We start from the raw sequence: 57671 nt of genomic DNA, 5'->3' as shown, positions 1-57671 counted from the left end.
TTCATTAGATGCCAAAAAGAGGTTCCAAGAAAGGTTAAATAAGTAATCAAACCTGTCAGGCCAATAGTCACCAAATATTGCAGGAAGGAATTGTGTGCATTATCTAAATTAGTATTTCCAAAAACATTGTATACATCAAATACAATTGTTTTATTTACCAGACACCCATAGGTATCCGGACCATAGCCAAACAGCTTATGAAGGAGGGGAAGTCTCTTATACATCCATAGGGATTTGCTCCAGATATATCCTCTGCTAGTTCCCCATCTATCATTAAAGAGCAGATACTGTCCAAAGGAACCATATCGTTCTGCATTCCCTCTTATGTTCGCATCGAAGAAGACAACACAGACAGCAAGTATGAACAAGAGGATTAAAACTCCCCATATATGTACCAGAGTAATATTCTTTCCAACAGAAAAGGAGGTATTCTTTCCCAGCTTTCTATCATAGATCCAGAATATGATTACAAGGATCCATAGGAGGGGAGCCAGCCGAAGGGTTTGGCAAAAGCCTGCTATTATGGTAAATAAACTGTCTGTTCCAATTATTATACTGGGATACAGCTTATTAATTATAGCAATAAACTGGATTATAGTAAAAAAAGTTGCAGTAATAATCAAATATTTTTTAATCCCTTCCCTGTTTGTGAACAGAATAAATGGAAGAAACACAAAGACAGCTGCAATACTTAAATAAGCATTGTCACTGCGCCCCATTAAGATTGCAGTGAAAGATATTACTAGGCACAAGTAATACCAGAGCTGTTTTAACGGCTTTTTTTCTAGAGCAAACATAGCGGATGAAAGCCCTATGACAATGCCGACATAGGCTGTGTAAGTATTGATATTGCCTATAGTGGAGGTGTAGCTAGCCATTGCTATGACTGCATCTGACGTTTTTCTGAAATGCATAATATCCATACGAAAATAATCTGTAATGCCAAATAGACACAGGAGCATGCTAACTGCTAAAAATAGCTCCAAAAAATTTCCGTTAAATTTCCAGAAATGGCTGATAATAATATAAGAAGCAACATATAAAGTAAGAAGCAGAAAGCCGGAGAAACGTCCCTGATCTCCCCAGAAAGCCTCATGAAGATAATCTGATTGCAGAGTAGAAATGCCTGTTGCCAGCCAGAACGCAAGAACAGCAGCATCTGTAGCGCAAAAGGTCTTTTTCCAATTTCTGGGATGCAGCCGCAACAAAAAGTCATTGGTATTCTGCCCCTCAAACTTTTTCAAGTCTATGTACACCATGCCCAGAACCAGAAAAGGAATGGCGGCCAGCAGAAGGAGAATACAGAAACGATAGCACTGATATTTTGTCTCTAAAATATCATAATAGGAATTATGGAATATCAAAGGAAACACAGTTACCAGGATAAGGATAGCAATGCTGACAGCATCATTCATAATAGAAGAACATTTTTTTGAAAACTCACGACAGCTTTCCCTTCCTGTATCATTTTTGCTTTCGGTCATTGTAGTCATTGGGAAACATCCTTATTTCAAGTTATAGTTGCCTTTCTAAGGCACTGTGATTAGTATAACATTGTGCTCCGAAATCTGCAAGCTATTGGAAATAAAAACAAGCTTTGTAAGGTGGATGATTCTTTGAAAAGTGTAAACATACTGCTCAAAAAAGAAAAGCCTCAAAAATACTGTAAATACAGTACTTTCAAGGCTTTTGGCTAGTAGCGAGGAAGGGACTTGAACCCCCGACACTGCGGGTATGAACCGCATGCTCTAGCCAGCTGAGCTACCTCGCCGTAATGGGACCTATAGGGCTCGAACCTATGACCCTCTGCTTGTAAGGCAGATGCTCTCCCAGCTGAGCTAAGATCCCATTTGTACAAGCCGCTATCGCTGACCTGCTTTGCTATTATACTATTGTTTGGTAAAGAAAGTCAAGTCTTTTTTGAACTTTTTAATTACTTTTTTGCGAAAGTCTTACATATTTTTACATTTATTTTTAAAATACAGTAATAGTGAAAAAAATCAATGTTTTATTTGCGACAAATACCTTGATATAGTATAATGAATCCCTATAATACATGCCCTTTCAGGGCGGGTGGACTTCGTACGTAAGATATGAGAGGAAAGAGATAAGAGATGACAATTTTTACGGTGTTTTTTCAGATGCTGGCGCTTTTGCTTATGATTGGTGCGGGATATTTTATTACTAAACAGGGGATGCTGGACGAGCATACCAATAAGCAGATGTCCAAGCTGCTGGTGGATGTTTTTAATCCTCTGTTGATTGCAGCCAGTGCTGCTAACTCAGTGGGGCTTATCTCGCAGGCTGCAATGCGGACAGTTGGTTTGATTGCAGCAGGCATGTTTGCGATTTTTATTTTTGCTGGAATGTTGCTGGTTCCTGTCTTTGAACGGGATCGAGAGCAGCAGAAAATCTTTCAACTGATGTTTGTTTTTTCCAATCTGGGTTTTATTGGGATCCCGGTTGTTTCCAGTATTGTTGGAGCGGAATATGTGGTCTATGTTACGGAATTCATACTTATTTATACAATTTTGCTTTATACCTATGGGGTGGCGTTGCTGAGCAGAAGGTTTTCTTTGTCCTCTTTAAAAGAAATGATTAATCCGGGAACAGTACTTGGCGTGGCAGCTATGGTGATTATCATTTGGGAAATACAGATTCCGGACTTTCTTAAAACGGCAGCAACTTATCTGGGAAATGTTACATCGCCTATGGCTTTGGCTGCGATTGGCTTTAATCTGGCTCATTCAGATCTGAAGAAAACCTTTGGCCAGGTGCGTTTGTATCTGTTTGCCATTGTAAAGCTTTTAATTCTTCCTCTTTTGCTGCTTCCTCTTCTGCGGTTAATAACAAATGATCTGCCTTTGATTTCAGTTTGCATGGTGATGTTCGGGATGCCGGTGGGCAATATTCCTGTGATGCTGGGAATGGACAAGGGTATTGACGTGTCTACAGGCAGTGCTGCAATTATTCTCACAACGGTTCTCTGCGTTTTCACAATTCCTATACTGATGTTTGCAGTTACATATTAACCCTCATGCCCCATTGATGCGCCGCTATAAATGAAGATCAGAAGCGGCGCATCAATGGGGCATTCCTGCTGAGTTTAAATTATTCAGGGTAAATCAGCCTGTCTTCTTTGATTCCATATAATACCTCATCCAGATACCGCTTGGCCAGCCAGTTCGCCATAGGCAGGTTCATATCCAGATAGTTTCCGCAGTCCTTGGCGCAGGCGCCGGGCACTTCTCCGGCAAAGTCACGGATAAACTCCCACATTTCTACCATCAAAGGAACAATGTCTTTGGACTCGTAATCTCCGGTAAGAAGCAGATAGAAGCCGGTGCGGCAGCCCATGGGTCCAAAGTAAATGGTTTTGGAACCGAAGTCCTTGTGATTTCGCAGGAATGTGGCCCCCAGATGCTCAATGGTGTGGATCTCGGCCGTATTCATTACCGGTTCCTCGTTGGGATTGGTCAGCCGCAGGTCAAAAGTGGTAATTACGGCATTTCCCGCAGGGTCTTTTCTTGATACATAAACGCCTGGTTTAAGCTTGTTGTGGTCAATGGTAAAGCTTGTGATTTTTTCCATAATTTTCATCCTTTCCTAAGTAGCAATATTCGGAAGCTTTCAAAAATTCTACTTAAAGGCTTCTTTCTCATAACAAAAAGTTTACCACATTTGTAATAAAACAGAAAGTAAAAAATGAATCTATCCGGTGGTTGACGATAACCATCAAATAGTGCTATGATGGTTATGCAGGTTTTTTCAAACCAAATTTATGCAAAAAAGGATGTGAAGAGTCCGTGGACGGGCGAAGTCGAAGGTGCAGCTTAAGACGGAACAGAATATGGATAGACATGGACTCTTCTCGTCCTGTGATCTGATAGATGGCGGTGCTGTAGGCTTGTCAAGGGGCCATTATTTTCAGCAGCGGGAATAGGGAGGATAAATCTGACATTCACAGGTCCGGCTGTGTATTGCCTGACAGGACTGTGAATGATTTTGCCATGTCCATCCGTAAGAATGGAGGAGATTGACATGGCAATAGGAAATTTTGACTGGGGACTGCTGACAGAGCTTTTGGAGAGCAGACAGTTCCGAAAGCTTCGGGAAACCATGGCTGAGATGAATGAGGTAGATATTGCGGAGTTCATTGAAGAGCTGGAGCTGGAAAAGAAAGTACTGGTGTACCGGATGCTGCCAAAAGAATTGGCAGCGGATGTGTTTTCTTTTCTGGAGGTGGAAGATCAGGAGCACATTATCAACAGTATTACTGACTATGAGCTGAGAAAGATTGTTGAAGATTTGTATGTGGATGACGCAGTGGATATGCTGGAGGAGCTGCCGGCTATTGTTGTAAAGCGTGTCCTTAAAAATGCGGCGCCGGATACCAGGGCGCTTATCAACCAGTTTCTGCAGTATCCGGAGAACAGTGCCGGAAGCATTATGACAGCCGAATATATTGGCCTTAAGCGGAATATGACCGTAGAGCAGGCATTTGCCTATATTCGGGAAAACGGCGTGGATAAGGAGACTATTTATACTTGCTTTGTGACGGACAGCAAGCGCCGGCTGCAGGGTGTTGTCACGGTAAAGGATTTGCTGATGAATCCTTACCATACCATTATTAAGGATATTATGGATGAGAATATCATCTATGCAGTGACCACAGAGGATCAGGAGGAGGTTGTGGAGACTTTCAATAAGTATGATCTTTTGTGTCTGCCGGTGGTGGATCATGAGTACCGTCTGGTGGGAATTGTCACCGTAGACGATGTGGTAGAGGTTATGGAGCAGGAGGCTACGGAGGACTTTGAGAAGATGGCGGCCATGCTGCCATCGGAGAAGCCATATTTGAAGACGGGTGTCCTGGAACTGGCACGGAATCGAATTCCCTGGCTGCTGCTGTTGATGTTCACTTCCCTGCTGACAGGAGCAATTCTTATGAACTATGAGAATGCGCTTCAGGTAGTTCCGCTGCTGGTGAGTTTTGTGCCCATGCTGATGGATACCAGCGGCAATTGTGGAAATCAGAGCAGTACTATGGTAATACGCGGAATGGCAGTAGGAGATATTGAACTGCGGGATGTGCCAAAGGTGGTTTGGAAGGAATTCAGGGTAGGGATTCTCTGCGGCATGGTGTTGGCAGTGGCTAATTTTGTGCGTTTGGTGATTCAGTATCCGGGTCAGATTACAATGAGTCTGGTGGTTGTGGTGTCCCTGGTTCTGACTGTGATTTTGGCAAAGACTATTGGCTGCACCTTACCTATGCTGGCAAAAAAGATGAAGTTGGATCCGGCGATTATGGCGGCGCCATTGATTACAACGATTGTAGATGCCTGCAGTCTGATGATTTATTTTCGGATTGCATGTGTCTTGCTAAAGATATAAAAAGCGGTATCCCCTGTACAGGGAGACCAGCTATGAAAAGTCAAGTGTTTTAAGGAATATTTTCTGTTGGACGGTAAAGTCGCAAAGGCACACGAGAGGAACTTTCATGAGTGTCTTTTCGAATGAAAGTTTCTCTCATTACAGGTGTGCCGAAGTGACTTTACCCTTTAGTGCCGTCACGAAGTGATTTTAAATTAGGAGGATAATGATAGTATGTTGGGAGATAAAAAAGTTCTGTATAGCGGAATGCAGGCCACAGGCAATCTGACCTTGGGGAATTACCTGGGAGCTTTGAAGAACTGGATTACTTTAAGCAGTGATTATGAGTGCTTTTATGGCGTGGTGGATCTTCATTCTATTACCGTCCGGCAGGATCCGGCGGAGCTTCGCAGGAGGGCCAGGGCACTTCTGATCTTGTACATTGCGGCAGGACTGGACCCGGAGAAGAACTGTATTTACTATCAGTCCCATGTATCGGGACATGCGGAGCTGGCCTGGATTCTCAATTGCTTCACCTACATGGGCGAGCTGAACCGGATGACCCAGTTTAAGGATAAGGCGGCGAAGCATGCGGACAATATCAATGCAGGTCTCTTTACCTATCCGGTACTGATGGCTGCGGATATTCTTTTGTATCAGGCGGACGTGGTTCCGGTGGGCGTGGATCAGATGCAGCATCTGGAGCTTACCAGAGATATTGCCCAGCGGTTTAACGGTGTCTATGGAGATGTATTTACCGTTCCCGAGGTTTATATCAGCAAGGTGGGAGCGAAGATTATGAGTCTTCAGGATCCATCCAAGAAGATGTCTAAATCGGATGAGAACCCTAATGCAAGTATTTACCTTATGGATGATCCGGATACCATTATGCGTAAGTTCAAGCGTGCGGTGACGGATTCCGAGAGCCAGATTCTTTATCGGGATGAGCAGCCGGGAATCAAGAACCTGATTGATATCTATTGTGCCAGCACGGGAAAGACACCGGATGAGACTGTACGGGAGTTTGACGGCAAGGGGTATGGAGAGTTTAAGCCTGCAGTTGGCGAGGCCGTAGTTTCCGTGCTGAAGCCATTGCAGGATCGGGTTGCGGAATTGACCAAGGATAAGGCGTATATTGATTCTGTGATTAAGAATAATGCGGAAAAAGCTCAGTATTTTGCTGCGAAGACTCTAAGGAAAGTGCAGAAGAAAGTGGGATTTCCGGAGCGTGTTCGGTAAGGATGCATTTTGAGTATAAAAACACAGCAAAGGATTAAAAGAGATACATGAGGCCTGTAAAATAATATATTATTATGTGGAAAGGATGCCGTGGAGGCATTCTTTCTTGTTTTTTTGGAAAGATTATTTATGCATTTTATAACACAAGAGACTGTTTCTACAGGATTGCACTTGGTTTATTGCAATTTTATAGATACTATTGTATATATAGCTTAAAATGATATAAAAATATGAAAATAAATTATGAAAAAAGACGTAAAAACAAGACATTTGTCCTATTTTAAATCGATAAGGATAGTTATAATAAATTTATACAGGAGGATGCTTTATGGAGCCGGAGGAAATTAAAAAGCTGATGCAGACATACCCGATTATCAGCGGATGGATTCAGGAGCTGCCGGAAGCACTGATGTATCGCTGCCGCTTGAGCTATCCGTCTCGGGGACAGAGCCTTTTTTGCAAAGGTGATGAAATGCAGAAAGTCTATATTGTATGCAGGGGCAATGTAATTATTACCAGCAGTAACTTAAACGGCAATGAGATGGGGGTTGTAGTAGTTCCGGAAGGGGCCTCGGTGGGGGAGATGGAAGCAATGATGGGACTTCCGCAATTGGTTTACAGCGCAAAGGCTCTGACAGACTGTATTCTTTTAGAGATCCCGCTGGGTATCTTTAAGCGATTGATGGATATAAACCATTCCTTTTGCAAACGGTTGGCCATGGAATTAAGCAGAAAACTCTATAGCTCATCTGTGTCTACAGTTCACTATCAGAGCTGGCCGGCCCAGACACGCCTGAAGCTGTTTTTGATTGACTGCAAAGAGGGCAAGGTTTTGGAGACACGTGAGAAGCTGGCTGAATTTTGCGGGGTAAGTACACGTACGATCAATCGTTGTGTAAATTCCTTGAAAGAAGAGGGATATCTTAATCTTGTTAAGAGGAAGATTTTATTAGACAAGGAACATATTCGGAAACTGACAGAGAGTATTGCGAAAGAGATTTGAAATGATAGAGCATCGGGAGGCAGAGCGCGCAGCTTTTCGGTTCACTATAAACATTTTACCAGGAGGTAACTATGAGAAAAATAATTATGGATTGTGATCCGGGGCATGATGATGCGATTGCGCTGCTGCTTGCTTCCCGTTCGGATGATTTGAAGATTCTGGGTGTTACAACAGTGGCCGGAAACAGTGAACTGGAGAACACAACCAAAAATGCCAGAAAGATACTGGACTATGCAGGCGTTACAGATGTGGATGTCTATCCGGGATGTGATAAACCCATGATGCGTTCTCTGTATCGGCTGACTGGTGCTATTATCCACGGAGAGGATGGTCTTGGCGGGCCCAAAATTCCGGAACCGATTACTCCGGTGAAAGAGGAGCACGGAGTGGACTTTATTATCCGTACGCTTCGGGAAAGTGATGAGAAGATTACATTGATTCCCACCGGTCCGCTGACCAATATTGCAATGGCTCTAATCAAAGCGCCTGATATCAAGGAGAAGATTGACCGGATCATAATCATGGGAGGGGCAGTCATGGATCCGGGCAATATTACTTCTGCTGCGGAGTTCAACATTTATGTAGATCCGGAAGCGGCAAAGATTGTATTTGCCAGCGGCTGCAATATCTATCTTAATACATTGGATATTTCTATGAAAGCGGTTTTTTATGAGGAGGATATAGAGGCGCTGCGTGCTCAAGGGGATAAAGTGAGTGATATTGTGGCACGGCTTTTGGACTTCTTTGCATCCACTCATGTAAAGCACTTTGGGTTTAAGGCCTGCCCCGTCCATGATGCGCTCTGTGTGGGCGTTTTGATAGATGAGAATCTGATTGAATACCAGAAGACATTTCTGGATATCTCGGTCAATGATCCTCTGACTCTTGGAGAGACGGTGGCGGATCTGTGGGGAATTACAGGAAATGAGCCAAACTGCTATATTTCTACCAAGGTGGATCAGAAGTTATTTGTTAAAATGATACAGGAGCATATGAAGAAACCGTATCATTCAAAGTAAAGGAACTTAATAAATGAAGAATACATAGTAAAGGAGGAAAAATACTATGAAAAGGTTACTGGCTTTAATGCTTTCGGTGTGTATGATGGCAGGGGCATTGTCCGGATGCGGAAAGAAAGAGGATCCTCAGACAGCCCCGGATTCCCAGACGGAAGAGCAGGGTGAGGAATCTGCAGCGGAGGAAGCGACGGACAAAGAAGCGAATACGGAACTTCCGAAGGTTGCCTGCCTGCTAAATGGCAATCTGGGAGACAAATCATTCTTTGACTCTGCCAATGCAGGAATGAAGCTGATTAAGGATGAATTGGGATGCGAGACCAACGTGATTGAGATGGGCTTTGATAATACCGTTTGGGAGACGACACTCTATGAGGTGTCCGATCAGGACTGGGACATTATTATTGTAGGAACTTTCCAGATGCAGGAGGTTTTGGAGAAAGTAGCACTGGAATATCCGGATAAGAAATACATTATTTTTGATTCCACTGTGTCCTATGACAATGCAGATTACAGTAATGTATATTCCATTTCTTTCAAGCAGAATGAGGCTTCCTATCTGGCAGGAGCTTTGGCGGCTATGATTGCCGCAGACGATTCACTGCCCCTAAGCAACGGCCAAAAGATCATTAGCGTAGTGGCGGCTCTTGATATCCCTGTACTGAATGACTTTATCATGGGCTATATCCAGGGAGCAGTGGATACGGTTCCGGATACAAAGGTTTCCATTTCCTATATTGGCAATTTTGATGATACAGCGAAAGCAAAGGATCTGGCAAAGGCACAGTTTGGCCTGGGCTCCTGTGTGGCATTCAATGTGGCTGCCCAGGCAGGACTTGGTATGATTGAGGCGGCAGGCGAAGCGCAGAAGTATGCGATTGGTGTAGATGCGGATCAGGCCATGGCGCTGGCAGAGAGCCAGCCGGAACAATCCAAGGTAATTGCAACCTCTGTTATGAAGAATATTGATCAGGTGCTGCTGCTCTCTGTAAAGAGACACATTGCAGGTGAGCTTCCTTATGGACAGGAAGAATCCCTTGGCATGGAAGAGAATGCGGTAGGTCTGGCTGTCAATGAGGTATATGACGGAATTGCAACAGACGAGATGAAAGCGAAAATCGAAGAGCTGCAAGGAAAGATTCAGTCTGGTGAGATTAAAGTAAATTCTGCGTTTACCATGACAGATGATGAAATCAAGGAGGTAAAGGACAGCGTAGCACCGTAGGAGAATCAAGGAGGGCTGCTGCCCTCCTTGAACTATTAGTAAAGGGCCGGTTTCCATGGAGAACAAAGGAGACCGCCGGAAGCAGATATGAGTGAGAAAATAAAAAATAATCTATCGCCCATCCTGGAACTTGAGAATATTTCCAAGGTATATGGAAATGGGGTTTATGCAAACAAGAATATCAGCTTTTCCGTGGCAGAAGGTGAGATCCATGCTCTGGTGGGAGAAAATGGAGCCGGTAAAAGTACGCTGATGAAAGTACTGTTTGGCATGGAAAAGCCAGATCAGGGAGAAATTCGGATATGGGGAAAACCTGTGGCCTTTCATTCGCCTCAGGATGCCATGGCCCTGGGAATCGGCATGGTACATCAGCATTTCAAACTGGTGGATTCTCTGACAATTACAGAGAATGTTGCCCTGGGATATGAGCCTGTCAAAAAGGGGATGATTGACAAAAAGGCAGCAGTTGCAAAGGTGGCGGAATTCTGCGGGATCTTTGAACTGAAAGATGATCTGAATACGCCGGTTGGCAGGCTGCCGGTGGGAACCAAGCAGAAAGTAGAGATTGTGAAAGCTATGTACCGGGGCGCAAAAGTATTGATATTGGATGAGCCCACGGCAGTTCTGACGCCTCAGGAGACGGAGGAACTTTTCCGGCAGCTGAAGCAGTTGAAAAAGCAGGGCTTTACCGTTATTTTTATCTCCCATAAACTGCGGGAGGTCAAGGAACTTTCGGATCGCATCAGCATTATGCGAAAGGGGCGTATGGTGGATACGCTTCTGACGGAGGAAGTAACAGAGCAGGAAATTTCCTCTATGATGGTAGGCAGCAGCTATACCAAGGAGTTAAATAAAAAGGAGGCAGATCCAAAAGAGGTGATTCTGAAAGTCCGGAATCTGGAAGCCCTGGATGTCAATAAGAAGAAAGTGGTGGAGAAGTTAAGCTTTACGGTTCGGGCAGGCGAGATTGTGGGAATTGCAGGCGTAGAGGGAAACGGTCAGGATGAGTTAATCCAGATGATTGCCGGTATGCGAAAGATTGACGGGGGTGACGTGGAGTTCTGCGGCCGCAATGTTAATAAGGCATCCATACAGGAGAGACGGGAATTGGGGATGACTTACATTCCCAGTGATCGGATGACTACAGGACTGTCCGTTACAATGTCCATTCGGGAGAACCTGATTGCAACAAAGCTTAAGATGAAAGAACTTTATAAGGGTTGTCTGCTGAGTGATCAGAAAGCTATGGAGCTTTCAAGAGGACTGATTAAGGAATATCTGATTAAATGCGATTCGCCGGATACAGAGGTTGAGATGCTTTCCGGCGGAAATATGCAGAAGGTAGTTGTGGCACGTGAGTTTACTCAGGACGCCAGATTGATCATTGCCGAACAGCCGACCCGGGGCATAGATGTAGGTGCGGCAAAGTTTATTCATGAGGAACTGATACGCAGGCGGGATGAAAATTGTGGGGTTTTGTTAGTGTCAGCGGATTTGGAGGAGTTGTATAAACTCTCGGATACAATTCTTGTCATGTATGACGGGGAATTTTCAGCATATATCAAAAAGCCCCGGGAGGTATCGGAGAAAGAACTGGGAACCTATATGTTGGGTGTTCACAGACAGCAGCCGGAGGAGATTAAGGAGGCTTACCATGAAGAAGAAAAATCTGTTGTTTAGCTCGGCGACTACTGCACTGGCAATCATCATTTCTCTTGGGATTGCACTGGTGATTATTGCTTTTGTAAGTGAAGCGCCCGGGCAGGCGATTTTCTCTCTGCTTCTGGGGCCTTTGCAGTCAAAGCGTCTGATTGGATCTATTTTTACCACAGCGATCCCCATCTGCTTTACGGGACTGGCAGTGTGTATTATGTTTCAGGCATCTATGTTCAATATGTGTGCGGAGGGTTCCTTTTTCCTGGGGGCCATTGCAGCGGCCTGGGCAGCTACAAGAGTTTCTATGCCTGGGATTCTGGGAGTGCTTTTCCCTATTTTAGCAGGTGGAATAGTTGGAGCAGCGCTTTGCCTGATTCCGGCCCTTTTAAAGGCAAAGCTGGATGCCAGTGAGATGGTGTCGTCCCTGATGCTGAATTATATTTCGCTGTACCTGGGACTGTATCTTTTGAATAATTTTCTACGGGACCAGAGTTTTGGAGCGTTGGCATCGGAAAAATTGCCGGCATCAGCAAAGCTGGGAAAAATCATATCAGGGACAGCTGTACATGGTGGACTTTTTATTGCAGTTATCTTTATTATTCTGTGCTATCTTCTGGTATTTAAGACTAGCCTGGGATATCGGATCCGGGTCTATGGGCAGAATCCGGTATTCGCAAAATATACAGGAATGAAGGTGGGCGGAATTATTGTTATTTCCCAGATTTTAGGTGGAATGACAGCTGGAATCGGCGGTTCTGTGGAGCTTTTGGGAATGTATGAACGTTTTCAGTGGACATCTCTGCCCGGCTATGGCTGGGATGGCGTAATACTGGCAATTTTGGCCAGAAACAAGCCTCAATATGTGCCGCTGGCCGCAATTTTCCTTTCCTACCTCCGTGTGGGAGCCTCATCTATGGCATCCAATACGGATGTGCCAAAAGAATTGATTACGGTAATTCAGTCCATTATGATTATGCTGATTACAGCAGAGGCATTGCTTAAGGGCCTGAAACAGAAGAATATTATAAAGGAGGCGCTTGCAAATGAAACTGCTTCTTGATATTATTTTCTCAGCAGATTTTCTGCATTCGGTGATTCGGCTTTCCACGCCTCTCTTGTTTGCGACCATGGCAGCGCTGATCTCTGACAGGGCCGGCGTGCTGAATATCGGAATTGAGGGCACTATGCTGTTTTCGGCTCTGATGGGTGTGGTGGGCAGTGCGTATCTGGGGAATGTTTGGCTGGGGGTTGGTGCGGCTATTCTGGCAGGAATTGTGTTTTCGGCTTTGATTTCCTTTTTCCATTTGAAGATGGAGACAGATATTGTGCTTACGGGAATTGCTTTGAATTTGATGTCCAGCGGACTGACGATTTTTATTTTATATTTGTTAACGGGAGATAAAGGAGTGTCAACGGGGCTTTCCAGCGGAACAGTTCCCAATATAACAATTCCGATTATCGATGGGATTCCGGTGGTGGGAGATGTTTTGTCAGGACACAGCGTTTTGACCTATGTGGCATTTTTACTGGTGGCAGTGATTTCTGTATTTTTGAAGAGAACAAGGCTGGGCACTTATATACGTGCAGCGGGAGAGAACAGTGATTCTGTGGAAACAGCAGGTATTTCCGTAAAGAAGATTCGTTTGGAGGCACTTTTGATTTCCGGAGCAATCTCAGGCCTTGGAGGCGCATTTATGTCTATGGCTTATGTGTCCATGTTTACGAAAGACATGGTAGCTGGAAGAGGATTTATTGCTTTGGCGGCAGAGGCAATGGGGCATGGAACGCCAGGGCTTTCTATGTTGAGTACCCTGTTCTTTGGTTTGGCGGATGCTTTGGGTAATAATTTACAGCTTTTTAATCTGCCAAGTGAACTTACCAGACTGATGCCCTATGTATTTACGATTTTTGCGCTGGCGGTATATGCGGCACAGGAAAAGAAGAAGAAATGAAAATGATAGAGCAAAGGCACAAAAAGCATGTGCGGGAAAGGAGAAGAGTAAACATGAAAACAGTGAAAGACAAACAGATTTTGGTAGGTGCGGATTTTGCAGGGTTTCCTTTAAAGGAAGCAGTGGTGGAGCATTTGAAGAAAAAGGGATGGACTGTGACGGATATCGGTGTTCGTTCGGAGGATGATGAGGAGAAAGAGATGTTCCACCGCATCGGATTGAAGGTTGGAGCAAAGATTTCCGAGGGAGAGTTTGAACGTGCGCTGATTTTCTGCGGGACCGGTATGGGAATTCATATTGCGGCAAGCAAGTGTCCTGGGGTGCATGCAGGTGTTGTAGAGAGTGTTCCGGCCGCTCTGCGGGCTATTACAGGCAATGGGGTAAATGTGCTGGCTATGGGAGCCTTTTATGTGGCGCCCCAGATGGGCAAGGACATTGCGGATGCATATCTGTCTCACAGCCTGGGAGAGGGATATGAATGGTGGCCGAATTTCTATGAATTCCATAAGCTGGCTATTGATGAGCTGGATGCATTTGATTATGAGAAATTTAAGGCTAATGGGTTTGAGGTGGAGCGTTTGGGGGATTATCCCTTGGAGTTGATGGATAATCCGGAGGTGAATTCTTGATTCTTTTTTGATGGAGACAGGTTAAAATAAATTTTGGTTTAGGGGACGGATGGCAGCCGCAAAATAAGCCTACAGACTTTTCCATTTCTGTGGGCTTATTCTGGGGCTGTCTGTTTTTTATAAAATATTTTGTATTTTTGTGACATATGCAGTTCTTTGAAAGTATAATAGGTACAGGCCTGGAAGGAGGAGCATATGAATCGGGACACACAACGGAAGCAGCAGATTGAAGCTCTGATTTTAAAATATGAAAAAACGGTATATAAGCTGGCTTATTCCTATATGAAGAATAGGCAGGATACCGACGACATTTATCAGGAGGTCTTCCTGCGGTTTTTCCGGAAAAAACCGGAGTTTGAAAGCGAGGAGCATGAGAAAGCCTGGTTTATCCGAACGACCATTAACTGTTGCAAGAGTTATTTTCTGTCGGGATGGGTCAAACGGACTATGGCTCTGGAAGAACGGACTTTGGGCCAGGAGGACAGCTATGAGATGGAAGAGCGGAGTGAACTTTTCTATGCGGTGATGGATCTTCCGGTAAAGTATCGGACGGTGATACATCTTTTCTACTATGAGGGCTATACGGTGAAAGAGATAGCGAAGATTTTGGAGGAAAAGGTGACTACGATTACCACACGCCTCAGCCGGGGAAGGGAGCAGCTTCGTGAGGTGCTGGATGCGGAGGCGGCCGGGGATTCTAAAACGGTGAAGGTGATTCACGAGAGGCACTCCGGCGCTGACAGGCCGGGAGGCAGGAGCCAGAATTCCAAAGGAACGGGAAGATTGTCGGTAGTGGGGCAAAAGGAAACCTGTATCAGATTTTAGAAAAGGAGGAGTGCGAGCATGAGTATAAAAGGATATAAGAATGCATTTTCGGGGATTGAGCCTTCTAAGGAGCTGCACGACTCTTTGCTTTATGCAGTTCTGGAAGAGGAGAATAATATGAAAATGGAAGATAGAGGACGAAAGCAGACGAAACGCAGCAGACGTAACAGGCATGTAAGGCCCAGGCTGATTGCGGCTTGTGCGGCAGTGATGATTCTGTGTGTATCTATGACGGCAGCGGCAGCCTTTGATTTCAATGATATTTTTCAGGGCTTCTTTAAAAAAGAGGTGGCCGCCCAGGAGGGTGGAAATCAGGCGCCGGCGGTGCCCCTGGAGGCGGGAAATGACTTTCTTGCAAGTGCGGGAAATGTGATTCATGAGGAGACCACCGGGAACGGCCTTAAGCTGACTCTGCGGGGAACAGTGGGGGACGGGAATGTCCTTTATGCGGCCCTGGATGTGGAGACGATGGACGGAAGTCCTTTTACCACAGAGCAGAAGGGCAGCGTGCAGTCTTACCGGTTTGAGGAAGTTATGCTTGAGGGCGAGGGCATCGGAGGCGGTGAGCTGAACCGGATTTATTGCGGACTGGAACGGATTGACGATGGCAGCGTGCCAGGCAGGGCAACCTTTTTGATGTCGGAGATGTTTGAGAATGACATGAAGTGCAAGGAGATCAAGATGTCTTTGCGGAACCTGATGGCAGAGAGCAATGAGATCATTGATTTGGGCATGGACAAAACCATCTGGGAGCTGATGCAGGAATTTGAGCCTCTTAAGATTCGGGAAGCCAGGGAAAATGCCGGTTTGATAGTAAACAGTTACAGCACCGAGGAGGATGCCGAAGGAAATGTGAATGCTCATGAGAGCTTTATGGTGGAAAAAACCGATAAGCGGATTGCCTTTTCCTCCAAATACCCGGAAGCACGTATTTCCAATATGGGTATCTATAAAGGGCAGTATGAGGATAATCTCATTGTCAATCTGGATTTTGGAGGAGAATTTGACTGGGATCTTCTGGATCAGAAGAGACTGATTGTGGTAGACCGCCGTACCGGACAGGTGCTTGATGACAGTGCAGGAGCCGCAGCTATTGGAAATGGCGCAGAGGAGGACTATTTCCCGGGCATGGAGGGCCAGGCGGATATTGTGGGGGACGATTACCTTTCCTGTCGTTATTGCTTTAACGATATCGGGGAGAGCAAGGTGAAAAATGCGGTCTTTGCCTTGGGCGGCGACGGCTCCTATGAGGAATTGTTCGGCGGTGAGTGGACTTTGAGCTTTACCGTGGACTATGAGGACACCATGAAAACCTGGGAATTGCAGGAAAAGACTGCGGTTGGAAATATGGAAATCAAAAAAGTTCAGATTTCGCCCGTGTCTGCTATTGTGGAATACGACACATTGTCGGATGAGAAGGCAGAGTTTGAGGATGTCTCTCTGAAGCTTAAGAATGGAAGCCAGGTGGGATGGAGCGCCATGAGCTGGGACACTGATGACAAGGGCGTATCTCCCTGCAGGATTATCTGGAAAAGCGTGGTGGAGCTGGATGAGATTGAAAGCGTCATTGTAAATGGGACGGAGATAAAGCTATAGTTGCGGGATGTATTGTAGTCTGCGGTATAGCATAGATGGATAGTCCGGATAAAAATAGGTGATTCAAAATGGTGGGGAAATGTGATTTTGAGGTTCACATTTCTCCACTGTCGTTTTTTATAGGTTGACTTATTTCACCCTATATAGTAAAATGCAAATGGAATTAAAATTTTATTGGTATAATAGATGCGTTATAGTAACACATAGTATATCTGCATGCGCCGTACTGCCATAAATTAAGGTCAGAATCAGAGGATGTACGGAGGGACAGCAGGGAGAAAGATGGGGATTTCCTGCGGGGGAAAAGATTATCTTTTAAAATTTCCCGGCAACTTAAAAGAACAGCATATGAAAAATATCAATCTCAGTTATTCCAATAGTCCGGTGTGTGAGTATATTGGTTCAAAAATATATGAGCTGCTCGGGATACCTGTGCATAGCACAATTCTGGGAATTCGAAACGATAAAATTGTTGTAGCCTGTGAGGATTTTTTGAAGAATGGGGATAGACTTTATGAATTTGAAGTGCCTTAACAGTAAATGGGATGATGTTAAGATGCAGGCAGTACTGGAAGATGAGAAAAAATTGGAGGCGGAAACACATAAGGCCAGAAGATGTATTTACGAATTGCATGGTAAGAAAATAAATCCGTATCAGCTCGTAGAAGGAATGGAATATAGGGAATGCTGTGAAGCGGTTTTAAGGCTTACACCAAGGATAGGAGATTGCATATCTCAAATTTATGAAATAATAGAAGATATTCCGGTGCTGTCAAAGGTGCAGAAGCAGTTTTACTCTGTAATGGTAAAAGAAAGATACGAAAAAATATTCGTTCCGGTGCATCAAAGGCTTATGCGAAAGAGGCGGTGCAGTTATGTATGTGGATAAAGAGATTCAATTGCGGCCGGATCTGCCCTCCGGTTTACAGCGAGATTTTCAGGAATTGCAGGAATACTATGAGGCAGACGACTGGTTTATGTTTGACACTTTGTTTGAAGCAGTGGAGGCAAGTGTTAAATCATACTATCTGGCAGGAAAAATCAGCAGAGAGGATTTAAATCTTATTTTTAAAAAATATGGAATTCTTTGATTAAAAGAAAAAGTTTGTGAAAGGATTGCAGGATGATGAATGAGGATTTAAAGCATGAATTGGATATTTATTATGAGACTATTAAGGAGGGACGGCCGAATTACAGATCCTGCTATAACAGTTTTTTAGAATATTGCTCTAAATTCTCCGAATATTCCTTAAGGAAACTGCTGGAGGAGACAATCACAATATCTGATATAGAAATGGCTTGCATCCAATATTTTAAAAACAGCAGAAAAGCGACTTCTCTGGAAGCAATCCAACGGTTTTTGACAGCCATAGACCAATTCTTCAAATATCTGAAAAATAAAAAAATTGTAAATTCTCATTTGGAGGATGGGTGCCGAAGAAAGGAAGTCATTCATCGAATCTGCATTGGCTTAAATGAGGAATTGGAACAAAAGATTTATCTTCCCTTTGATGGAAAAAATGAATTAAAGATTGTGGAAGAGCAGATAAAACTTTTGAATAAAAATAATTTTTATCAGTTTGGACAGTCCGTTATTTACCGGCTTTTAACAAATTATGGATTTAAAGAAAAGATTATTATAAATTTAAAATTAGATGATTTTGACCGAAAAAAAGGAACTCTTTTGATTAATTTTGAAGAAGAAGGCAGTATTTCCATTCATTTAAGGGAAGATATATTTTTGGACTTGGATAGGTATTGTACTTTGCATAAGTATCAAAGCAGAGTGCATTTATTTACAAAGAGTAATGGAATTTCGTTAACGCCGGACAGTATATTGGGGACTTTAAAGGGAAGGATGAAAAGATTTGATATACCTAATTTTACCCCCACCTCCGTAGCACTGCAGGGAGTTGCGGCCTTGATAGAAAAAGGCCTGACAATTGGAGAGATAAAAATACTCACAGGCTTCGAAACACAGAAAATAGAGGATGTCTCAAAATATTTGCTGACAGATGTGGATGTAGAAGAGACGATTAATGCGAAATTATCTATTTTAAAAAATTTAGGTGTTCCGCAGCAGACAATCCTGGCTAATATTCAGGAGCAATATAACCTCAGCCCGGAGGATTCTAAAAAGTATCTGTAAAATGAATGATTGCCAGTCCCCTCTGTTACACCTGTGGGACTGGTTTTTTCTTCCTTGCAGCACCATGCCGGTTTCATTCCTGCAGACAGAGCTTGGATTGGTTAAGTGTGGAAAAAATCAGTTGGTTTCTTTGAGTACAGAGGAAATATAAACACTTTGTAGGATGTATAATAATGAAAAAGAGGAAGCATGCCAAAATAAGAGAGGGGTGCTTTGAACAGAGCATTCATAGTCGCTCTTTCTAAGATACATGTCAGAGATTTTGGGTAATATAGTCAAAGCATATAATTGCTTTAACAATTTGTAATAGGAAAAGTTTACATTTATACGGTAAAGACGAGCAGAAACATCCGACAGTTTGTATGATTGTCGGATGTTTTTCCGTGGAATATAATGGAGACAAGGTAGATAAATACAGTGCGTCATGGATTGTTAAATTATCTACAAAATAACACCTAGCAAAGAAACACCCTACAGGCAAGGTGCATTTGCCTGCAAGGCAAAGAGAAGGTGCTCTGGGGCATATACTTCTATGTCCGAAAAGCCAAGGGTGGATCTGAAAGAAATACCCTTCGGGTATACTACTATACCAAAAAAACAAGGGTAGTTCAAAGAAACACCCTTCGGGTATCCCTTTATACCCGAAAAAATACGGGTGGATCAAAGAAAGGAGACGTTTGAAATGGGATTCAAAACAGACATCGAAATTGCACAGGAGACAGTCATGCAGCCGATCACAGAGATTGCGGCAAAGGCAGGAATTGACGACAAGTATCTGGAGCAGTACGGAAAGTACAAAGCAAAGATCGACTACAACCTGCTGAAAGAGACCAATGCGGAGGATGGAAAGCTGATTCTGGTAACGGCAATCAACCCCACACCGGCAGGAGAAGGCAAGACCACTACAACCGTAGGTCTGGCAGACGGTATGCAGAAGCTTGGAAAGAAAGTTATGGTAGCTCTTCGTGAGCCCTCTCTTGGACCTGTATTCGGTGTAAAGGGCGGAGCAGCTGGCGGCGGCTATGCACAGGTTGTTCCCATGGAGGACATCAACCTTCACTTTACCGGTGACTTCCACGCAATCGGCGCAGCAAACAATCTGCTGGCAGCTATGATTGACAATCATATTTTCCAGGGCAACGCACTGAACATTGACCCCAGAAAGATTACCTGGAGAAGATGTGTGGACATGAACGACCGTCAGCTTCGTAACGTAGTGGACGGCCTCGGTGGAAAGACCAACGGAATGCCCAGAGAGGACGGCTACGACATCACCGTTGCTTCCGAGATCATGGCAGTTCTGTGTCTGGCAAATGACATCACAGATTTAAAGGAAAGACTTGCAAGAATCATCATCGGATATACATATGGAAAGGCTTCCGAGCAGAAGCCCGTTACCGCCGGCGATCTGAATGCACAGGGCGCTATGGCAGCTCTTCTTAAGGATGCGTTAAAGCCCAACCTGGTACAGACCTTAGAGCATGTACCGGCTATTGTTCACGGCGGACCTTTCGCAAATATCGCTCATGGCTGCAACTCCGTAACAGCTACCAAGATGGCTATGAAGCTGGCTGATTACACCATTACAGAGGCAGGCTTCGGTGCGGATCTTGGTGCTGAAAAGTTCCTGGATATCAAGTGTCGTATGGCAGGTCTTAAGCCCAACGCAGTTGTTATCGTAGCTACGGTACGTGCTCTTAAGTACAACGGCGGCGTTCCCAAGGCAGACCTCAACAACGAGAACCTGGAGGCTCTGGAGAAGGGACTTCCGAACCTGTTGAAGCATGTAAGCAATATCAAGGATGTATACAAGCTGCCCTGCGTAGTTGCTATCAATGCATTCCCAACAGACACCAAGGCTGAGCTCGATCTGGTAGAGAGCAAGTGCAAGGAGCTTGGCGTAAATGTAGCTCTGTCTGAAGTATGGGCAAAGGGCGGCGAAGGCGGCGTGAAGCTGGCTGAGGAAGTGATTCGTCTGGTAGAAGAGCCCAATGATTTCACATATTCCTATGAGCTTGAGGGTACCAGCATTGAGGATAAGTTAAATGCAATCGTTCAGAAGATCTACGGCGGTTCCCGTGCGGTTCTGACAGCCAATGCTCAGAAGCAGGCTAAGGAGCTTGAGGCGCTTGGATTCGGCAATTGCCCCATCTGTGTGGCAAAGACACAGTACAGTCTGACAGACGATCAGACAAAGCTTGGCGCTCCCAAGGATTTCGAGGTTACTGTGCGCAACCTGAAGATTTCCGCAGGTGCAGGCTTTATCGTAGCCCTGACCGGCGAGATCATGACTATGCCTGGTCTGCCCAAGGTTCCGGCTGCAGAGCGTATCGATGTGGATGAGACAGGAAAGATCTCCGGTCTGTTCTAAATTAAGATAATTACATTATAAACCTAATAAAAACACAGTCGGGAAGGACCCTTAGGCCCTTCCTGCTTGTGGGTAAAGCAAAAAACAGCAGAGCTTTATTTATGCACAGAAAGAATTACAGGCACGCGCTTTTGTGATGGAATTTCTTTTTATAGAGGTGTACGAATAAAGGCTTGCGGAACTGGAATAGGAGATAAATTATGGGATTTTCAACCAGCAAATGCGATGAATTTGTAGAGGTTCTGGCTTCCAAGGCTCCCGTACCGGGCGGCGGCGGGGCTTCCGCACTGGTAGCGGCAGTAGGTACGGCTCTTGGGAACATGGTAGGAAGCCTTACCGTAGGAAAGAAGAAATATGCGGACGTAGAGGAAGAAATGTACGCTTTAAAGGAAAAGGCTGCGGCTCTTCAGGCAGATTTCCTGCATCTGATTGACAGGGACGCAGAGGTATTCGAGCCCTTGTCCAAGGCTTACGGGATGCCCAGAGAGACCGAGGAGGAGAAGGCAGAGAAGGCTCGTGTTATGGCCATTGTTCTGAAGGATGCCTGCTCCGTTCCTATGGAGATTATGGAGAAGTGCTGTGAAGCCATTGATCTGATTGTAGAGTTTGCAGCAAAGGGATCCGCACTGGCTATCAGCGATGCAGGCGTAGGTGTGGCATTTTGTAAGGCAGCTCTTTTGGGGGCATCCCTGAATGTATTTATCAACACCAAGTCCATGGCCGACAAGGAGTATGCGGCGGAACTGAACGCAAAGGCAGACGCTATGATCGAGAAATATACAAAGATTGCGGATGATGTATTTGCAAGCGTGAATGGAAGACTGAGATAATATTACAGTACCTAAAGAACAGTAATATTCTTTCAGTGCACAAATCAATTTACAGACACATGTTCTTGTGGCTGGGAATTGATTTATATAGAGGTGTACTGAAAGAATATTACGGGACTGGAATGAATAGGAGATTAGAAAATGGCTAAGCAATTATTAGGAAAAGAAGTTACTGCTGCCTTAAATGAGAGAATCAAGGCAGACGTAGAAGCATTAAAGGCAAAGGGCGTTAATCCTACCCTTGGTATCATCCGTGTAGGCGAGCGTCCCGATGACCTTTCCTATGAGAGAGGTGCAACCAAGCGCTGCGAAACTCTGGGTGTAGAGTTTAAAAAATACCTGCTTCCTGCCGATGTAACGCAGGATGAGCTTCTGAAGGTTATTGAGGAAGTGAATAACGACGACAACATTCATGGCGTACTGATGTTCCGTCCACTGCCCAAGCATATTGATCAGACCGTAGTTGAGAATGCACTCTCCGCAGAGAAGGATGTAGACTGCCAGACAGATGCATCCCTGACAGGAGTATTTACCGGAAAGCAGATCGGGTTCCCGCCCTGTACACCTCAGGCTTGCATGGAGATTCTGGATCACTACGGAATCGACTGTACAGGCAAGAAAGCAGTGGTAATCGGCCGTTCTCTGGTAGTAGGAAAGCCGGCAGCTATGATGCTTATTAAGAAGAATGCAACCGTAACCATCTGCCATACCAGAACCAAGGACATGCCCAGCGTAACCCGTGAAGCAGAGATCCTGATTGTGGCAGCCGGCCGTGCAGGCGTGGTAGGTAAGGAGTATGTATCTCCTGGCCAGACTGTTATTGATGTGGGAATCAATGTAAATGAGGAAGGCAAGCTCTGCGGCGACGTGGCTTATGCAGAGGTAGAGCCTATCGTAGAAGCCATCACTCCAGTACCGGGCGGTGTTGGAAGCGTAACAACCTCTGTGCTGGTAGGCCATGTGGTAGAAGCGGCTAAGAGGAAATATTTATAAGTAGAAAACAAAATATTTAGAAATGAAGAGGGTCCGGAATGCTCCGAATTTAATTGGAGGATTCCGGACCCCTTTTATTCCCATAATATCGTTACTGAGTTGAGGTGCCAACATCCTCCTGCATCGTATCCCAAAAAGCCTGCAAGGCAGCTTTTTGCCGGGCATTTAACTTCTTGGGAACTTCCACCTGCAACGTTATATACAGATCGCCACGGTTTCCAATCTTTGGCGGCATCCACAGGCCCTGACCGGCCAGACGGATGCGGGCGCCGTTTCTGGTTCCCGGTTCCAGGTGGTATTTTGCCGTACCCTCAATGGTGGGAATTTCAATTTCTCCTCCCAGCGCCATAGCCATATAACTGACCTGCCGTACGGAATAGAGATGATAATTTTTCCGTTCAAATCCTTTTTGTTCCTTTAGAAGAACAATGATTATGATATTTTCCGGAAAGATGTTTTCTTCCTCTTCATAAAGTATATCGGCCAGGGGATAAAAACATCTTTCATAGGTTCTGGCAGGAATACGGACTTTAACTTTCTGTTTTCGTTCTACATAGCCTCTCCCGTGGCATGCATGGCATTTCCCGGAAGCCGCATTTGATTCACCTTTGCAGGAACTGCACGGCTCCTGCAAAGGAATTTCTACAGATTTTACAGCCCCGGTGAATATTTCCTGGTAGGACATTTTAACTGCCACACGTATACTGTGGGGAGGCGGCTCATCCTCATTATCGTCTTTTGGGGTCTGGCAGGCGCCGCAGTGGCCGTTCTCTCGGCTGTAGTCCTCATCCTCCTGCCATGTATATCTGCCTGCGTGACCGGCATATTTGCGGTAAGCAGTATGACCCCAGGAATCGTATTGCTTCCGGCTTTCCTCATTAGACAAAACCTGATAAGCTTCCGAAATTGCCTGAAATTGTTCTTTGGCTTCCTCCGAATGATTATTGGCATCCGGATGAAACTTTTTTACCAGATTGCGATAGGCATGTTTGATTTCTTCTGAAGCGGCGTCTCGCTTTACGCCTAATATTTCATAATAGTTTTTCAATGAATTTGTTCTCCTGTCAAAAAGAACCGTGGAGCCAGCACAGAGCTCTTTGGGGATGCGGTTAAATGGGATTTAATATTTCAAATAGTATCATATTTTTTAATTCTGTACAAGTTTGAGGATAGAGGGACTGCCCTAGATCCTAAGGAATCCACCAAGCCCTGCTTGGTACCCCTTAGGATAACTTTCGCTGCAAAGGTTTTTAGATGAACATACATGGAGCAGTCATTAAAAAATGAAAGATATATGAAAGTGGGAAAAGATTTATAATTTCTTAAATCTTTTTCTGCTTTTTTTTCGTTATAGTATGTGTAAGACGTTTTACATGAGAATACTTTTGAAAATACATCACAGGCGGATTTTTGAAAGTGCTTCATGAGGAAGAGGACATAAATTGAAGGACAGCGATCTGATAAAGAGAATCAAACAAGGTGAGACAGAGCTTCTGGATGTTTTGATTGAGAGCCATTATGATGGAATCTATCGGTTCTGTTATTACAAGATCGGGGATCGGGAGGCAGCCTATGACTGCACACAGGAGACCTTTCTAAATCTTCTGCGGTATCTGGACACCTATGTGGAACAGAAAAAGTTCAAAGCATATCTGTACCGGATTGCAGGAAATGTCTGCACGGACTGGTTCCGGAAAAATTCCGTGCAGCTTGCAGGAGATGAGCTCCTTGATACCATTACATGGGATGATCCGGAGCTTAAGAGGGTGGAACTGTCCGATGAGGTATTGCGGGCTCTTCAAGTGCTTTCACCGGCACAGAAGGATGTAATAATCCTGCATTTTTTTTATGACTTCAAGCTCAGGGAGATTGCACAGATAACCAATGTTCCGATGTCAACGGTGAAATCACGGATGAAACAGGGAATGGATAAGCTGAAAGACACTGTTGGACGAATTGCGAAACTGGAATAGGAGGTCAGCGTTGAAAAAAAACACAGAGAATGTAATGGACAGGAGGCAGGATGAAAAACTCCGGGACTTTTTTAAAAATGCGGAGCAACCAGACATAGATGAAGAGAGGAAGCGGCATACTCTGGAGCTGTTGCGCATGGAGAGAAAACGGCTTCATGTGCGTTCGAGAAAGCCCTATGTACAACGTGTTTTGGAGCAGGCAGCGTATCTCTCTCCGGCCGCATGGCTGCTCCAGGCAGCGCTGGTTTTGTTCATAGGATGGGGATTCCAGGTAAGAGAAAAAGAAGAAACTCTGTTAAGTCTGTTGCTCTGCGCCCCAATCATCGGAATCGTGGGTTTTACGGAAATTATGCGAAGCTACCGGCAGAATATGTGGGAGCTGGAGCAGGCATGCCGCTATAATCTGCGGCAGCTTATGGGGATGCGGCTGTTGATTTTCGGAATCGTGGATTCTCTTGTTGCATGCGGTGTGGCGATTATGGGAATCGGAGCAGGAATACGGACATGGGAGCTGCTGTTTTTCTTTTTCATTCCGCAGATACTTTCGGATTGCGTGTACCTGTATCTGATGGCCCGGTTCCGGCGGCGCTTTCAGGGCACAGCTCTCCTTGGTGCTGCGGTACTGATGACTTTTTTGTGGATGATGTTACTTGAGGGCATTCCGTATAATCCGGAGTTGATGCTAAGACTTGCGGACCCGCTTGCATTGGCGCTCATCCTGCTTGCATGTGTAGGACTGCTGGCACTGTGCTGCATACGGTTTCTAAAAGGAGCGGAAGCGGAGTGCTGCGAAGCTTAGGATTATGGGATTTAAACAGGAGGTTAGAATATGGAATTAAGGTTAGACCGGCTGACCAAGCAGTATAAACAAAAGTTAGCGGTAGACAGAATAGATTTGGAATTGAAATGCGGAGTTTACGGGCTTCTGGGAGCAAACGGGGCAGGCAAGACCACCTTAATGCGCATGATATGCGATATTCAGGAGCCAACCTCCGGAGAAATACTCTGCAACGGGCAGAACATCCGGGAAATGGGAGAGGAATATCGGGATCGCTTAGGCTATCTCCCCCAGAATTTCGGCTACTATCCGGAATTTACGGCCTACAAATTCTTGCTGTACATTGCATCCCTGAAAGGAATGGGAAAAGAGCAGGCAGCGGTCCGCTCCCTCTATCTTCTGGATATGGTGGGGCTGGCAGACCAGAAAAAGCGGAAGATCAAAACCTTTTCCGGCGGCATGAAGCAGCGTTTGGGAATTGCTCAGGCCATGTTAAATGAACCGGAAATTCTCATACTGGATGAACCCACAGCCGGCCTGGACCCCAAAGAGCGTGTCCGCTTCCGGAACCTTATCAGTTCCTTTTCCAAGGATAAGATTGTCATTTTGTCCACCCATATTGTATCCGATGTGGAGTATATTGCAGATGAGATTCTGGTCATGAAGGATGGCAGGCTGATTCATCGGGGAGCTCCGGAAGTAGTGACACAGGAAGCAAAAGGGCTGGTTTGGGAATGTAAAGTGGATTCTAAAGACGCTGAACACTATATAAAACGATACAATGTGGGGAATCTGAAAAATACAGGGGAGCAGACCGTCTTACGCATAATCTCCGATACCTGCCCCTGTGAGGGGGCCGTGGAAACGGATCCTACCCTGGAGGATCTGTATCTTTACTATTTCAGCGAGGAGGAAAACAGACCATGATTTGGATGATCCGGTTTGAATTTGAAAAAATATTTAATAAAAAAATCGTTTATGCGGCCATTGCATTTATTATCATTATGGGCGCCGCTATGTGTATAGGCAGAGGGGCGGGAGCACAGAAGGTCCTTAAACCGGACGGAGGTTATCTGGAGGGTCGGGAGGCAGTAGAGTATGACAAGGAGATTGCGGCCCGGTATGAAGGCATATTGACTGGGGAAAAGGTAGATGAGATTCTGGAAACCTATCGTCCTAAGGAAGAAGTCGAACTCTGGTGGATGGTAAATAATGTTTATAACACTGTGTCCGGCAAATGGGGAGAAGGGGACGAAACCTATGACGGCACGGATATTTTGTCGGTCTTTCCTGATTACCAGGATAAAAGGCCTATGATATTGGGTTACAGCGAAGGCTGGCTGAATTTTCTGGAAACAGGACAATATATGATGGTATTTATAGGCTTTTTACTGGTGATTTCCCTGTCACCGGTTTTTTCCGAGGAATACACCAGAGGAACGGATGCGCTGATTCTTACCTCCCGGCATGGAAAGCGCAAGTGTGCTTGGGCAAAAATTATTGCCTCCTATCTTTTTACTCTGCTGATTGTGGGAGTCTGGCTTTTGATTCAGAGCTTTGTATATTGGAGAGATTTCGGACTTGACGGCAGCGGGGCCAGCGTGCAGCTTAATAATCATTGGACATTTGCTAACGTCCCTTATTTTTTGACCAATATGGGGGCGGCAGGTTATTGCCTGGTCCTCTGGATAGGCTGCTCTTTGATTCTGACAGCTTTTGTGCTGCTCCTTTCCGTGTTATGCAGATCTTCCTTTGCGACAGTGATTGCAGCTCTGGCCTGCTATGCAATCCCGGCTATGTTTGGGCAGATGGGGGTTCCGCCGCAGCTTTTAAGCCTGAATCCTATCTGGGGATTTTTATCAGAAGCGCCCCTGGCAATTCCGAAGCTTTCCCTTTCGGGCGGCGTCCAAGTTTCCTATGTGTGGGTGGTAGCAGCCTTTGCCCTGGTGATGACGGCGGCGGTTTTTGTCTATGCTCGTAAAATCTTTGCAAAGCATCAGGTGTCATAAAAAAATGACAATTGGCGGTCAAAATCAATCAATTAGAGACAAAGGTATTGATCTTTTTGTGATTTTTGTTATACTAGATATAATATCAATTTTCGAAGTGATCACTTCGGTAATGTAAAAATATGTTTTACAATCAAAATATTTTCGAAAACAGAATAGAGGCATAGTTGACTTTCCTTCGCATTTTTCATACAATTTGTATGAAGGTGCAAGCTGCTAAATATCTTCTTGAGCCTGGAGAGGGGACGGCACGTTCCCCCTCTCTAAATGGCTAAAAGTTTGCTCCAAAAGATACGGGAGGCTATCACACTATGAAACTCAGTACCTCTATTTTGGCTCACAAGCTTAAGTCCAAATTTACCCTTCAGAATAAGAAAGCATTATCCGATGAATTGCACCTGGAGCAGGTTTTATTTTATTGTGATGGAAATGATATGCTAAGTCACAAAATCTATATTTGTTCTCAGGAGCAGGTTTCGGAGCAGGATTTGATAGTGCCGGAAGATGCGGTTCTTTTTTGTATTGGAAAGGTGCGCACCCAAAATACAGGAAGAAACGGACAGGTATTTCAGCTTGTGGATGACACTTCGCCTTTCGTATTATTCAATGAGATTCAGCGATTGTTTGAGTATTACAGCGGGTGGGATGAACGGCTCTGCGAGCTGGCCAATCAGGAGGGAAATATTCAGGAAATGCTGGATGAAAGCTTTCGAATATTTCGCAATCCGGTGATTGTAAATTCCGCCGATTATTTTGTGATAGGCTATTCCAGCGTGATTGATACCCGTTCGGAACTATCGGGTCTTGTGGATCCGGATGCAATCTTTGAGTACAGCGGTGAATGCCGTGATACGGAGCAGCAGCAAAACTTGATAAAAAAGAAAGGGTCCTATTTTTTCCCGGATTATATTACAGGCTCTAAAAGTCTTTGTGTAAATATTTTTGAGCATGATCGATTTGCTTATCGTGTTACTATGGTGGAGAGCTTGCGGCGTTTTGAGGCTTATGACGGTGCGCTTTTGGAACATCTTACCGGTTACATTAAAATGGCTTTGTCCAAGCAGTTGACCCTGCAGACAGATATGGGCTACCGTCTGGATCGGATTCTTTCCGACATTCTGCTGAATCCTGGGCAGGATGATGAGGTAACAAGGCAGTGGTTCTCGGAGTTTGGCTGGATGCCGGAGCATCGCTATTTTTGCATTAACTTGAAGGTGGCGGCCCTTGATCTGGAAAATATGACGGTTCGTTTTATCTGCAGCCATATTGAAAATATGCTTGGCAATTCCTGTGCTTTCCAATATGAAAACAATATTACCATTTTTGTAAATCTCACCCGGTTTGGCGGGGGGATTGATGATGCGATGGATAAAATTGTCTATTTTCTGCGGGATAGTTTTTTGAAGGCGGGGCTTAGCAATGAATTTACCGGATTTGAGGCGATTCATTATTATTACCGTCAGGCGGCGGTTGCCCTGGAGGTGGGGAACCGGCGGGCGCCTTTTCGCTGGATTCACCGATTTGATGAGATTGCCCTTGACTATCTCCTGGAACAGAGTAAGGGAGAGCTGCCTAAGGAATTGGTATGCTCTCAGAAGATATTGAGCCTTAAAACCTTTGACGAGGACCATAATACGGATTATTACAATACCTTAATGCTTTATGTGAAGAATCATTTGAATGCGGTGCAGACGGCAAAGCAGCTTTATATTCACAGGAGTACATTTCTTTACCGAATGGAGAAGATTAAGGAACTGATTCACCTGGAGCTGGATGATTATGATACGCTTCTGTATGTGATGATGACGTTTCGGATGATGGAGCTGGAAGGACCTTCATAAAGGAGAGCCTGAAATTCATTTCTTTTTTGGCACAATATTGTAATTCTTGTCTGTTCGTGCTAGAATAAGTCGAAGATAAGCAGCAGGACAAGGAGGGAGTTAACATGGAAATTATTCAGGATTTATTGGCAGCTATCGGCGTGGTGCTGAACGGCATTCCGCAGGGCTTGCTGGCAATCTCATTTGGATTTGCTTCGGTGCCTACGGCATTTGGATTTGTTATTGGTGCGGTAGCATGTGCGGCGCTGGGGTCAGTGGCCCCTATTTCTTTTCAGGCGGAGACAATTACCTTAGCCGGAACTATGGGAAGGAATATGAGGGAACGGCTGTCCATGGTATTTTATGCAGGCGTTGCCATGCTGATTTTGGGCGCATGCGGATTGCTTGGCGTGATTACGGAGTTTGCAGGGGACGTAATTGTCAATGCAATGATGGCAGGCGTAGGGATTATGCTTGCAAAGGTTTCTTTCAGCATGATTAAGGAAAATGTACTGGTGGGCTGCATCTCTCTGGCTACGGCAGCGGAAGTGTATTTTTTCTTTGGTCAGAATCTGGTTTATACCATTGTTATTTCTCTCATTGTTTCTTCTATAACGGCATGGGTCGCAGGGCAGGATATTGGGGGAGGCATGACGGAGGAGATGGGCGGACTGGAGCTTAAAAAGCCTGCTTTCAATTTGAGAATTCTGCGGGGAGCGCTGGCTCTGTGCTGTCTGACCATAGGGGGCAATATTGCTTTTGGCTCTATTACCGGCGGAATTGCCGGAGCAAATGCGAATATTGACCATCTGACGCTTTATTCAGGCTTAGCGGATGCGGTAAGCTCTCTCTTTGGCGGCGGTCCTGTGGAGGCGATTATTTCCGCTACGGCAGGCGCCCCGAATCCGGTGCTGGCCGGTGTGCTGATGATGGCAATTATGGCAGCGATTTTGTTTGTGGGGCTGCTTCCTAAGATTGGCAGGTTTGTACCGAATCAGTCCATAGCTGGATTTCTCTTTATTCTTGGCGCAGTGGTGACGTTGCCAACTAATGCAGCCGTTGCCTTTTCCGGAACGGCGCCAGGGGATAATATTGTGGGCGGTGTGACCATTGTGGTGACTGCAGCTGTGGATCCTTTTGTGGGTATGCTTGCAGGACTGGCTTTGAAGATGCTTTTTAGTATTGGGATTGGTGTATAGAACTGCATGTATATTTTACTGGTATGCATTAGAGCGGTGGAATAGTTACGAGAATGTGATGTTTTAGATGGAGGACGAAGAAAATGAATTACTATGAACTCTCGGTGGCAGGCGTAACCCGTCAGCTTCCTATTATGCGGATTGCTCCGGATTTGGCGATTGCCAGCTTTGTGATTCTGGGGGACTGCGAGCTGGTTACGAAGGCTGCGCCTCTTCTGGAAAAAAAGCTTCCCGAGGTGGATTATATTGTTACGGCGGAGGCGAAAGGAATCCCGTTGGTACAGGAGCTGTGCCGTCTGCGGGAGCTGCCCTATTACATTGTGGCACGTAAAAGCATTAAGCCTTATATGGATCAGCCTTTGACGGATGAGGTGGTGTCTATTACCACTCAGAAGGTTCAGACACTTTGTCTGGACGGGAAGGATGCAATGCTGCTTCGAGGCCGACGGGCAGCGATTGTGGATGATGTGATTTCCACAGGGGAGTCTTTAAGTGCTATTGAGCGTCTGGTGGAAAAAGCGGGCGGAAAGATTGAGGCACGGGCTGCGATTTTAGCTGAAGGTGATGCGGCGAAACGGGAGGATATTATTTATTTGGAGGAACTTCCGCTGTTTCCTGTATCTTAATTCGGATGAAGCGAAATTTTGAATTGGCATTCCATAATAATAGATGATAAGGGATTGTCTTATATTAACGATGGTCTTTTAATCTTAGTCATATGATTATTTTATAGCTTTGGTGAGACGATTCTATGTGCTGTTGAAGGCATAGAAAGATACCTCTTCACATATATTATAACAGCATATATGGAAGGGGTATTTTTATGGACAAAAGTTCCGAATATAACTTGTATAAAGACATACAGACCCGGACCGGCGGCGAGATCTATCTGGGCGTGGTGGGCCCGGTGCGAACCGGAAAATCTACCTTTATTAAACGGTTCATGGATCTGTGCGTGCTGCCGGGGATTGAGGATGAGAATGCCAGAACCAGGGCAAGGGATGAGCTGCCCCAGTCGGCGGCAGGGAAAACGATTATGACTACGGAGCCAAAATTCATTCCCAAGGAGGCCGTAGAGGTGCGGATCTCCGGGGATGTGGCGGTAAAGGTACGGATGATTGACTGTGTGGGCTTTATGGTGCCCGGCTCTGAGGGACATATGGAGGATGATGCGGAGCGGATGGTGAAGACGCCCTGGTTTGATTATGAGGTGCCGTTTACCCAGGCGGCGGAGCTGGGGACGAAAAAGGTTATTACGGATCATTCCACCATCGGGATTGTAGTGACCTGTGACGGGTCTTTTGGGGATATTCCAAGGGACAATTACATAGAACCGGAGGAGCGGACCGTGAGCGAGCTTAAAAAGCTTGGGAAACCTTTCGTGATCCTTTTAAATTCGGAGAAGCCTTACAGCGATCCGGTCTCCGGTATGGCGGCTAAGATGGAGGAGAAGTATGGTGTATCTGTGCTTCCGGTGAATTGTGAGCAGCTTCGTAAAGAAGATGTTACACGGATTTTGGAACAGATTCTCTATGAGTTTCCGTTGGCGAAGGTGGAGTGCTATGTTCCTAAGTGGGTGGAAATGCTGCCGATGGAGCATCGAATTAAGCAGGATGTGATTGCAAGGCTGCGTGAACTGGCTCAGAAATTGAATACTATTCGGGATGTGACCCCGGAAAATCTTCAGACCGAGAGTGAATTCATTGATCGGATGAAGTTGGATCAGATACATATGGACTGCGGAACGGCCAAAGTGAATATGGAGATAGACGACCGGTATTACTATGAGCTTTTAAGTGAGCTCACGGGAAGCGAGATTCTGGGAGAATATGAGCTGATGTCCCTGATTCGGGAGCTGTCCAAGATGAAAAAAGAGTACGAGAAAGTAGCTACGGCTATTACCTCTGTGCGGCAGAAGGGCTATGGCGTGGTAATGCCGGATCAGGAGGAAATCACTTTAGAAGAACCGGAATTGATTCATCAGGGGAATAAATTTGGGGTAAAAATTCGCTCCATTGCGCCCAGCATCCATTTGATTCGGGCAAATATAGAGACAGAGATTGCACCGATTGTGGGAAGCGAGGATCAGGCAAAGGATCTGATTTCTTACTTAAAAGACAGCGGCGGAGAGAATGAGAGTATTTGGAGCACAAATATTTTCGGAAAATCGGTGGAAGAACTGGTGGAGGATGGAATTCGCGGGAAAATCTATCAGATCGGAGACGAGAGCCAGGTAAAATTGCAGGAAACCATGCAGAAAATTGTAAACGACAGCAACGGCGGATTGGTTTGTATTATTATCTAGCTATGAGCCGGGCGTGGAAGAAAATAAGAGAACCGAATGGGGTGCTGGCACACCAGGCGGTTCTCTTATTTTCTTTCACATGCGGCGACAGCCGCAAAACGAGGAAAGCCGGATGGCTTTCCGAGGTGACCGGCGAACGTTGCCAAAGCCTTCAGGCCGGGCATCACACCCTCCCCAACTCCCAAAACGCAACCGCACTTGCCGCAGCGACATTAAGTGAATCCACTCCATGATTCATAGGAATACACACCGTATAATCACAGGCATTTATGGTATCTTCTGCTAATCCCTCTCCCTCATTTCCCAGCACGATAGCCAGCTTTTCAGCAGTTTTTAGGCGTGGGTCCGTGACAGAAAGGGAATTCTTTTCCAAAGCCATAGCAGCGGTAACAAATCCCAGATCTTTAAGTATGCGAATATCCGCTGGAGGCTGCTTTGGAAGCTCTCGGTCAAAAAAGGACCAGGGGATTTGGAATACGGTTCCCATACTAACCCTTACGGCTCTCCGATACAGAGGATTGCTGCATGCAGGGGTAAGTACGATCGCATCTATATTTAAAGCTGCCGCATTACGGAAGATAGCCCCCACGTTAGTAGGATTCATAACATTTTCCAGTACGGCGATCCGGCGTGCCCCGGCACATACGGTTTTCAAATCCGGAAGAATGGGACGATGCATGGCGCACAAAGCCCCTCTTGTCAGCTTGAAGCCTGTGAGCCGGGTCAGAACTTCAAAGTCGGCGGTATAGACAGGAATTTCCTCACAGCGGGCAATAATCCCCTTTGCCTCGCCGTCTATATGTTTCCGTTCCAGAAGAAGAGATACCGGAGCATACCCGGCGTCAAGAGCCCGTTCAATCACTCTGGGACTTTCCGCAATAAAAAGTCCCTGCTCCGGCCCTTGAAGATTCAAAAGCTGATTCTCCGTAAGGCGTGCATATACATCCAGTTCAGGTGCATGAAAATCTGTGATCTCAATAATATTCGGCATGTCTGTCTCCTTTAGCGTCTCTTTGAACGAGATACTTGTAATAAATGAATTATAGTATTAGCTGGGAAAAATCACAATAAGAAACCGCAAAAGTCTGTTATTTCATTGGCTGTTCTATGTTGAATGAGATGTTTAAATATAGTATGATATAAGGCAAATTAAGGAAATATCCTTCTGGTATACCTTTATGCACAAAAAACCTGTGCAAATTATGGAAACACCCTCCGGGTATACCTCTATGCACAAAAAACCTGTGCAAATTATGGAAAGGATTCATCAAATCTTATGGGACTAAACGACACAGCATGGAAAAGTCTTTTCGATAAATACAACATCTTAGACCTTATCGCCCGCCAGGGTCAATTCACCATATCTGCCGCCCGGATAAAGGAATTTCGTGAGCCAAGGCTAATGACCAAATTCGATCACAAAATCAACCTCCCGAAAATATTTGCGGAGAATCATTTAGCCATTCTCCCCATTACCAGAGGTGACTATGTGATTTCCTCTTTTCAAGCTTACAAAGACTTTCCTCTGCCGGAGGGGGAACCAGAGAGAATCACGATTCCTATGCATATTCAGACTCTTATGCCCAAATTCCTGGTAAGTGAAGCGATTGCCCTTAATTGTGCCAACGCCTGCGGAATCCTTAAGGACTTTTTAGAAGAAGATATGCTGATTCCCACAGTCAGCGGCCGTATGAGCTCCGGTTCCTTTGAATTTCGAATAGATACAGAGGCGGGGCAGCAGACTCTTTTGGTCAGCAATTCACAGATTGAGATTGATGCGGCATACGAGGGTGTGGGGAGTCTTTCCTTATTTGAGGCCAAGAGGGACTTAGCCGACGACTTTCTGGTACGGCAGATTTACTATCCTTTAAGAGCCTGGAGCAGCCGCATTACAAAGCCGGTGAAACCTGTATTTCTGGTCTTTTCCAATGGCGTATTTCATCTTTATCAGTATCATTTCGAAGATCCCATGCATTATAATTCTCTGGGGCTTGTGAAGCAGAAAAGTTATGTTATTGCTACGGAAATTACTTTGAATGACATTGAAAATATTTTAAAGACCGTACCTTTGGAGCCGGAGCCTGCTATTTCCTTCCCCCAGGCAAACAGTATGTCACGAATTATTAATCTTATAGAGCTTCTTCACGAAAAGCCTATGACAAAGCAGGACATTACAACGGAGTATGCTTTTGACGAACGGCAGACCAATTATTATACGGATGCAGGGCGCTATCTGGGGTTCATTGAAAAGATCAGTGACCATAGGAATGGAACGATTACCTTTCTGCTTTCAAGCTTGGGACATTATATTATGGAGCTTGGCTATCGGGAACGCCAGCTTGCCATTGTCACACAGATTCTTAAGTACAGAGCTTTCCACGAGACGCTGAAAACCTGTCTGCAGTGCGGTGAGATGCCTGATTCCCGAACAGTAGTAGAAATTATGAAGAAATCTCAGCTTTTCCAGGTAAAATCCGAAAGTACATATGTAAGGCGCTCTTCTACCATTGCAGGATGGATTCGTTGGATTTTGAATATTGCACAGATAGAAACAAAATAGCAGGCATACAGTAAGCGTACGGCCAGCAAGACCGCTTGAAAGATTACGGGAAATATAAAATTAAATTTCGGAGCATTGAATAGGAAGTCTAAAATTGTTATACTGAAATAATAAGAGTGAAAAGCCTTTGACAAGAAAGGAGGCATCCGCGGTGCAGACAGTAGGAATTGGACATCAGAATTTTGAACAGGTGATTACAAAAGATATTTTCTATATAGATTAGACCCATTTTATTAAGGAATGGTGGGAATCGGAGGATCAGGTAACACTGATTACCCGTCCCAGGCGTTTTGGAAAAACCCTGAATATGAGTATGACAGAGCAATTCTTTTCCGTAAAATATGAGAACCGGGGAGAGCTGTTCGAGGTTCTCTTTGGGGATCTGGAAGCGATGAATGAGTATATGAATCGTGTGTCAGAGGAGACCTTTAGTTTTTTGATACGGGAAAGAGGGCCTCGGGGAAGCCGGAGCCGAAAGAGGATGGGGATGATGCCATTATTATTGAATTTAAGGTTTTTCGCCCGGCAAAAGAGCAGACTATGGAGGATACGGTGCAGGATGCGCTGAATCAGATACAGAATAAGAAATATGGTGCATTGCTGGAGGAAAAAGGGATTGCGGCCAAGCGGATTCGAGCTTATGGGTTTGCTTTTTCGGGTAAAGATGTGTTGATTGGAATGTAGGTTGTAAGGGTCTGTCACAAAATAAGGCATTCGTCATTTCCATATCCCATGTTCGGACTATGGAAAAGCCGGATGCCTTATTCCTTTGCCACAGACCCACAGAAGTTTTTTGTACAAAGACTGTAACGAATTCCAATTTTGAAGCACTTACTGATAGAAACAAAGAAACACCTTGCGGGCATCTTCCGTACGCCCAAAGAGTATGGACGAATTGGGGAAACACCCTACAGGTATACCTTTATGCACAAAAACATGTGCGGATCAAGGAAAGGGGGGAGAAAGTGGAGTCTCTTGAGGAAATTTATCAAAAGCATGCCCAGACTGTGTATGCATATTTGCTGAGCAGGACGAGGAACAGTGATCTGGCGGAGGAGCTGACCCAGGAGACCTTTTTCCAGGCTGTCAGAAGTATCGGAACCTTTCAGAGAAACAGCAGCATCACCACTTGGCTGTGCGGAATTGCAAAGAATCTGTTGCGCCAGCATATAAGAGAGAGCAGCAAAACGCAGTCCCTGGAGGAAATGGAGGGTGCGGCGGGGACGAGCGGGCCGGAGGAGGAGCTTTGCCTTCAGTGGGACAGCCTGGAGGTTTTAAAGCTGCTCCATAAATTAAAGGAACCCGTTCGAGAGGTCATGTACCTGCGGCTGATTGGGAATCTTAATTTTGGGCAGATTGGAGAAATCATGGGAAAAAGTGAAAACTGGGCCCGGGTGAATTTTTACCGGGGAAAAGAGAGGATCAGAAAGGAGGCGCTGAAGCATGAAGAATAGTATACCCTGTGCTCTGGTTCGGGATCTGGCTCCCCTCTATGCAGAGGATCTGGTATCCGGTGAGAGCAGAAACCAGTTGGAAGCACATGTACAGGAATGTAAGGAATGCAAAGCCTACTATGACAGAGTGACAAAGGAAATGGAGTGTGAAAAAATGGAAGAAGTAAAACAGGGAACCATGGAAATTGATTATATGAAGAAGATTCGTGGGTATCAAAGGATAAACACCATTCTGGGAGCAGTGGTAAGCTTCTTACTGGGCGTATTTCTGCCGGTTGGAATGGTGGGAATATCCGTATTTGCACGGAACGGAATTCCTGATTACTATTGGGCCCGCCTGCAGCTTGCCTGGCCCCTGGCAATTTTGCGGATGCTTGTGTCGGGAATTGTTGTGTGCGTGATCTATTGCATAATAAACCGGTTGATTCGAAAAAGGTGGAAAATGAAGTAGTATTGAAAGAAAAATTTACGGCATAACCAATAAACAGCAGGCAGAAAGGCCCGGATATCCCAGAAGACGTGTCAGCGCAAGCGGAGCAGGGAGGGATATCCGGGCCTTTCTGTCTGTGTCCGTCTTTCAAATTCAAGACTGCAAGATGCACAAGCTCTCAGTTTTTCTCATAACTAATTTTACTACACCACTAGATTCGACAATACAGATGCCGCCTTCACTTCTTCAGCAGTGACTTCGCAGTTCCTACAATCGGACAGAGTGATGCCCTCCTGGATAAGAAGCGTGGTAAGCGCCAGTTCTGCGGTGGGAATCATAGGAACTTTTCCAAGCAGTGCAGCAATCCAGTGGGCCTCGGAAGAGGCATAGGCAAACTCATTCGGCTGTGTATTTTTCCAGCGGAAATCCATTTTTTCCAGATCACCTGTACAGTCAAGTTCCGTGTCACAAATGGTGGTATGGAAGCTGAAAGGATCCAGCTTAATACCACCCTTGGTGCCAAGCAGGATACCAGGATCCATAGAATCAAGGTGAACAGCCCAAGATTCAAAGAGATCCATAGTCATGTCGTTTTCAAAGCGCACAAAACCAACCCCCAATTCCTCCACATCATAATGCCCGCTGCTGCGGCGTGCTTCATCCATATCAATCTTCTGATACAGCTTCCCGCTCATTCGAGTGGGAGCAGGCAATCCCATTAAATATAATAAAAGAGAGATATGATAAACTCCAAAATCATAAAGAGCGCCGCCTCCGGAAAGCCGCCTTTCTACAAAGTCTGCGCTTCCAAAGCCATCTACATAAGGACGGTTCCTTCTGCGGAAACCTACAGAACGGGCATGGTAGATTTCTCCAAGAGCACCGCCGTCCACAAGACGTTTGGCTGCCCTGGCGTAAGGGCGATATAGAAAGCCAAGCTGGATGTGAAGCGTTTTCTGATTGCGTTTGGCGGCTTCCAGCATGGCAAGCCCATCTGCATAGGACATGGCCAAAGGCTTTTCACAGTAAACATGCTTTCCGGCATTCAGAGCAGCAATTGAGACGGGGGCGTGGAGATGATTGTGCAGGCAGATGTCTACGGCATCAATGTCTTTCTGTTGGATGAGCTGATGGATATCCGTATAAACATTGGGAATTCCCCATTTCTTTGCACAACATTCTGCAGACTCCTGTGTGCGGCTGCAGACAGCAATCACTTCAGCTTCCGGAATCTCCTGATAAACACTTAAATGCTTCTGAGAGATCATTCCGGCTCCGATAAGTCCAATTCGTATCTTCCCCATAATATGTGTCCTCCCCATAAAAAGTAAATCGTTTTTATGAAAACCCTAATTGACAACAGTTTTGCATTGCTTATTGAAAAAGTCAAGCATAAAATTCAGTCAAAATAGCAAGATAGAATAAAAAAGCCATACAAAATAAGGCGGTTATACAAAATGACGAAAAAAGCATGCGAAATTTGTAGAATTTTGACTATAGACAAACGTGTGAAAAAAAGTTATCATTCAGATAACCGATTACGTAACCGATTACGTCAACAAACGGTTCAAAAATTATAGGAGGGTTTTGCGATGAAAAGGATATTGGCATTGTTACTATGTGGAGCGCTTTGCTTGTCAACATTGACGGGGTGTGGTGCAAAGGAGGAAAAAGCAGCAGAAACACCTGCACCAGTGACGGAGGAAAACAGTGAAGAAACAGAGACTTCGGAGGGTACAGGAGATGGGACCATTGATTATAACGGAAAAAACAAACTGGCTATGTTTGGCCCGTTGACAGGAGACAATCTGCAGTATGGTGTTAAGATCAAAAATGGTGCAGAGTTGGCATTGAATCAGTTCAATGAGGAACATGGAACAGAATTTACCATTGAATTTATGGATGACAAGGGTGACCCCAACGAAGCAGTCAATTTGGCGAATAAGATTGTATCTGATGATACGGTGTTCTGTGCCCTTGCAGGTTATGGTTCCTCTTGTGCTATGGCTACGGCTCCTGTTTTTGATGAGGCTGAGCTGCTGTTAATGGGAGTTGCAGCTTCTCATGCGGATCTGCCAGGTATGGGGGATTACATTTTTCCAGTTCCTATGAGTGCCCGTTGGGAGAGTGTTGGCTTTGCTGAGATTATGAAGGAATGCTTCGGCGCAGGCAAGCTGGCCATTTTGTATCAGAATACGGACCATGGAGTACAGACCTGCGAGTATATAAAGGAGGCTTGGGAGTCCTACGGAGGAGAGATTGTTGTATATGAAAGCTTCGTTCCGGGCGAGACAAAGGATTTTTCTGCTGTTCTGTCGAAGATTAAGACGGAGGAACCGGATATCTTTTATGCCAGCGCAGCCTACAGTGATGCAGCACAGATCTTCATGCAGGCGAAGCAGTTGGAACTGGATGCGCAATATGTAGGGCCAGGTATGTGTTTGAATGAGGAATTTACGAATTTGATTGGAAACAACATTGATGGAACCTATATATTGAGCTCAACTCCCTGCTTCCTTCCCTCTGTTTTGGAGGCAGGAAATGTGGACGAGGCAACCAAGAAATTTATTGATGACTATGAAGCAGCATATAATGAGACGCCGGACGGTTTTTCTGCACAGGGCTATGATTCTGTGAAGATTGTTCTGGACAGTGCACTGAAGGCAGGGACAACAGATACGCCGGCTGTGGCAGAACAGATACTTGCAATCCGCAGCTATCCGGGGCTTTCCGGTTTAAATATGGCTTACAACGAAAACAAAGAGATGAATAAGGGAATTTATACATTTGAAATCAAGGACGGAAATTTTGTTCCGGTAAATTAGTAGACTTGGTATATCTGTGGTATCTGTTGTACGTATCACGGCAGATACCGCAGAATTTTTTTGGAGGGACCATATGTTAATACAGCAGATTGTAAACGGTTTTACAATCGGAAGTGTATATGCGTTGGTAGCCATTGGCTTCACAATGGTATTTGGTGTACTGGAATTAACAAATTTCTCTAATAGTTCCTTGTATATGTTCGGCGCATATATTACATTCTTATTCTACACTGCAACGGGGATTCATTTTTTCCTGGCATTTGGTATCAGCATTGTACTGACGGGACTTTTGGGCTATAGCATTGATCGCTTTGCCCTCCAGCAGCTTCGAAAAAAGAAAGCGCCAAAGCTTTCCGGGCTGATTACTACCTTGGGAATGTCCATGGTCGTGGATAATGCTATTATGGTTTTTTTCGGGACAGACAGTAAATCCTTTGAGAATTTTCTGGATTTTGGAAAAATTCATATTGGAAATGCTGTGGTGACCTGGACACAGATTATTATTTTGGTGGCAGCCTGCATCTTGATGATAGCACTTTCTATCATTACTTACCGCATGAAGATCGGTAAAGCTATGGGAGCTATTGCACAGAATCAGGACGCAGCAAAGCTGATGGGAATTGATACGGATAAAATCATTTCTCTGACTTTTATTATCAGTGGTTTTCTGGCTTGTATTGCAGGAACGATGGTTGCTATGTATTATCGAAGCATTGACACAGCCATGGGTTCGTCCATTGGCATTAAGATTTTTGCGGCTGCTGTTCTGGGCGGTGTGGGAGTCTTGCCAGGTGCAGTTGTCGGGGGACTTGTGCTGGGTATTGTGGAGACGATTGTTTCTGCGTATATCAGTACAGGCTATCGGGATGCAATTTCCTTTTCCATTTTGATTTTGGTACTTCTTGTAATGCCGAATGGCTTGTTTGGGAAAAAGGCTATTAATAAAGTGTGAGGTGAGTGGCTATGATAGAAAAATTGAGTACATGGCTGGTGAGTTATAAGCGGCCGCTGTTAATTATCACAGCACTTCTCGCAGTGCTGTTCCCATGGATTTTTTCTTCAAAATATGTGCTTCGGATTGCAATTTTGTGTCTGATGTACTGTATGCTGTGTGTAAGCCTGAATCTGATGGCAGGAATTTTGGGACAAATTTCTTTTGGACATGCGGCTTTCTGGGGAATAGGTGCTTACACAGCAGCAATCTTGAGCAAAAATTATGGCTGGAATGGGGTTGCAGCACTTTTTATGGCTGCTTTGGTGGCCGGTTTGTTTGGACTTCTTCTAAGCTTGCCTGTGATGCATTTGAAGGGATACTATTTTACAATTGTTACTATGGTATTTTGCCAGATTATCCGTGTCATTGAGATTAACTGGATGACTTTGACCAATGGACCGCTTGGCATCATGGCGATCCCCAAGATAAGCCTCTTTGGAGTTACTTTGAAATCACAGCGGGCATATTTTTATGTGATTCTGTTCCTTCTGGTGGTAACAACAATCATTGTACAGAAGATTATTCACTCACGTATGGGGTATGCAATCCTGGCAATCAGAGATGATGAACTGGCAGCGGGAGCTATGGGGATCAATGTTTTCAAGTATAAGGTGTATGCAATTGTTATTTCCTCTATGCTGGCCGGTGCGGCAGGCTGCTTCTATTCTCTGTATACCAGTTACATCGATCCAAGCTGTTTCACCAATGCTATATCGAATAACATGTTGGTTATGGTGATTTTCGGAGGTCTTGGAAATGTGTTCGGAAGCTTTTTCGGGGCAACCGTGCTGACTATATTGCCTGAGGTTTTAAGAGGATTTTCGGAGTATCGGCAGTTGGTATACGGCGCACTTTTGGTATTACTGATGCTGGTTCGACCGGATGGATTGTTTGGCTCTGTAAATTTTAAATACATTGAACAGCGTTTAACATGGAAAAAAGAGAAGATAGGAGGTGACGGGCATGAGTGAGGTACTGTGTGCAGAGAACATAACACAGCGATTCGGCGGTCTGGATGCTTTGAAGAATGTAACGATGCATGTGAAGGAGGGCGAGATCATTGGCGTTATTGGTCCCAATGGCGCAGGAAAAACGACGCTGTTTAACTGCATTACCGGTATGTATCGTCCTACAGAGGGCAAAGTAAGCATGCTGGGAACAGATATCACTGGTTGGCGGCCTTATGAAATCACGGCCCATGGCTTTGCCCGTACCTTTCAAAATATACGATTGTTTCCCAAAATGACAGTGCTGGATAATGTTATGGTTGGCATGCATGTGCAGACAAAGCTGTTAGGAAAGGAACGATTCATTCCGGGAAAGGCAAAGAGAGCAATGAATGTGGCCATAAAGCGTGCAGAGGAATTACTGAAGCTCTTTGGTTTGTATGAGAATCGTTTTGAGATGGCCACCAGCTTGCCCTATGGCGATCAGCGCAAGGTAGAGATTGTACGTGCATTGGCTATCAGACCAAAGCTTTTGCTTTTGGACGAACCAGCAGCCGGTATGAATGGGGCAGAGACAGAGGAACTAGGTAAGCTAGTGTATAACCTGCGGGATATGGGGAATACCATCCTACTTATTGAGCACGATATGAGGTTTGTAATGAATATCTGTGACAGGCTGTATGTTTTGAATGACGGAGCATTGATCGCTGAAGGAACGCCCGCCGAGATACGGGCAAATCCCATTGTCATAGAAGCATATCTGGGAAAGGATGAGTGAGATGGCGCTATTGAAATTGGAAGATGTGACTGTAGATTATGGAAGCATCCATGCGTTGAAGAAGATTAATATGGAAGTGGATGGCGGCGAGATCATTACTCTAATTGGAGCAAATGGTGCAGGCAAGAGCACAACCATGAAGACGATTATGGGACTTGTGCCGTGTAAATCCGGAAAAATTATCTTTGACGGGATGGATATTACGAACTGGGAGACAAAGAAGGTAGTTCAGTCGGGAATCATCCTATCGCCGGAGGGAAGACAGGTGTTTCCCCGTTACTCAGTGAAAGACAATTTATATCTGGGAGCTTACCTGAGGCCGAAACAGGAGATTTCGGACAGTTTGGAGATGGTGTATCATTTGCTGCCCAAATTAAAGGAACGAGAAAGCCAGATGGCAGGTTCCTTGTCAGGCGGAGAGCAGCAGATGCTGGCTATCGGGAGGGCTATGATGGCGAAGCCGAGAATGCTGCTTCTGGACGAGCCGTCTCTGGGTTTGGCACCTTTGATTATTAATGAGATCTTTGGAATGATTGATGAGATTCGGACATTGGGAACTACAATTTTATTGGTGGAACAAAATGCGAGAATTGCATTAAAACATTCGGATCGAGCCTATGTTCTTGAAACAGGAACCATTGTATTGAGTGACAAGGCGGAAGATATGCTTCAGTCAGATGAAGTGCAGAAAGCATATTTTGGCGTATTATGAAGACTAAGGGAGAATAAAATAATGATTACACATACACAACGAGTAAAGGCAGCTTTAGAGGGAAAGATTCTGGATCGGCCGGCATTTGCTGCTTGGGGTCCCCATATGAATCTGGTGGATCGCAATGCGAAAGATTTTGCAAAGGCAACAATTGATTATCAAAATGCCTATAATTTTGACTTTATTAAAGTGATGCCCAATGGCATGTACTTTCCGGAAGCTTTTGGTCAGAAACTGCGTAATGCAGAGCATATTCTTGATGAGACCTGGCAGAATACAGAGATTAATGCAATTAATGACCCCCATGAATGGGCAAAGCTCAAGGTTCCCAGTATGAAGGAGGGTGTGTTTGCCCGAGAGATTGAGGCAGTAAAACGTATTGCCGATCATTTCCAAGGTGATGTACCGGTACTCCCTACAGTATTCAGCCCTTTTATCTGGATGGGTGAGATGACGGGAGGATTTTTCCGCCAGGAAACGATTTTGGCTCATTTCAAGTATTCGGAGGAATATGCGAAAATCGGTCTTCGGATAGTAAATGAAACGAATGAAATATTGATGGAAGAATTTGTAAAGGCAGGTGCAGACGGATTTTTCCTGGGCTATCAGGCAGGTATGGCAGGCTTGATGGGGAAAGAGATGTTTGAGGAATACGGCAAGAAGTACGACATTGCCAATATTGAAAAGGTCAAGGGAAAAACCTGGTTTAATATGGCCCACGTATGCCATGGTAATGCAGAATTGACCGAATGGTTCCTGGATTATCCGGTAGAAGCCTTTAACTGGGCGGACCAGGATCCGGAGCATCATTCTCTGGAAGAGATGCGGAAGCTAACGGATGCTGTTCTGATAGGCGGATTAAATCATTCCGTTAACGGAAGCTATCGGGATCTGTCGATTATGCTGAAATCTCCCTCGGATTTAAGCGGCGGGGATCGGGAGACAGTTAAGATGCGAGTCAAACGCAAGGTGGAGGCTGCGATCAGGGCGGCCGGCCCCAAAGTGATTATTTCCGGCGGCTGCGGCTGGGGAATCGGCTCTCTGCCGCGCTTTGGCCTTTGGGAAGAGGTTATGGAAGAAGTAGGTGCAGAAATAAATGCGGTAAAGTAAGGACAAAGAATATGAATAGGAAAGACAAAAATTATCATCAGTACATAGCAATTTTAAAAGAAGAACTTGTACCGGCCGGCGGATGCACAGAGCCTATCGCTATCGCCTATACTGCGGCAGTAGCCCGGAAAATCCTGGGGAAAATGCCGGAGCACATGGAGGTCTATGCCAGCGGTAATCTGATTAAAAATGCCAAGAGTGTTTACATTCCCAATGGCGGCGATCTGCGTGGTGTGGATGCGGCGGCTGTGCTGGGTGTGATTGGAGGGAATCCGGATCGGGAACTGGAGGTCCTTCTGGATATGCCGCCGGACAAAGTGGAAGAGACACGTCTTCTTCTGGAGAAGAATTTCTGCAAGGTATCGGTGTTGGAGAATTCGGAGGCTCTGCATCTTGTTGTTTGCTTATATGCAGAAGGCGAGAAGACAGAGGTTGAACTAAAAAATGCACATCTGCACATTGTCCGCATTGAGAAGGGCGGGAAACTTCTCTTTTGCAGCAAGGACGATGAGGGTAATGAAGACGGGCTTACGGACCATGATTGCCTGAGTGTGGAGAAAATCTATGATTTTGCTAATACATGCTGTCTTGAGGACATCTCCGAGGTATTGGAAAAACAGATTGCATGCAACCGAAAAATTGCAGAGGAAGGCCTGAAGAATTCCTGGGGTATCAATGTGGGTAAGCTGTATTATAAGAATGGCAGGTTTTTGCAGGCTTATGCAGCGGCAGCTTCGGATGCCCGCATGAGCGGTTGTAATATGCCCGTGGTCATCGTGTCAGGAAGCGGAAATCAGGGAGCAACCGCTTCACTTCCGGTGATTCTGTTTGCGGAAGAAAAAGGAATTGGACATGAAAGGCTGCTGCGTGCATTGGTGCTTTCAAACCTTATTACGATTCATTTAAAAAGCGGGATTGGACGTCTGTCCGCTTACTGCGGCGCCGTGTGTGCAGCGACGGGAAGCGGCTGTGCTATGACGTATCTGGACGGAGGAAGTCTTGAACAGATTGAACAGACCATAACCAATTCTATCGGGACTTCTTCGGGGATGGTTTGTGACGGAGCAAAGCCCTCCTGTGCAGCCAAGATTGCCACGAGTCTGGAGGGGGCTATTATGGCTTATGAATTGGCTATGCGCCATCAGGCCTTTTTGCCAGGCGAAGGAATTATTATGGACTCTGTGGAGAAGACAATAGGTGCAGTGGGATGTATGGCGAGTGAAGGAATGTATGAGACAGATCGGGTGATCTTAGATTTGATGACAAAGTAAAGGAGTGTATTATATATGAAGGAACAGAATTATTTGGATCATCTGGTGGGAGTATTTGGACAGCCAGTGGCAGAGAATCCAGGTGTTGTTATTCAGGATGCAGCATTTGAAGCCATGGGCCTTAAGCGCTGGCATTTTCTGACTCTGGATGTGGATAAGGATAAGCTGGGGGATGCTATTTGCGGACTGAAGGCTTTCAAGATGCGCGGCATCAACTGTACAATTCCCCATAAGATTGAGGTTATGAAATATCTGGATGAAATCTCTGAGAGTGCACGTCTCATTGGTGCTGTCAATATGATTGTAAATGATAATGGTCATCTTTTTGGAGAAAATACGGACGGCAAAGGCTTTATGATGTCTCTTGAATCCAATGGAATTGAGGTAAGAGGCAAAAAGGCTGTGGTATTTGGCGCAGGCGGTGCAGCTCGTGCTATTTGTGTTGAGATGGGGCTTGCCGGTGCGGCCGACATTATGATTGTAAACCGTGTACAGGATCGTGCTTTAGGAAATGCTTTGATGGAGATTATTCAAAAGAATACAAAGTCTGAAGTGCATTATGTAGATTGGGATGGTCCCTTTGCAATTCCAGAGGGGACAGATATTGTGGTTAATGCAACCTCTGTGGGGCTGTATCCGGATGTAGATGCGATTCCTAATATTGATTTGGATTCTATCAAGCCGGAAATGTTTGTGCAGGATGTGATTCCAAATCCTACCGAGAGTGCGTTTATCAAAGAAATGCAAAGAAGAGGGATTCCCTGTGCTACGGGTGCAGGTATGCTGATTAACCAGGCAGCCTTGAATATCGAGATGTGGACCGGAAGAAAGCCTGATAAAGGGGTCATGTATAAGGCATTAGAGGAAGCACTTTCCTAAAATCAGTAAAAGGAATAAAAACAGCAGAGATAATTCATGAAATATGCGCATGGACAAAATAAGCGGACTTTGTTAGACTATATGTGGCTTAAAGCGTAAACGGTTACGGTAAAAAACTAAAACGATGTTCGGAGGGGCTTTTCATATGGCAGTAACAAATAGGGACGTGGCAGCAGCAGCAGGAGTATCTACGGCAACAGTTTCTCATGTATTTAATGGGACTCGTTTCGTGGCGGAAGCAACAAAGCGGAGAGTGATGGAGGTGGCAGAGCAGCTGCAATATGTGCCGAATGTCAGTGCCAGCAGTCTCAGAAGCAACAAGTCCAAGCGTATCGGACTTCTTGTTCCATCCATTTCATCATATTTTTCGGTAGATATTCTTGATGCTGTAGAGCAGATTATGAAGGAAAACGGATATCAGGTAGTGCTTGGCTGTTCTCATGATGATTTGCAGCGGGAAAAGCAGCAGATAGACAGCTTTAATTTTCAGCAGGTGGATGGGATGCTGATGTTTCCGGCACCCGGGGATCACAGTTATCTCGATCAAATGCCCAGGAAGTATCCCATTGTGTTTATCGACCGTGATGCAGAAGCCTGTGATCGGGATTTGATAGTTGGTGATAACGAGCAGGCTACTTACCAGCTTGTCTGCCAGATGATTCGTGAGGGACATAGAAAGATAGGGATTATAAGCAGTAAAGAAAAATTGTCGTCTTTAAAAGAAAGAGTAATAGGATATAGAAGGGCTTTGGAAGAAAACGGAATTCCTTTTGAACCACAGTTTGTTCGTGAGGAGGAAGGTACGAAGGAAGGCGCATATCGGGCAACAGAGCAGTTGATTGAGGATGGAAGAGTGACGGTTATTTTGCCTTTATCTCCCGCTCTGACAATTGGATGTATGAGATGCCTTGTGAAACATCAGATTAAAATTCCGAAGGAAATTGCACTGGTAGGATATGGAGATTCTGAGTGGGCGGAGGTTACAAACCCACCCTTGACAACCATGTGGCATCCCTTATTTGAGATGGGGCAGCTGGCAGCCAGGAAGCTACTGCAGCGTATGGAAGAGAGTGAAAAGCCGGAGCAAAGGGGAACGATTGCACCCTATGAGACGGTTCGCCTTCCGATACGCTTGATTCGGAGGAAGTCCTTTTAGAAACAGGGAAGCGAAAGGAGAAATTGTAATGATTACACATACACAGCGTATTAAAGCAGCTTTGGAAGGAAAGATATTGGATCGCCCAGCCTTTGCAGCCTGGGGACCGCATATGAATCTGGTGGATCGCAATGCAAAGGATTTTGCCCGGGCTACGATTGATTATCAAAACTCATATCATTTTGATTTTATCAAGGTAATGCCGAATGGAATGTATTTCCCGGAGGCCTTTGGCCAGAAGCTTAAGGATGCGGAGTATGTTTTGGATGAGACCTGCTGGAATACACAGGTATACCGAATTAATGATCCCCATGAATGGGCCAAAATTAAGGTGCCAAGTATGAAGGAGGGAGCGTTTGCCCGGGAAATTGAGGCAGTAAAGCGTATTGTTGATTATTTTCAAGGCGATGTGCCGGTGCTGCCGACAGTATTCAGTCCTTTTATCTGGATGGGCGAGATGACAGGAGGTTTTAACCGGAAGGATGTGATTGTTTCACATTTTAAATACTCCGAGAAATACGCTAAGATCGGTCTGGAAATTGTAAATGAGACAAATGAGATTCTCATGGAGGAATTCATTAAGGCTGGAGCAGACGGCTTCTTTTTTGGCTATCAGGCTGGTATGGCAGAGCTTATGGGAAAGGAGATGTTTGAGGAATACGGCAGAAAATACGATATTGCCAATATTGAGAAAATCAAGGACAAGACCTGGTTTAATCTGGCACACATATGCCATGGAAATGCAGAATTGAGTGAATGGTTCTTAGATTATCCGGTGGATGCTTTTAACTGGGCAGATCAACATCCCGGACAGCATTCCTTGAAAGAGATGCGTGCACTGACGGATCGGGTGCTGGTAGGAGGATTAAACCACTCTGACAATGGAAGCTACACGGATCTGTCTGTGATTGTGAAGTCACCCTCGGATCTCAGCGGCTCCAATCGGGAGACGGTAAAAGCACACATCAAGAAAAAAGTTCAGCAGGCGATTAAGGACGCAGGCCCGAAGGTAATTATCTCCGGCGGTTGTCTTTGGGGAATCGGCTCTCTGCCCAGATTCCCGCTCTGGGAGGAGGTTATGGAGGAAGTTGGCGCAGAGATGAATGCAGAGGCTTCATACACCGGTTGAGGGAATTAAGATAGTAGATCTAATTGTTTTTGTGAAAGAAGTGGAGGGGCAGGAATAAAAATTTTTTGCCGTATCGAGTGCTTCCCGGGAATATAGAAGAAAAAACAGGAGAACTGCCTGCCTTTCGCATTTTTAGGATGCGGGGCAGGCGGTTTTTGCTTATTTTTGTGAACAGGGAACGGATTGCCTTTTTTGCAGACAAGTAATACGGATTTGCATGAATCCCGGAACGTGTTATACTAAAACTATCAAAAACCAAGGAGCATCATATGAGAAAGATATTGATTGTAGAGGACGATGAAAAGCTCTGCCGGGAGCTTCAGACTTTTCTTACGAATAACGGCTATCAGGCAGAGAGCCTGCCCCAGGGAGAATATGGGATACAGTCCATCTTAAATGCGCAGCCGGATCTGGTTCTTCTGGATCTGGGTCTTCCGGGGACGGACGGTCTGTATCTTTGCCGTGAGCTTCGGAAAGTCACGGAGCTTCCGGTGATCGTGATTACCAGTCAGAATACCCAGATGGCAGAGCTGATGAGCTTAAATCAGGGAGCCGATGACTTTGTGACGAAGCCCTTTCATCCACAGATTTTGCTGGCTCATATAGAAACTGTTTTAAAACGGGTTTACCGGGAGCCGGCGCCTGTGGAAAAGCTGAATTTAGGCCTTTTTACCCTGGATATGGCAAAGGCGGTTATTACCTCCAAGGCAGGAAGCACGGAGCTTACAAAAAATGAGCTGCGTATTCTGGACTGTCTGGCTCACCATCGAAATCAGATTGTGTCCAGAGACCAGCTTATTTCCCATCTGTGGGACAGTGAGCTTTTTGTGGATGACAATACGTTGACGGTCAATATGACCCGTCTTCGGGGAAAGCTGGAGGCAATCCAGGTTCGGGATGTGATACAGACAAAGAGAGGATTGGGGTACGTGCTGGTATGCGATACGGAATCTATGTAAAAGAGCGGCTGGGACAGCTTTTATTTGTAAGTGGCGTGATGGTTACGGCAGAGATTTTTCTTCTTACGGTTCGGGCAAATCTGGTGGTGAGTATTTACACGGCCCTTTGCTTTTATGGGGTGTACTTTCTCATTTCCTGGGCAGAATTTTGGAGGAAAAAGATTTATTTTCACAATATAAGGGAAAGTCTTGGGGGCCTTGACAAAAAATATCTTCTGCCGGAGATGCTTGGATATCCGAAGAATCAGGAGGAGCGGCTTTTAAAGGAGATCATTGAGGACCTGGGAAAGTCTATGACGGATCACGTGAGCTGCTATAAAACTGCGGAAAAGGAATATAAGGAGTATATTGAGCTTTGGATTCATGAGGTGAAGACGCCCATTGCGGCGGGAAAGCTGATGGTGGAGAATCATCGGACAGAGGTGGCGGCGGAGCTGGAGGAGGAGCTTGAAAAAATTGAAAATTATACGGAGCAGGCCCTTTTCTATGCACGCAGCGCCCATGTAGAGAAGGATTACCTTATTCGAGCCGTAAGCCTGAAAGAGCTTGTGACAGAGGCGGTAAAGCACAATAAGCGGGCATTGATTGCCAAGGGAGCCGGCATTGAGATGGAGGGGCTTGACACCCTTGTCTATAGTGATGAGAAGTGGCTTGCTTTTATTTTGAACCAGATTCTCTCCAATAGTATCAAATATTCGGACAAGAAGAGCTTGCGGCTTTCTTTTAAAGGAAACGCGGAACGGGAGCGAATCTGCCTGATAATCGGGGATAATGGCCGGGGCATCAAAAGCAGTGATTTGGACAGGGTTTTTGAAAAGGGGTTTACGGGAACAAGAGGAAAGCAGGCGGCCCAGGCTACGGGGCTGGGACTTTATCTTTGCAAGAAGCTCTGCCGCAGACTGGGGCATGGGATTGAGATTGCGTCTACAGAGGGAGAGGGCTGTCAGGTGACGCTTATTTTTCCTAAGGGCAGCTATGCGGCTGTGGGCATAGGCCGCAAAAGCTTACAAAAATGAAAGGCAGGTGTAAGGTGTTTCGATGGTACAAAAAGTGCAGCTTTTCTATAATCAAAGCATTAAATAGGAAAATCAGGAGAGGAGCGAAAAACGTACCATGGCTGTTATTTTAAATGTAAACAATATTGAAAAATATTACGGAAGCAAGGGAAGCGTCACAAAAGCCATAGACAATATCAGTTTTCAGGTTCAGGCCGGTGAATTTGTGGGGATTATGGGGGCCAGCGGAAGCGGAAAGACCACCCTGTTAAATTGTATTTCCACCATTGACCGGGTGACAAGCGGCGAAATTCAGGTGGGAGGACGGGATATCACGAAGCTTCGGGGAAATGCCTTAAATAAGTTCCGAAGAGAAGAGCTTGGCTTTGTGTTTCAGGATTTTCATTTGCTGGATACACTGACGGTTTATGAGAACATTGCGCTGGCTTTGTCCATCCGACGCATTTCGCCGGGGAGAATTGAAAAGAGTGTCAGGGAGGCTGCCAAAAGGCTTGGAATCACGGATATTTTAAATAAATATCCTTATCAGATCTCTGGCGGCGAGAAGCAGAGGACGGCGTCCGCACGGGCGATTATCGGGCAGCCGAAGCTGATTCTGGCGGATGAGCCTACGGGGGCTCTGGATTCTAAGGCATCCCGGATGCTCCTTGACTGCTTTGCGAGGATGAATCAGGAGCTTGGGGCAACGATTCTTATGGTGACTCACGATGCTTTTACGGCAAGCTATGCGTCCCGGATTCTGTTTATTAAGGATGGGGGGATTTTCAGCGAGATCCGTAAGGGGGAAGAGGACAGAAAGAGCTTTTTCAACCATATTATTGATGTGGTTACGCTGCTGGGAGGTGATTTGAATGATGTTGTTTAAATTGTCTCTGCGGAACCTGAAAAAGAGCTTTCAGGACTATACCATTTATTTTCTTACGCTGGTATTGGGAGTTGCGATTTTTTATGTATTTAATGCCTTGGATTCTCAGGGGGTTATGCAGGCTGTTTCTGCTTCAACCAGAGAGATTATCGAGCTTATGCTTGCAATGCTTGCCGGGGTTTCGGTTTTTGTGTCCGTGATTTTGGGCTTTCTCATTGTGTATGCCAACAATTTTCTGATTCGGAAACGGAAAAAGGAGTTTGGGGTGTATATGACTCTTGGCATGAGCCGTGGAAGCATTTCACGGATTCTTCTGGGGGAGACGGTGATTATCGGACTGATTTCTCTGGCAGTGGGGCTGATTATCGGCGTGTTTGCCTCTCAGCTTATGTCCATTCTTGTGGCACGGATGTTTGAGGCGGATATGGATTCCTTTACCTTTGTTTTTTCGCCGGGAGCAGCGGGAAAGACGGTGATTTATTTTGGGATCATGTATATTTTGGTGATTCTTTTTAATGCGGGGGCGGTGTCCCGGTATAAGCTGTTGGATCTGCTTACGGCCGGACGGAAAAATGAACGGGTGCGGATGAAGAGTCCGGTTTTGTCGGGGATTTTGTTTGTATTTTCTTTGGGGATTTTGGTGTATTGTTACTTGAGTGTTCTGGGGGTTTTTGGAAGTGTCAGTCGAAACCGGGTGATGGCTTTGATTGGTCTGGGAAGTTTGGGAACCTTTCTTTTTTTCTGGTCCCTGTCCGGGCTGATGCTGCGGATCGTTCAGGTAAGAAAGGGATTTTATTTAAGAGAACTGAATCTGTTTGTATTCCGGCAGATGAACAGCCGGATCAATACCATGGTTTGCGCTATGACGGTGATTTGCCTGATGCTGTTTCTGACCATTGGGGTTCTCTCCTGCGGTGTGAGTGTGAATCAATCTCTGACTGCGGAGCTTGAGGAACTGACGCCCAGAGATGTTTGTATGACCAAATCTATGGAGGCAGGAGAAAATCAGTCCCGGGCTGATGCGGCCAAAGGGATTGGGGAATATTTGAGGGATGCGGGCTTTGATGTGGAGGAAGAGCTTCGGGAGGGATACGTGGAGGTCTCTACCTATGTGACGCCGAAGCTTACCTGGGAGGACACCCTGGGGGAGAGTAAGGAACGAGTGATGGAGCAGTTTGCCATGCTGGACTGGACCCAGAAAGAGGAGCTGATATCTCTTTCCGAGTATAACCGGATGGCAGAGCTTTATGGGATTCCGACCTATGAGCTTTCGGAGGATGAATATCTGCTTTTGTGTACCTTTGATTCTATGAAAGTGATTCGGGATATGTCTCTTAAGGCGGGGGCGCCCCTGACAATAGGGGGAAGACAGTATGTTCCAAAATATCAGGAGTGCCAGGAGGGATACCTGAGTATGAACAGCTCCAGGACGGTTCTGGGGATCTTTGTACTGCCGGACAGCGCTTTTGAGGGGGATGAGCTTAAGCTCTACTGTAATTATCTGGCGGCGGATTACCGGGGAGAGAATGAGGCGGATCGGCTCCTTGCGGAGGAACGCCTTGCCGGGATTACGGACCATTCGCCGGTGTATGTGGTTTCGAAGATGATTCTTCGGGAGAGCAGTGTGGGAGTTGGAGCGATGATGACTTTTATTGCTCTTTATCTGGGAATGATTTTTCTGATTTCCAGTGCGGCGGTTTTGGCTCTTAAGGAGCTGTCGGAGGCTTCGGATAATCGGGACCGGTATGGGATTTTGCAGGAGCTTGGGGCGGATCAGGGGATGATTCGTAGGGGGCTTATTCGGCAGATTGGGATTTTCTTTTTGCTGCCTCTTTCCTTGGCTTTTGTGCATTCACTTTTTGGGGTGCAGTTTGTGAACCGGATGCTGGTGCTTTTTCATGGGGGATCTCAGCTTGGTGCTATTTTGTTTACGGCGGTGTTTATTTTGCTGATTTACGGGGGATATTTTTGGGCTACTTATTTTGGGAGCAGGAGGATTATTGAGGAGGGGGAGTGAGAGGGAACGGTTTAACACATTCAAGGCAGTTCTTTTGATTCGCCATGCAAATGATGACAAGCTATATTTGTATGATCTGGTAAATATAAAAAAAGAAACGGGTAAGCCGCTTGAGCAGTAGCCTGATTAGATACCCTTGGGGATGTCCGAAGGCGGATATCTCCGCAAGGGTATTTCTTTTCTGTTGCCAATTATACTGTTGCAAAATGTATTTGGTTTTTTATAAATGCCGGAGATTTTTGCGGTAATGGTGTAATTCTTCCTCGCTTACGGTTTCAATGATTTCATCTAATGCGGCTAAGAGGTTCTCTTTTTCTTTTGGCAGGGTGCCCTGAATGGGGATTGGGTTGGAGGCGCCCAGGGCGCCGAACCAAAGGGGGACCTTAAGATGCTCTATGAGAACTTTCAGCTCTTTGTATTTTTCAATTTCTGTTTCTTCCTGCCAGTTTCCTTTTTGAATTTCTTTATAAAGCTCTGAGCTTGGATAAACAGTCAGCATGCTTGCTCCGATGATTTCCGGGTGCAGCCGGTTGCAGACTGCTGCGGTTGCTTTTGCTCCCTGGTTTCCTTTTCCCATGCCGGATATGCCGGTAAGGTAAAAGAAATTGTAGCGGATGCCTGCCTGGTCAAGCCGCCTGCATTGAGTGAGAATATCCTTTGAACGATAGCCCTTGTTCATAAATTCCAGCGCTTCGTCATCACCTGTTTCAATTCCTATGGTCAGGCTGTCGTATCCGGCCCTATGCAGCTTCACAAGCTCATCATCGGTTTTCAGGGCAATATCCGTTACTCTTGAGAAGCATCCAATGGTCTGGCAGCTTGGAAAGTATTTTTTAATAAGGTCTGCGATTTTCAGTAATCGGGCTGCCTTTAGCACGAAAGGATTTGCGCCGACCAAGAAAGTCCGCAGTACTCGAAGGTTACTCCACTGGCTGAGCTGTGCGCCGGCTTCCTTTAGATCGGCTTCAATGTCCTCTAAGGGCGACATTTTGAATTTGAAAGGCAAATCCTCATATAAGGTGCAGAATTTGCAGCTGTGATGGGTACAGCCTGCAGTGACCTCCAAAAGAAAGGATGAGGCTTCATAAGGTGGTCTCCATATGGTTCCTGTGTAATGCATAACAATCACTCCTTTTTTATTTAAGATAGCGCAGGATTTCGGATAATAAAAGTACTGTCTTTTTTTAGTAATAGTACTATTTTTGATACTAATAAGCGGAAAGTTGACTTTGATTTTTGTTTGGAATATACTTTGGACAAGAGGGGTGCTTGTATGGCTGAAAATAAGTTTAGTGATGAAAATACCATTGCCCGGTGCGTTCCTATGAGTAAGCTGCAGTCGGTGATTGGGGGAAAATGGAAGATTCTGATTCTGTGGTATGTTGCCTTTTATAAGGTTCAGAGATTCGGGGAGCTGATGCGCCGCCTTGAGGGGATTACCCAGTCCACATTGACGAAGCAGCTGCGGGAGCTGGAAGATGACGGATTTCTTCACAGGGAGATTTATAAGGAAATACCTCCTAGGGTGGAATATTCTCTGACGGAATTGGGAGAGAGCTTTATTCCTGTTCTTCAGACAATGATGACGTGGAGTGAACAGTATTTATGTCCGGATTATGTGAACCCTTATCATTCCGAAAAGTGCAGCCGGCATATGACTTGAAGCTACATGTCCCAGGCAGGCATTTTCTCAGATAATCTATACAAAGGAAGAAACAGAGTTTACCTTTCTGCCAGCCAGAGAGGGAGATTATTACCGAAAGCAGTGTGCTGGGGAGATGGAAGAGAATGAGAATACGGCGCCCCTGGAGCTTGTACCGGAGTATTCTAAGGAGCCTATGCCGGTGATCCGCTGCTGCAGGGCCTGTGAGTTTTCCTGCAGGTATACGGGAAGCAGGGAGAAGAAATAGGGGCTGCTTATCAATCTTACTCAAAACGCTTGACAGCTCTTTATCCTCGTTTTATGATCTTAACTAAAAGAAAAGGGATAGTACATGTGCGGAACAATAAAACACCCTGCGGGTATCCCTTTATGCACAAAATTATGTGCAGAACAATGAAACACCCTACGGGTATCCCTTTATGCACAAAAACATGTGCAGATCAATGAAAGGAGAAAATATGAAGTACTTATTGGGAATTGATAATGGGGGAACTTTTTCCAAGGCGGCTCTATTTGACGAGAACGGCAGGCAAATATCCGTAGCCAGCGTCCCAACCGTCACACTGACGCCAAAGCCGGGTTACACAGAAAAAGACTTGGACGAGCTGTGGCAAGTCAATGCAGATGCCATCCGGGGAGCTATCGAAAAGAGCGGTATCGATCCAAAAGACATCGCAGGCGTATCCTTCTCAGGAGCAGGCAAGGGCCTGTACATGATAGGCCATGACGGAAAGCCGTCCTACAACGGAATTATGTCAACAGACACAAGGGCATGGGCGCAGGCGGAGCGGTGGTACAAGGATGGAACCAATAAAAAGGTATACGAAAAAACCTTTCAGGAAATCCTGGCCGTACAGCCTGTAAGCCTTTTAGCCTGGTTTAAAGAAAATCAGCCGGAGGTACTTGAAAACACCAAATACATCTTTGCTGTCAAAGACTACATTCGCTATATGCTCACAGGAGAAGCCTACAGCGAGTATACAGACTGCTCCGGCGGTAATTTGGTAAATATGATAACAGGGCAGCATGATAAAGAGCTTATGGCTCTCTATGGCTTGGAGGAATGCTATGAAAAGCTTCCGCCTCTGCGCCACTCTGCAGATCTATGCGGTCATGTAACCAAAGAAGCCAGTGAGAAAACCCGGCTTCCGGAGGGAACGCCGGTGGCAGCCGGAATGTTTGATGTAAACGCCTGCGGAATCGCCTCCGGCTTGTCCGATGAGGAGCAGATGTGTATGATAGCAGGTACTTGGAGCATCAACGAGTTTATAGGAAAGAAACCTGTAACCAACGGAACGGTAGCTTTAAATTCTATGTTCTGTATTCCGGGATATTTTCTGATAGAAGAAAGCAGCCCTACCTCTGCCGGAAACATGGAATGGTTCATTAACAATTTGATGAACTATGAAAAAGAAGAAGCCAGGGAAAAAGGCGGATCTGTATACCAGATCACCAATGAATGGGTATCCTCCATGGAACCTCAGGACAGCAACATTATTTTTCTTCCATTTTTAAACGGTTCCAACGAAGATGCTCTTGCAAAAGGAACCTTTGTGGGCTTGACCGCTTACCACAGCAAAAAGCACATGTTGCGTGCAGTTTATGAAGGAATCGTATTTTCCCATGTGACCCATGTAAAGAAGCTGCTTAGAAACCGAGAGATTCCAAAGAGCATCCGTCTCTCCGGCGGTGCCGCCAATTCTGATGTGTGGGTGCAGATCTTTGCGGATGCGTTGCAGATTCCCATTGACGTGATTGCGGACAAGGAGTTAGGAGCTCAGGGAGCAGCCATTGCAGCCGGAATTGCGGCCGGAATCTACCCGGATTATCAGGAAGCTATCCGCCGCACTGTAACGATTACCAAGACGATATATCCCCGTTCGGAGTACAAAGAGATCTACGAGGAAAAATATGCAACCTACCGGGCAGTCATTGAGGGCTTAAGCAGCGCATGGGAACGCTTTA

The 57671-nt window shown here is 45.5% G+C and carries 54 protein-coding genes, 2 tRNA genes and 1 pseudogene (2 of these 57 cut by a window edge); 49 read left to right on the top strand and 8 right to left on the bottom strand.

The features are described from left to right. The 3 genes from VSQ61_RS02195 to VSQ61_RS02185 all read right to left on the bottom strand — a co-directional run. A protein-coding gene (locus VSQ61_RS02195) for an O-antigen ligase family protein (protein WP_334342792.1) crosses the window boundary here: on the bottom strand, positions 1-1493 show its 5' portion. Its footprint begins 163 nt before the window's first position; 1493 of the gene's 1656 nt are visible here — the first part of the coding sequence; the start codon lies at positions 1491-1493; its stop codon lies beyond the left edge, outside the window. A 204-nt stretch (positions 1494-1697) separates the two neighbouring features. Next, positions 1698-1771, bottom strand: a tRNA-Met gene (locus VSQ61_RS02190). Positions 1772-1775: 4 nt separating this feature from the next. Further along, positions 1776-1848 (bottom strand) — tRNA-Val (locus VSQ61_RS02185). 266 nt (positions 1849-2114) lie between these two features. Here VSQ61_RS02185 and VSQ61_RS02180 point away from each other — a divergent pair. Further along, positions 2115-3032, top strand: coding sequence for an AEC family transporter (locus VSQ61_RS02180; protein WP_334342791.1), 918 nt, complete (start codon positions 2115-2117; stop codon positions 3030-3032). A 79-nt stretch (positions 3033-3111) separates the two neighbouring features. Here the strand turns inward: VSQ61_RS02180 and VSQ61_RS02175 are convergent, their stop codons facing one another. Next, positions 3112-3591: an S-ribosylhomocysteine lyase gene (locus VSQ61_RS02175; protein ID WP_334342790.1), complete on the bottom strand. Its 480-nt coding sequence runs from the start codon at positions 3589-3591 to the stop codon at positions 3112-3114. Positions 3592-4041: 450 nt separating this feature from the next. Here VSQ61_RS02175 and mgtE point away from each other — a divergent pair, with 450 nt between their 5' ends. The 17 genes from mgtE to VSQ61_RS02090 all read left to right on the top strand — a co-directional run bounded on the left by mgtE (position 4042) and on the right by VSQ61_RS02090 (position 22857). After that, positions 4042-5394, top strand: coding sequence for a magnesium transporter (gene mgtE, locus VSQ61_RS02170; RefSeq protein WP_334342789.1), 1353 nt, complete (start codon positions 4042-4044; stop codon positions 5392-5394). Positions 5395-5607: 213 nt separating this feature from the next. Further along, the gene (gene trpS / locus VSQ61_RS02165) at positions 5608-6612 is read left to right on the top strand and encodes a tryptophan--tRNA ligase (RefSeq protein ID WP_334342788.1); all 1005 of its coding nucleotides are present in this window, start codon (positions 5608-5610) and stop codon (positions 6610-6612) included. Between the two features lie 328 nt (positions 6613-6940). Beyond that, positions 6941-7615 (top strand): Crp/Fnr family transcriptional regulator, encoded by a 675-nt coding sequence (locus VSQ61_RS02160; RefSeq protein ID WP_334342787.1) that lies wholly within the window; start codon positions 6941-6943, stop codon positions 7613-7615. Positions 7616-7686: 71 nt separating this feature from the next. After that, a complete protein-coding gene (locus VSQ61_RS02155) occupies positions 7687-8634 on the top strand; it encodes a nucleoside hydrolase (protein ID WP_334342786.1) in 948 nt (315 codons plus the stop codon). 46 nt (positions 8635-8680) lie between these two features. Further along, positions 8681-9856, top strand: a complete 1176-nt coding sequence (locus VSQ61_RS02150) for a BMP family ABC transporter substrate-binding protein (protein ID WP_334342785.1) — start codon at positions 8681-8683, stop codon at positions 9854-9856. Positions 9857-9943: 87 nt separating this feature from the next. Then, on the top strand, positions 9944-11536 hold the full coding sequence (locus VSQ61_RS02145) for an ABC transporter ATP-binding protein (protein ID WP_334342784.1): 1593 nt from the start codon (positions 9944-9946) through the stop codon (positions 11534-11536). After that, positions 11511-12572 carry an ABC transporter permease gene (locus VSQ61_RS02140; protein WP_334342783.1) on the top strand — a complete coding sequence of 354 codons (1062 nt, stop codon included), beginning with the start codon at positions 11511-11513 and terminating at the stop codon, positions 12570-12572. The genes VSQ61_RS02145 and VSQ61_RS02140 overlap by 26 nt, the downstream gene beginning before the upstream one ends. Beyond that, positions 12556-13464, top strand: coding sequence for an ABC transporter permease (locus VSQ61_RS02135; protein WP_334342782.1), 909 nt, complete (start codon positions 12556-12558; stop codon positions 13462-13464). Before VSQ61_RS02140 ends, VSQ61_RS02135 begins: the two co-directional genes overlap by 17 nt. A 53-nt stretch (positions 13465-13517) precedes the next feature. Continuing rightward, the gene (locus tag VSQ61_RS02130) at positions 13518-14093 is read left to right on the top strand and encodes an RpiB/LacA/LacB family sugar-phosphate isomerase (protein WP_334342781.1); all 576 of its coding nucleotides are present in this window, start codon (positions 13518-13520) and stop codon (positions 14091-14093) included. Between the two features lie 195 nt (positions 14094-14288). Then, entirely contained in the window at positions 14289-14918 is a 630-nt protein-coding gene (locus VSQ61_RS02125) for a sigma-70 family RNA polymerase sigma factor (protein WP_334342780.1), read from the top strand. Between the two features lie 18 nt (positions 14919-14936). Then, positions 14937-16514 carry a DUF4179 domain-containing protein gene (locus VSQ61_RS02120; RefSeq protein ID WP_334342779.1) on the top strand — a complete coding sequence of 526 codons (1578 nt, stop codon included), beginning with the start codon at positions 14937-14939 and terminating at the stop codon, positions 16512-16514. Positions 16515-17028: 514 nt separating this feature from the next. Then, positions 17029-17403: a HipA domain-containing protein gene (locus VSQ61_RS02115; protein ID WP_334342778.1), complete on the top strand. Its 375-nt coding sequence runs from the start codon at positions 17029-17031 to the stop codon at positions 17401-17403. Then, a complete protein-coding gene (locus tag VSQ61_RS02110) occupies positions 17390-17605 on the top strand; it encodes a hypothetical protein (protein ID WP_334342777.1) in 216 nt (71 codons plus the stop codon). The genes VSQ61_RS02115 and VSQ61_RS02110 overlap by 14 nt, the downstream gene beginning before the upstream one ends. A 32-nt stretch (positions 17606-17637) precedes the next feature. Further along, on the top strand, positions 17638-18663 hold the full coding sequence (locus tag VSQ61_RS02105) for a site-specific integrase (protein ID WP_334342776.1): 1026 nt from the start codon (positions 17638-17640) through the stop codon (positions 18661-18663). A gap of 682 nt (positions 18664-19345) precedes the next feature. After that, positions 19346-21034 (top strand): formate--tetrahydrofolate ligase, encoded by a 1689-nt coding sequence (locus tag VSQ61_RS02100; protein WP_334342775.1) that lies wholly within the window; start codon positions 19346-19348, stop codon positions 21032-21034. Between the two features lie 200 nt (positions 21035-21234). Beyond that, positions 21235-21864 (top strand): cyclodeaminase/cyclohydrolase family protein, encoded by a 630-nt coding sequence (locus VSQ61_RS02095; RefSeq protein ID WP_334342774.1) that lies wholly within the window; start codon positions 21235-21237, stop codon positions 21862-21864. Positions 21865-22005: 141 nt separating this feature from the next. After that, a complete protein-coding gene (locus tag VSQ61_RS02090; protein ID WP_334342773.1) occupies positions 22006-22857 on the top strand; it encodes a bifunctional 5,10-methylenetetrahydrofolate dehydrogenase/5,10-methenyltetrahydrofolate cyclohydrolase in 852 nt (283 codons plus the stop codon). 91 nt (positions 22858-22948) lie between these two features. Here VSQ61_RS02090 and VSQ61_RS02085 read toward each other — a convergent pair whose 3' ends face one another. Further along, on the bottom strand, positions 22949-23905 hold the full coding sequence (locus VSQ61_RS02085) for a DnaJ domain-containing protein (protein WP_334342772.1): 957 nt from the start codon (positions 23903-23905) through the stop codon (positions 22949-22951). A 394-nt stretch (positions 23906-24299) separates the two neighbouring features. On the opposite strand from VSQ61_RS02085, the gene VSQ61_RS02080 reads away from it, so the two are divergent. From VSQ61_RS02080 to spoIVA, 8 genes are all read left to right on the top strand, one after another. Further along, the gene (locus VSQ61_RS02080; RefSeq protein ID WP_334342771.1) at positions 24300-24830 is read left to right on the top strand and encodes an RNA polymerase sigma factor; all 531 of its coding nucleotides are present in this window, start codon (positions 24300-24302) and stop codon (positions 24828-24830) included. A gap of 10 nt (positions 24831-24840) precedes the next feature. Continuing rightward, entirely contained in the window at positions 24841-25629 is a 789-nt protein-coding gene (locus VSQ61_RS02075) for a hypothetical protein (protein ID WP_334342770.1), read from the top strand. 30 nt (positions 25630-25659) lie between these two features. Further along, entirely contained in the window at positions 25660-26535 is an 876-nt protein-coding gene (locus VSQ61_RS02070; RefSeq protein ID WP_334342769.1) for an ABC transporter ATP-binding protein, read from the top strand. After that, complete coding sequence (locus VSQ61_RS02065; protein ID WP_334342768.1) at positions 26532-27617, top strand: ABC transporter permease subunit; 1086 nt, start codon at positions 26532-26534, stop codon at positions 27615-27617. The genes VSQ61_RS02070 and VSQ61_RS02065 overlap by 4 nt, the downstream gene beginning before the upstream one ends. A gap of 311 nt (positions 27618-27928) precedes the next feature. Then, positions 27929-29458 (top strand): PucR family transcriptional regulator, encoded by a 1530-nt coding sequence (locus tag VSQ61_RS02060; protein WP_334342767.1) that lies wholly within the window; start codon positions 27929-27931, stop codon positions 29456-29458. A gap of 104 nt (positions 29459-29562) precedes the next feature. Then, positions 29563-30636, top strand: a complete 1074-nt coding sequence (locus VSQ61_RS02055; RefSeq protein ID WP_334342766.1) for an NCS2 family permease — start codon at positions 29563-29565, stop codon at positions 30634-30636. A gap of 83 nt (positions 30637-30719) precedes the next feature. Continuing rightward, positions 30720-31262 (top strand): phosphoribosyltransferase family protein, encoded by a 543-nt coding sequence (locus VSQ61_RS02050; RefSeq protein WP_334342764.1) that lies wholly within the window; start codon positions 30720-30722, stop codon positions 31260-31262. 197 nt (positions 31263-31459) lie between these two features. Then, positions 31460-32941, top strand: a complete 1482-nt coding sequence (gene spoIVA / locus VSQ61_RS02045; RefSeq protein ID WP_334342763.1) for a stage IV sporulation protein A — start codon at positions 31460-31462, stop codon at positions 32939-32941. Positions 32942-33104: 163 nt separating this feature from the next. Here the strand turns inward: spoIVA and VSQ61_RS02040 are convergent, their stop codons facing one another. Beyond that, the gene (locus VSQ61_RS02040) at positions 33105-33932 is read right to left on the bottom strand and encodes a TrmH family RNA methyltransferase (protein ID WP_334342762.1); all 828 of its coding nucleotides are present in this window, start codon (positions 33930-33932) and stop codon (positions 33105-33107) included. Positions 33933-34217: 285 nt separating this feature from the next. Here VSQ61_RS02040 and VSQ61_RS02035 point away from each other — a divergent pair, with 285 nt between their 5' ends. The 5 genes and pseudogenes from VSQ61_RS02035 to VSQ61_RS02015 all read left to right on the top strand — a co-directional run bounded on the left by VSQ61_RS02035 (position 34218) and on the right by VSQ61_RS02015 (position 37406). Continuing rightward, the gene (locus VSQ61_RS02035) at positions 34218-35501 is read left to right on the top strand and encodes a type II restriction enzyme (RefSeq protein WP_334342761.1); all 1284 of its coding nucleotides are present in this window, start codon (positions 34218-34220) and stop codon (positions 35499-35501) included. A gap of 151 nt (positions 35502-35652) precedes the next feature. After that, a pseudogene (locus VSQ61_RS02030) lies at positions 35653-35874 on the top strand (AAA family ATPase); the annotation flags it as partial. A gap of 122 nt (positions 35875-35996) precedes the next feature. Beyond that, positions 35997-36185, top strand: a complete 189-nt coding sequence (locus VSQ61_RS02025; RefSeq protein WP_334342982.1) for a PD-(D/E)XK nuclease domain-containing protein — start codon at positions 35997-35999, stop codon at positions 36183-36185. Positions 36186-36466: 281 nt separating this feature from the next. Beyond that, a complete protein-coding gene (locus VSQ61_RS02020; protein WP_334342760.1) occupies positions 36467-36955 on the top strand; it encodes an RNA polymerase sigma factor in 489 nt (162 codons plus the stop codon). Further along, positions 36945-37406, top strand: a complete 462-nt coding sequence (locus VSQ61_RS02015) for a zf-HC2 domain-containing protein (RefSeq protein WP_334342759.1) — start codon at positions 36945-36947, stop codon at positions 37404-37406. The genes VSQ61_RS02020 and VSQ61_RS02015 overlap by 11 nt, the downstream gene beginning before the upstream one ends. Before the next feature lie 182 nt (positions 37407-37588). Here the strand turns inward: VSQ61_RS02015 and VSQ61_RS02010 are convergent, their stop codons facing one another. Further along, on the bottom strand, positions 37589-38689 hold the full coding sequence (locus tag VSQ61_RS02010; RefSeq protein ID WP_334342758.1) for a Gfo/Idh/MocA family protein: 1101 nt from the start codon (positions 38687-38689) through the stop codon (positions 37589-37591). A 288-nt stretch (positions 38690-38977) separates the two neighbouring features. Here VSQ61_RS02010 and VSQ61_RS02005 point away from each other — a divergent pair, with 288 nt between their 5' ends. The 15 genes from VSQ61_RS02005 to VSQ61_RS01935 all read left to right on the top strand — a co-directional run bounded on the left by VSQ61_RS02005 (position 38978) and on the right by VSQ61_RS01935 (position 54164). Further along, positions 38978-40210 carry an ABC transporter substrate-binding protein gene (locus VSQ61_RS02005; RefSeq protein ID WP_334342757.1) on the top strand — a complete coding sequence of 411 codons (1233 nt, stop codon included), beginning with the start codon at positions 38978-38980 and terminating at the stop codon, positions 40208-40210. 73 nt (positions 40211-40283) lie between these two features. Next, entirely contained in the window at positions 40284-41162 is an 879-nt protein-coding gene (locus VSQ61_RS02000) for a branched-chain amino acid ABC transporter permease (protein WP_334342756.1), read from the top strand. 11 nt (positions 41163-41173) lie between these two features. Then, a complete protein-coding gene (locus VSQ61_RS01995; protein ID WP_334342755.1) occupies positions 41174-42175 on the top strand; it encodes a branched-chain amino acid ABC transporter permease in 1002 nt (333 codons plus the stop codon). Beyond that, a complete protein-coding gene (locus VSQ61_RS01990; RefSeq protein ID WP_334342754.1) occupies positions 42168-42929 on the top strand; it encodes an ABC transporter ATP-binding protein in 762 nt (253 codons plus the stop codon). Before VSQ61_RS01995 ends, VSQ61_RS01990 begins: the two co-directional genes overlap by 8 nt. Before the next feature lies 1 nt (position 42930). Beyond that, positions 42931-43641: an ABC transporter ATP-binding protein gene (locus VSQ61_RS01985; protein ID WP_334342753.1), complete on the top strand. Its 711-nt coding sequence runs from the start codon at positions 42931-42933 to the stop codon at positions 43639-43641. A 21-nt stretch (positions 43642-43662) separates the two neighbouring features. Continuing rightward, entirely contained in the window at positions 43663-44751 is a 1089-nt protein-coding gene (locus VSQ61_RS01980; protein ID WP_334342752.1) for a uroporphyrinogen decarboxylase family protein, read from the top strand. 11 nt (positions 44752-44762) lie between these two features. Beyond that, entirely contained in the window at positions 44763-46022 is a 1260-nt protein-coding gene (locus tag VSQ61_RS01975; RefSeq protein WP_334342751.1) for an L-cysteine desulfidase family protein, read from the top strand. A 15-nt stretch (positions 46023-46037) separates the two neighbouring features. Further along, positions 46038-46901: a shikimate dehydrogenase gene (gene aroE / locus VSQ61_RS01970; RefSeq protein ID WP_334342750.1), complete on the top strand. Its 864-nt coding sequence runs from the start codon at positions 46038-46040 to the stop codon at positions 46899-46901. Positions 46902-47046: 145 nt separating this feature from the next. Then, positions 47047-48057, top strand: coding sequence for a LacI family DNA-binding transcriptional regulator (locus VSQ61_RS01965; protein ID WP_334342749.1), 1011 nt, complete (start codon positions 47047-47049; stop codon positions 48055-48057). 28 nt (positions 48058-48085) lie between these two features. Next, positions 48086-49186: a uroporphyrinogen decarboxylase family protein gene (locus tag VSQ61_RS01960; RefSeq protein ID WP_334342748.1), complete on the top strand. Its 1101-nt coding sequence runs from the start codon at positions 48086-48088 to the stop codon at positions 49184-49186. Between the two features lie 269 nt (positions 49187-49455). Next, the gene (locus VSQ61_RS01955; protein WP_334342747.1) at positions 49456-50145 is read left to right on the top strand and encodes a response regulator transcription factor; all 690 of its coding nucleotides are present in this window, start codon (positions 49456-49458) and stop codon (positions 50143-50145) included. Then, positions 50124-51161: an ATP-binding protein gene (locus tag VSQ61_RS01950; RefSeq protein WP_334342746.1), complete on the top strand. Its 1038-nt coding sequence runs from the start codon at positions 50124-50126 to the stop codon at positions 51159-51161. Before VSQ61_RS01955 ends, VSQ61_RS01950 begins: the two co-directional genes overlap by 22 nt. Positions 51162-51258: 97 nt before the next feature. Further along, positions 51259-52026: an ABC transporter ATP-binding protein gene (locus tag VSQ61_RS01945; protein WP_334342745.1), complete on the top strand. Its 768-nt coding sequence runs from the start codon at positions 51259-51261 to the stop codon at positions 52024-52026. Next, entirely contained in the window at positions 52013-54043 is a 2031-nt protein-coding gene (locus VSQ61_RS01940; RefSeq protein ID WP_334342744.1) for an ABC transporter permease, read from the top strand. The genes VSQ61_RS01945 and VSQ61_RS01940 overlap by 14 nt, the downstream gene beginning before the upstream one ends. Beyond that, entirely contained in the window at positions 54027-54164 is a 138-nt protein-coding gene (locus tag VSQ61_RS01935; RefSeq protein ID WP_334342743.1) for a hypothetical protein, read from the top strand. The genes VSQ61_RS01940 and VSQ61_RS01935 overlap by 17 nt, the downstream gene beginning before the upstream one ends. Before the next feature lie 99 nt (positions 54165-54263). Here VSQ61_RS01935 and VSQ61_RS01930 read toward each other — a convergent pair whose 3' ends face one another. Then, complete coding sequence (locus VSQ61_RS01930; RefSeq protein ID WP_334342742.1) at positions 54264-55163, bottom strand: radical SAM protein; 900 nt, start codon at positions 55161-55163, stop codon at positions 54264-54266. A 153-nt stretch (positions 55164-55316) separates the two neighbouring features. Between VSQ61_RS01930 and VSQ61_RS01925 the strand changes: the two genes are divergently transcribed. From VSQ61_RS01925 to VSQ61_RS01915, 3 genes are all read left to right on the top strand, one after another. Beyond that, positions 55317-55706: a winged helix-turn-helix transcriptional regulator gene (locus tag VSQ61_RS01925; protein ID WP_334342741.1), complete on the top strand. Its 390-nt coding sequence runs from the start codon at positions 55317-55319 to the stop codon at positions 55704-55706. Between the two features lie 115 nt (positions 55707-55821). Further along, entirely contained in the window at positions 55822-55953 is a 132-nt protein-coding gene (locus tag VSQ61_RS01920; RefSeq protein ID WP_334342740.1) for a hypothetical protein, read from the top strand. A 211-nt stretch (positions 55954-56164) separates the two neighbouring features. Then, a protein-coding gene (locus tag VSQ61_RS01915) for an FGGY-family carbohydrate kinase (RefSeq protein WP_334342739.1) crosses the window boundary here: on the top strand, positions 56165-57671 show its 5' portion. It continues 8 nt past the right edge of the window; 1507 of the gene's 1515 nt are visible here — the first part of the coding sequence; it begins with the start codon at positions 56165-56167; its stop codon lies beyond the right edge, outside the window.

This window comes from Candidatus Merdisoma sp. JLR.KK006 (assembly GCF_036941035.1).
GTDB lineage: Bacteria > Bacillota > Clostridia > Lachnospirales > Lachnospiraceae > Laedolimicola.
This window is presented reverse-complemented; position numbering and strand designations above follow the sequence as displayed.

What these genes read in the sequence shown, in the direction of transcription:
- VSQ61_RS01945 (WP_334342745.1), top strand. Translation starts at nt 51,259, where the DNA reads ATGGCTGTTATTTTAAATGTAAACAATATTGAAAAATATTACGGAAGC.
- VSQ61_RS02090 (WP_334342773.1), top strand. Translation starts at nt 22,006, where the DNA reads ATGGCTAAGCAATTATTAGGAAAAGAAGTTACTGCTGCCTTAAATGAG.
- VSQ61_RS02040 (WP_334342762.1), bottom strand. Translation starts at nt 33,932, where the DNA reads ATGCCGAATATTATTGAGATCACAGATTTTCATGCACCTGAACTGGAT.
- trpS (WP_334342788.1), top strand. Translation starts at nt 5,608, where the DNA reads ATGTTGGGAGATAAAAAAGTTCTGTATAGCGGAATGCAGGCCACAGGC.
- VSQ61_RS02055 (WP_334342766.1), top strand. Translation starts at nt 29,563, where the DNA reads ATGGAAATTATTCAGGATTTATTGGCAGCTATCGGCGTGGTGCTGAAC.
- VSQ61_RS01995 (WP_334342755.1), top strand. Translation starts at nt 41,174, where the DNA reads ATGATAGAAAAATTGAGTACATGGCTGGTGAGTTATAAGCGGCCGCTG.
- VSQ61_RS01985 (WP_334342753.1), top strand. Translation starts at nt 42,931, where the DNA reads ATGGCGCTATTGAAATTGGAAGATGTGACTGTAGATTATGGAAGCATC.
- VSQ61_RS02010 (WP_334342758.1), bottom strand. Translation starts at nt 38,689, where the DNA reads ATGGGGAAGATACGAATTGGACTTATCGGAGCCGGAATGATCTCTCAG.
- VSQ61_RS02140 (WP_334342783.1), top strand. Translation starts at nt 11,511, where the DNA reads ATGAAGAAGAAAAATCTGTTGTTTAGCTCGGCGACTACTGCACTGGCA.
- VSQ61_RS01940 (WP_334342744.1), top strand. Translation starts at nt 52,013, where the DNA reads ATGATGTTGTTTAAATTGTCTCTGCGGAACCTGAAAAAGAGCTTTCAG.
- VSQ61_RS02105 (WP_334342776.1), top strand. Translation starts at nt 17,638, where the DNA reads ATGATGAATGAGGATTTAAAGCATGAATTGGATATTTATTATGAGACT.
- VSQ61_RS02060 (WP_334342767.1), top strand. Translation starts at nt 27,929, where the DNA reads ATGAAACTCAGTACCTCTATTTTGGCTCACAAGCTTAAGTCCAAATTT.
- VSQ61_RS02035 (WP_334342761.1), top strand. Translation starts at nt 34,218, where the DNA reads ATGGGACTAAACGACACAGCATGGAAAAGTCTTTTCGATAAATACAAC.
- VSQ61_RS02160 (WP_334342787.1), top strand. Translation starts at nt 6,941, where the DNA reads ATGGAGCCGGAGGAAATTAAAAAGCTGATGCAGACATACCCGATTATC.
- VSQ61_RS02050 (WP_334342764.1), top strand. Translation starts at nt 30,720, where the DNA reads ATGAATTACTATGAACTCTCGGTGGCAGGCGTAACCCGTCAGCTTCCT.
- VSQ61_RS02145 (WP_334342784.1), top strand. Translation starts at nt 9,944, where the DNA reads ATGAGTGAGAAAATAAAAAATAATCTATCGCCCATCCTGGAACTTGAG.
- VSQ61_RS02000 (WP_334342756.1), top strand. Translation starts at nt 40,284, where the DNA reads ATGTTAATACAGCAGATTGTAAACGGTTTTACAATCGGAAGTGTATAT.
- VSQ61_RS01975 (WP_334342751.1), top strand. Translation starts at nt 44,763, where the DNA reads ATGAATAGGAAAGACAAAAATTATCATCAGTACATAGCAATTTTAAAA.
- spoIVA (WP_334342763.1), top strand. Translation starts at nt 31,460, where the DNA reads ATGGACAAAAGTTCCGAATATAACTTGTATAAAGACATACAGACCCGG.
- VSQ61_RS02120 (WP_334342779.1), top strand. Translation starts at nt 14,937, where the DNA reads ATGAGTATAAAAGGATATAAGAATGCATTTTCGGGGATTGAGCCTTCT.
- VSQ61_RS01930 (WP_334342742.1), bottom strand. Translation starts at nt 55,163, where the DNA reads ATGCATTACACAGGAACCATATGGAGACCACCTTATGAAGCCTCATCC.
- VSQ61_RS02180 (WP_334342791.1), top strand. Translation starts at nt 2,115, where the DNA reads ATGACAATTTTTACGGTGTTTTTTCAGATGCTGGCGCTTTTGCTTATG.
- VSQ61_RS02005 (WP_334342757.1), top strand. Translation starts at nt 38,978, where the DNA reads ATGAAAAGGATATTGGCATTGTTACTATGTGGAGCGCTTTGCTTGTCA.
- VSQ61_RS02115 (WP_334342778.1), top strand. Translation starts at nt 17,029, where the DNA reads ATGAATTTGAAGTGCCTTAACAGTAAATGGGATGATGTTAAGATGCAG.
- VSQ61_RS02095 (WP_334342774.1), top strand. Translation starts at nt 21,235, where the DNA reads ATGGGATTTTCAACCAGCAAATGCGATGAATTTGTAGAGGTTCTGGCT.
- VSQ61_RS02070 (WP_334342769.1), top strand. Translation starts at nt 25,660, where the DNA reads ATGGAATTAAGGTTAGACCGGCTGACCAAGCAGTATAAACAAAAGTTA.
- VSQ61_RS01980 (WP_334342752.1), top strand. Translation starts at nt 43,663, where the DNA reads ATGATTACACATACACAACGAGTAAAGGCAGCTTTAGAGGGAAAGATT.
- VSQ61_RS02155 (WP_334342786.1), top strand. Translation starts at nt 7,687, where the DNA reads ATGAGAAAAATAATTATGGATTGTGATCCGGGGCATGATGATGCGATT.
- VSQ61_RS01955 (WP_334342747.1), top strand. Translation starts at nt 49,456, where the DNA reads ATGAGAAAGATATTGATTGTAGAGGACGATGAAAAGCTCTGCCGGGAG.
- VSQ61_RS02015 (WP_334342759.1), top strand. Translation starts at nt 36,945, where the DNA reads ATGAAGAATAGTATACCCTGTGCTCTGGTTCGGGATCTGGCTCCCCTC.
- VSQ61_RS02135 (WP_334342782.1), top strand. Translation starts at nt 12,556, where the DNA reads ATGAAACTGCTTCTTGATATTATTTTCTCAGCAGATTTTCTGCATTCG.
- VSQ61_RS02100 (WP_334342775.1), top strand. Translation starts at nt 19,346, where the DNA reads ATGGGATTCAAAACAGACATCGAAATTGCACAGGAGACAGTCATGCAG.
- VSQ61_RS02110 (WP_334342777.1), top strand. Translation starts at nt 17,390, where the DNA reads ATGTATGTGGATAAAGAGATTCAATTGCGGCCGGATCTGCCCTCCGGT.
- VSQ61_RS02150 (WP_334342785.1), top strand. Translation starts at nt 8,681, where the DNA reads ATGAAAAGGTTACTGGCTTTAATGCTTTCGGTGTGTATGATGGCAGGG.
- VSQ61_RS02130 (WP_334342781.1), top strand. Translation starts at nt 13,518, where the DNA reads ATGAAAACAGTGAAAGACAAACAGATTTTGGTAGGTGCGGATTTTGCA.
- VSQ61_RS01990 (WP_334342754.1), top strand. Translation starts at nt 42,168, where the DNA reads ATGAGTGAGGTACTGTGTGCAGAGAACATAACACAGCGATTCGGCGGT.
- VSQ61_RS02065 (WP_334342768.1), top strand. Translation starts at nt 26,532, where the DNA reads ATGATTTGGATGATCCGGTTTGAATTTGAAAAAATATTTAATAAAAAA.
- aroE (WP_334342750.1), top strand. Translation starts at nt 46,038, where the DNA reads ATGAAGGAACAGAATTATTTGGATCATCTGGTGGGAGTATTTGGACAG.
- VSQ61_RS01950 (WP_334342746.1), top strand. Translation starts at nt 50,124, where the DNA reads ATGCGATACGGAATCTATGTAAAAGAGCGGCTGGGACAGCTTTTATTT.
- VSQ61_RS01960 (WP_334342748.1), top strand. Translation starts at nt 48,086, where the DNA reads ATGATTACACATACACAGCGTATTAAAGCAGCTTTGGAAGGAAAGATA.
- VSQ61_RS01925 (WP_334342741.1), top strand. Translation starts at nt 55,317, where the DNA reads ATGGCTGAAAATAAGTTTAGTGATGAAAATACCATTGCCCGGTGCGTT.
- VSQ61_RS02125 (WP_334342780.1), top strand. Translation starts at nt 14,289, where the DNA reads ATGAATCGGGACACACAACGGAAGCAGCAGATTGAAGCTCTGATTTTA.
- VSQ61_RS02175 (WP_334342790.1), bottom strand. Translation starts at nt 3,591, where the DNA reads ATGGAAAAAATCACAAGCTTTACCATTGACCACAACAAGCTTAAACCA.
- mgtE (WP_334342789.1), top strand. Translation starts at nt 4,042, where the DNA reads ATGGCAATAGGAAATTTTGACTGGGGACTGCTGACAGAGCTTTTGGAG.
- VSQ61_RS01965 (WP_334342749.1), top strand. Translation starts at nt 47,047, where the DNA reads ATGGCAGTAACAAATAGGGACGTGGCAGCAGCAGCAGGAGTATCTACG.
- VSQ61_RS01920 (WP_334342740.1), top strand. Translation starts at nt 55,822, where the DNA reads ATGGAAGAGAATGAGAATACGGCGCCCCTGGAGCTTGTACCGGAGTAT.